54 protein-coding genes and 1 tRNA gene (1 of these 55 only partly in view) are annotated in these 56,334 nt (G+C 63.8%); 26 read left to right on the plus strand and 29 right to left on the minus strand.

The features are described 5' to 3' along the window. Nucleotides 1-787 precede the first annotated feature (787 nt). The 3 genes from ABXS05_RS26150 (at nt 788) to ABXS05_RS26160 (ending at nt 4,659) form a co-directional block, all read left to right on the plus strand. Nucleotides 788-2,728, plus strand: coding sequence for a peptidoglycan DD-metalloendopeptidase family protein (locus ABXS05_RS26150; protein ID WP_367625886.1), 1,941 nt, complete (start codon nt 788-790; stop codon nt 2,726-2,728). A gap of 112 nt (nt 2,729-2,840) precedes the next feature. Then, nucleotides 2,841-4,136: an ATP-binding protein gene (locus tag ABXS05_RS26155; protein ID WP_367625887.1), complete on the plus strand. Its 1,296-nt coding sequence runs from the start codon at nt 2,841-2,843 to the stop codon at nt 4,134-4,136. Further along, complete coding sequence (locus tag ABXS05_RS26160) at nt 4,117-4,659, plus strand: response regulator transcription factor (protein ID WP_311934306.1); 543 nt, start codon at nt 4,117-4,119, stop codon at nt 4,657-4,659. Before ABXS05_RS26155 ends, ABXS05_RS26160 begins: the two co-directional genes overlap by 20 nt. 4 nt (nt 4,660-4,663) lie before the next feature. On the opposite strand, the gene ABXS05_RS26165 is transcribed toward ABXS05_RS26160, so the two are convergent. Genes ABXS05_RS26165 through cyoA form a run of 5 tightly spaced genes read right to left on the minus strand, consistent with a single transcriptional unit; the run spans nt 4,664 to nt 9,660 of the window. Then, nucleotides 4,664-5,395 carry an SURF1 family protein gene (locus tag ABXS05_RS26165; protein ID WP_311934307.1) on the minus strand — a complete coding sequence of 244 codons (732 nt, stop codon included), beginning with the start codon at nt 5,393-5,395 and terminating at the stop codon, nt 4,664-4,666. Between the two features lie 10 nt (nt 5,396-5,405). Then, complete coding sequence (gene cyoD, locus ABXS05_RS26170; RefSeq protein ID WP_367625888.1) at nt 5,406-5,795, minus strand: cytochrome o ubiquinol oxidase subunit IV; 390 nt, start codon at nt 5,793-5,795, stop codon at nt 5,406-5,408. After that, nucleotides 5,792-6,418, minus strand: a complete 627-nt coding sequence (gene cyoC / locus ABXS05_RS26175; RefSeq protein WP_437178700.1) for a cytochrome o ubiquinol oxidase subunit III — start codon at nt 6,416-6,418, stop codon at nt 5,792-5,794. Before cyoC ends, cyoD begins: the two co-directional genes overlap by 4 nt. A 17-nt stretch (nt 6,419-6,435) precedes the next feature. Continuing rightward, entirely contained in the window at nt 6,436-8,445 is a 2,010-nt protein-coding gene (gene cyoB / locus ABXS05_RS26180) for a cytochrome o ubiquinol oxidase subunit I (RefSeq protein ID WP_367625890.1), read from the minus strand. Nucleotides 8,446-8,475: 30 nt separating this feature from the next. Then, nucleotides 8,476-9,660, minus strand: a complete 1,185-nt coding sequence (gene cyoA / locus ABXS05_RS26185; protein ID WP_376717635.1) for a ubiquinol oxidase subunit II — start codon at nt 9,658-9,660, stop codon at nt 8,476-8,478. Nucleotides 9,661-9,831: 171 nt separating this feature from the next. Between cyoA and ABXS05_RS26190 the strand changes: the two genes are divergently transcribed. After that, nucleotides 9,832-11,166, plus strand: coding sequence for an MFS transporter (locus ABXS05_RS26190; RefSeq protein ID WP_367625891.1), 1,335 nt, complete (start codon nt 9,832-9,834; stop codon nt 11,164-11,166). A gap of 24 nt (nt 11,167-11,190) precedes the next feature. Here the strand turns inward: ABXS05_RS26190 and ABXS05_RS26195 are convergent, their stop codons facing one another. Next, nucleotides 11,191-12,483, minus strand: a complete 1,293-nt coding sequence (locus ABXS05_RS26195; RefSeq protein WP_367625892.1) for an NAD(P)/FAD-dependent oxidoreductase — start codon at nt 12,481-12,483, stop codon at nt 11,191-11,193. Nucleotides 12,484-12,536: 53 nt separating this feature from the next. Continuing rightward, on the minus strand, nt 12,537-13,376 hold the full coding sequence (locus tag ABXS05_RS26200) for an IclR family transcriptional regulator (RefSeq protein WP_311934313.1): 840 nt from the start codon (nt 13,374-13,376) through the stop codon (nt 12,537-12,539). Nucleotides 13,377-13,560: 184 nt separating this feature from the next. Between ABXS05_RS26200 and ABXS05_RS26205 the strand changes: the two genes are divergently transcribed. The 4 genes from ABXS05_RS26205 (at nt 13,561) to ABXS05_RS26220 (ending at nt 17,426) form a co-directional block, all read left to right on the plus strand. Beyond that, nucleotides 13,561-14,628 carry an ABC transporter ATP-binding protein gene (locus tag ABXS05_RS26205; protein ID WP_367625893.1) on the plus strand — a complete coding sequence of 356 codons (1,068 nt, stop codon included), beginning with the start codon at nt 13,561-13,563 and terminating at the stop codon, nt 14,626-14,628. Continuing rightward, nucleotides 14,625-15,479, plus strand: coding sequence for an ABC transporter permease (locus ABXS05_RS26210; RefSeq protein WP_311934315.1), 855 nt, complete (start codon nt 14,625-14,627; stop codon nt 15,477-15,479). The genes ABXS05_RS26205 and ABXS05_RS26210 overlap by 4 nt, the downstream gene beginning before the upstream one ends. Before the next feature lie 4 nt (nt 15,480-15,483). After that, on the plus strand, nt 15,484-16,278 hold the full coding sequence (locus ABXS05_RS26215; protein WP_367625894.1) for an ABC transporter permease: 795 nt from the start codon (nt 15,484-15,486) through the stop codon (nt 16,276-16,278). A 95-nt stretch (nt 16,279-16,373) separates the two neighbouring features. Continuing rightward, nucleotides 16,374-17,426 carry an ABC transporter substrate-binding protein gene (locus ABXS05_RS26220; RefSeq protein ID WP_311934317.1) on the plus strand — a complete coding sequence of 351 codons (1,053 nt, stop codon included), beginning with the start codon at nt 16,374-16,376 and terminating at the stop codon, nt 17,424-17,426. A 76-nt stretch (nt 17,427-17,502) separates the two neighbouring features. On the opposite strand, the gene ABXS05_RS26225 is transcribed toward ABXS05_RS26220, so the two are convergent. From ABXS05_RS26225 to ABXS05_RS26240, 4 genes are all read right to left on the minus strand, one after another. Beyond that, entirely contained in the window at nt 17,503-18,210 is a 708-nt protein-coding gene (locus ABXS05_RS26225; RefSeq protein ID WP_367625895.1) for a DUF899 family protein, read from the minus strand. Nucleotides 18,211-18,505: 295 nt separating this feature from the next. Continuing rightward, a complete protein-coding gene (clpB, locus tag ABXS05_RS26230) occupies nt 18,506-21,106 on the minus strand; it encodes an ATP-dependent chaperone ClpB (RefSeq protein WP_311934319.1) in 2,601 nt (866 codons plus the stop codon). 184 nt (nt 21,107-21,290) lie between these two features. Continuing rightward, entirely contained in the window at nt 21,291-21,836 is a 546-nt protein-coding gene (locus ABXS05_RS26235) for a cytochrome b (RefSeq protein ID WP_367625896.1), read from the minus strand. A 136-nt stretch (nt 21,837-21,972) separates the two neighbouring features. Next, nucleotides 21,973-22,098, minus strand: a complete 126-nt coding sequence (locus tag ABXS05_RS26240) for a hypothetical protein (protein ID WP_311934366.1) — start codon at nt 22,096-22,098, stop codon at nt 21,973-21,975. Between ABXS05_RS26240 and zwf the strand changes: the two genes are divergently transcribed. Together zwf and ABXS05_RS26250 are read left to right on the plus strand one after the other, a co-directional pair. After that, nucleotides 22,076-23,551 (plus strand): glucose-6-phosphate dehydrogenase, encoded by a 1,476-nt coding sequence (gene zwf, locus ABXS05_RS26245; RefSeq protein WP_311934355.1) that lies wholly within the window; start codon nt 22,076-22,078, stop codon nt 23,549-23,551. The two genes, ABXS05_RS26240 and zwf, sit on opposite strands and share 23 nt — an antisense overlap. A 185-nt stretch (nt 23,552-23,736) precedes the next feature. After that, nucleotides 23,737-24,507 (plus strand): transporter substrate-binding domain-containing protein, encoded by a 771-nt coding sequence (locus tag ABXS05_RS26250; protein ID WP_311934321.1) that lies wholly within the window; start codon nt 23,737-23,739, stop codon nt 24,505-24,507. 210 nt (nt 24,508-24,717) lie between these two features. Here the strand turns inward: ABXS05_RS26250 and ABXS05_RS26255 are convergent, their stop codons facing one another. The 4 genes from ABXS05_RS26255 to ABXS05_RS26270 form a co-directional block, all read right to left on the minus strand. Beyond that, nucleotides 24,718-26,190 (minus strand): N-acyl-D-amino-acid deacylase family protein, encoded by a 1,473-nt coding sequence (locus ABXS05_RS26255; RefSeq protein ID WP_367625897.1) that lies wholly within the window; start codon nt 26,188-26,190, stop codon nt 24,718-24,720. Between the two features lie 61 nt (nt 26,191-26,251). Then, the gene (locus ABXS05_RS26260) at nt 26,252-26,905 is read right to left on the minus strand and encodes a DUF6963 family protein (RefSeq protein ID WP_367625898.1); all 654 of its coding nucleotides are present in this window, start codon (nt 26,903-26,905) and stop codon (nt 26,252-26,254) included. 209 nt (nt 26,906-27,114) lie between these two features. Further along, on the minus strand, nt 27,115-28,011 hold the full coding sequence (locus ABXS05_RS26265; protein ID WP_311934324.1) for a fructose bisphosphate aldolase: 897 nt from the start codon (nt 28,009-28,011) through the stop codon (nt 27,115-27,117). 347 nt (nt 28,012-28,358) lie between these two features. Continuing rightward, complete coding sequence (locus ABXS05_RS26270; protein WP_311934325.1) at nt 28,359-28,553, minus strand: DUF2735 domain-containing protein; 195 nt, start codon at nt 28,551-28,553, stop codon at nt 28,359-28,361. 375 nt (nt 28,554-28,928) lie between these two features. On the opposite strand from ABXS05_RS26270, the gene ABXS05_RS26275 reads away from it, so the two are divergent. The 4 genes from ABXS05_RS26275 (at nt 28,929) to ABXS05_RS26290 (ending at nt 32,780) form a co-directional block, all read left to right on the plus strand. After that, entirely contained in the window at nt 28,929-29,963 is a 1,035-nt protein-coding gene (locus ABXS05_RS26275; RefSeq protein ID WP_367625899.1) for a glutamine synthetase beta-grasp domain-containing protein, read from the plus strand. Nucleotides 29,964-30,122: 159 nt separating this feature from the next. Next, nucleotides 30,123-31,394, plus strand: a complete 1,272-nt coding sequence (gene rlmN, locus ABXS05_RS26280; protein WP_311934327.1) for a dual-specificity RNA methyltransferase RlmN — start codon at nt 30,123-30,125, stop codon at nt 31,392-31,394. 125 nt (nt 31,395-31,519) lie between these two features. Continuing rightward, a complete protein-coding gene (locus ABXS05_RS26285) occupies nt 31,520-32,017 on the plus strand; it encodes a hypothetical protein (protein WP_367625900.1) in 498 nt (165 codons plus the stop codon). A gap of 199 nt (nt 32,018-32,216) precedes the next feature. After that, nucleotides 32,217-32,780, plus strand: a complete 564-nt coding sequence (locus tag ABXS05_RS26290) for an invasion associated locus B family protein (protein ID WP_311934329.1) — start codon at nt 32,217-32,219, stop codon at nt 32,778-32,780. Between the two features lie 131 nt (nt 32,781-32,911). On the opposite strand, the gene ABXS05_RS26295 is transcribed toward ABXS05_RS26290, so the two are convergent. Beyond that, on the minus strand, nt 32,912-33,472 hold the full coding sequence (locus ABXS05_RS26295; protein WP_367625901.1) for a queuosine precursor transporter: 561 nt from the start codon (nt 33,470-33,472) through the stop codon (nt 32,912-32,914). Between the two features lie 102 nt (nt 33,473-33,574). Here ABXS05_RS26295 and ABXS05_RS26300 point away from each other — a divergent pair, with 102 nt between their 5' ends. Continuing rightward, entirely contained in the window at nt 33,575-33,736 is a 162-nt protein-coding gene (locus ABXS05_RS26300) for a hypothetical protein (protein WP_367625902.1), read from the plus strand. Nucleotides 33,737-33,985: 249 nt separating this feature from the next. On the opposite strand, the gene ABXS05_RS26305 is transcribed toward ABXS05_RS26300, so the two are convergent. Both ABXS05_RS26305 and ABXS05_RS26310 read right to left on the minus strand, forming a co-directional pair. Beyond that, a complete protein-coding gene (locus ABXS05_RS26305; RefSeq protein WP_367625903.1) occupies nt 33,986-34,609 on the minus strand; it encodes a DUF1638 domain-containing protein in 624 nt (207 codons plus the stop codon). Between the two features lie 76 nt (nt 34,610-34,685). Continuing rightward, nucleotides 34,686-35,378 carry a corrinoid protein gene (locus tag ABXS05_RS26310; protein ID WP_311934332.1) on the minus strand — a complete coding sequence of 231 codons (693 nt, stop codon included), beginning with the start codon at nt 35,376-35,378 and terminating at the stop codon, nt 34,686-34,688. A gap of 476 nt (nt 35,379-35,854) precedes the next feature. Here ABXS05_RS26310 and ABXS05_RS26315 point away from each other — a divergent pair, with 476 nt between their 5' ends. Further along, complete coding sequence (locus tag ABXS05_RS26315) at nt 35,855-36,535, plus strand: L,D-transpeptidase (protein WP_311934333.1); 681 nt, start codon at nt 35,855-35,857, stop codon at nt 36,533-36,535. Between the two features lie 97 nt (nt 36,536-36,632). Here ABXS05_RS26315 and ABXS05_RS26320 read toward each other — a convergent pair whose 3' ends face one another. Together ABXS05_RS26320 and ABXS05_RS26325 are read right to left on the minus strand one after the other, a co-directional pair. After that, on the minus strand, nt 36,633-37,985 hold the full coding sequence (locus ABXS05_RS26320) for an MFS transporter (protein ID WP_367625904.1): 1,353 nt from the start codon (nt 37,983-37,985) through the stop codon (nt 36,633-36,635). A gap of 218 nt (nt 37,986-38,203) precedes the next feature. Then, complete coding sequence (locus ABXS05_RS26325) at nt 38,204-38,845, minus strand: PadR family transcriptional regulator (RefSeq protein ID WP_311934335.1); 642 nt, start codon at nt 38,843-38,845, stop codon at nt 38,204-38,206. Between the two features lie 281 nt (nt 38,846-39,126). Here ABXS05_RS26325 and ABXS05_RS26330 point away from each other — a divergent pair, with 281 nt between their 5' ends. After that, nucleotides 39,127-39,774: a VOC family protein gene (locus tag ABXS05_RS26330; protein ID WP_367625905.1), complete on the plus strand. Its 648-nt coding sequence runs from the start codon at nt 39,127-39,129 to the stop codon at nt 39,772-39,774. Between the two features lie 52 nt (nt 39,775-39,826). On the opposite strand, the gene ABXS05_RS26335 is transcribed toward ABXS05_RS26330, so the two are convergent. Beyond that, nucleotides 39,827-40,519: a DUF1194 domain-containing protein gene (locus ABXS05_RS26335; protein WP_367625906.1), complete on the minus strand. Its 693-nt coding sequence runs from the start codon at nt 40,517-40,519 to the stop codon at nt 39,827-39,829. A 296-nt stretch (nt 40,520-40,815) separates the two neighbouring features. After that, on the minus strand, nt 40,816-41,508 hold the full coding sequence (locus tag ABXS05_RS26340) for a DJ-1/PfpI family protein (protein ID WP_367625907.1): 693 nt from the start codon (nt 41,506-41,508) through the stop codon (nt 40,816-40,818). Between the two features lie 65 nt (nt 41,509-41,573). Here ABXS05_RS26340 and ABXS05_RS26345 point away from each other — a divergent pair, with 65 nt between their 5' ends. The 5 genes from ABXS05_RS26345 to ABXS05_RS26365 all read left to right on the plus strand — a co-directional run bounded on the left by ABXS05_RS26345 (nt 41,574) and on the right by ABXS05_RS26365 (nt 47,509). Next, a complete protein-coding gene (locus ABXS05_RS26345) occupies nt 41,574-42,596 on the plus strand; it encodes a GlxA family transcriptional regulator (protein ID WP_367625908.1) in 1,023 nt (340 codons plus the stop codon). Nucleotides 42,597-42,794: 198 nt separating this feature from the next. Beyond that, the gene (locus ABXS05_RS26350) at nt 42,795-44,315 is read left to right on the plus strand and encodes a sugar ABC transporter ATP-binding protein (RefSeq protein ID WP_367625986.1); all 1,521 of its coding nucleotides are present in this window, start codon (nt 42,795-42,797) and stop codon (nt 44,313-44,315) included. Next, complete coding sequence (locus ABXS05_RS26355) at nt 44,312-45,313, plus strand: ABC transporter permease (protein ID WP_311934339.1); 1,002 nt, start codon at nt 44,312-44,314, stop codon at nt 45,311-45,313. The genes ABXS05_RS26350 and ABXS05_RS26355 overlap by 4 nt, the downstream gene beginning before the upstream one ends. Before the next feature lie 71 nt (nt 45,314-45,384). Next, nucleotides 45,385-46,329 (plus strand): ABC transporter substrate-binding protein, encoded by a 945-nt coding sequence (locus tag ABXS05_RS26360; RefSeq protein WP_311934340.1) that lies wholly within the window; start codon nt 45,385-45,387, stop codon nt 46,327-46,329. Between the two features lie 523 nt (nt 46,330-46,852). Beyond that, nucleotides 46,853-47,509 (plus strand): hypothetical protein, encoded by a 657-nt coding sequence (locus ABXS05_RS26365; protein ID WP_311934342.1) that lies wholly within the window; start codon nt 46,853-46,855, stop codon nt 47,507-47,509. A gap of 140 nt (nt 47,510-47,649) precedes the next feature. Here the strand turns inward: ABXS05_RS26365 and ABXS05_RS26370 are convergent, their stop codons facing one another. After that, complete coding sequence (locus tag ABXS05_RS26370; protein ID WP_367625909.1) at nt 47,650-48,426, minus strand: SDR family oxidoreductase; 777 nt, start codon at nt 48,424-48,426, stop codon at nt 47,650-47,652. A 182-nt stretch (nt 48,427-48,608) separates the two neighbouring features. Here ABXS05_RS26370 and ABXS05_RS26375 point away from each other — a divergent pair, with 182 nt between their 5' ends. After that, complete coding sequence (locus ABXS05_RS26375) at nt 48,609-49,067, plus strand: NUDIX hydrolase (RefSeq protein ID WP_311934343.1); 459 nt, start codon at nt 48,609-48,611, stop codon at nt 49,065-49,067. Between the two features lie 269 nt (nt 49,068-49,336). Next, nucleotides 49,337-50,242, plus strand: coding sequence for a ketopantoate reductase family protein (locus ABXS05_RS26380; RefSeq protein ID WP_367625910.1), 906 nt, complete (start codon nt 49,337-49,339; stop codon nt 50,240-50,242). A 10-nt stretch (nt 50,243-50,252) separates the two neighbouring features. Here ABXS05_RS26380 and ABXS05_RS26385 read toward each other — a convergent pair whose 3' ends face one another. From ABXS05_RS26385 to cpdR, 6 genes are all read right to left on the minus strand, one after another. Further along, a complete protein-coding gene (locus ABXS05_RS26385) occupies nt 50,253-51,272 on the minus strand; it encodes an amino acid ABC transporter substrate-binding protein (RefSeq protein ID WP_367625911.1) in 1,020 nt (339 codons plus the stop codon). Nucleotides 51,273-51,349: 77 nt separating this feature from the next. Beyond that, complete coding sequence (locus ABXS05_RS26390) at nt 51,350-51,973, minus strand: L,D-transpeptidase (RefSeq protein WP_376717638.1); 624 nt, start codon at nt 51,971-51,973, stop codon at nt 51,350-51,352. A 14-nt stretch (nt 51,974-51,987) separates the two neighbouring features. Then, nucleotides 51,988-52,437, minus strand: coding sequence for a hypothetical protein (locus ABXS05_RS26395; RefSeq protein ID WP_311934347.1), 450 nt, complete (start codon nt 52,435-52,437; stop codon nt 51,988-51,990). Between the two features lie 455 nt (nt 52,438-52,892). Beyond that, nucleotides 52,893-53,639, minus strand: coding sequence for an outer membrane protein (locus ABXS05_RS26400; protein WP_367625912.1), 747 nt, complete (start codon nt 53,637-53,639; stop codon nt 52,893-52,895). Between the two features lie 467 nt (nt 53,640-54,106). After that, nucleotides 54,107-54,181, minus strand: a tRNA-Val gene (locus tag ABXS05_RS26405). Between the two features lie 77 nt (nt 54,182-54,258). Next, nucleotides 54,259-54,624, minus strand: coding sequence for a cell cycle two-component system response regulator CpdR (gene cpdR, locus ABXS05_RS26410; protein WP_105864233.1), 366 nt, complete (start codon nt 54,622-54,624; stop codon nt 54,259-54,261). Between the two features lie 358 nt (nt 54,625-54,982). Here cpdR and ABXS05_RS26415 point away from each other — a divergent pair, with 358 nt between their 5' ends. Together ABXS05_RS26415 and ABXS05_RS26420 are read left to right on the plus strand one after the other, a co-directional pair. Next, a complete protein-coding gene (locus ABXS05_RS26415; protein ID WP_311934349.1) occupies nt 54,983-55,861 on the plus strand; it encodes an N-formylglutamate amidohydrolase in 879 nt (292 codons plus the stop codon). Between the two features lie 11 nt (nt 55,862-55,872). After that, a protein-coding gene (locus tag ABXS05_RS26420) for a gamma-glutamylcyclotransferase (RefSeq protein WP_311934362.1) crosses the window boundary here: on the plus strand, nt 55,873-56,334 show its 5' portion. It continues 66 nt past the right edge of the window; only the first 462 of its 528 coding nucleotides appear in the window; the start codon lies at nt 55,873-55,875; its stop codon lies beyond the right edge, outside the window.

Here is a 56,334-nt window from a genome sequence, read left to right on the forward strand (position 1 = left end):
TGCCAATCTCTCAATCAGCATCCGCAAGGACATCGTCGCCTACGCTTCTCTTTCTTCCGATGCAATTGTCAAATAGCTGGAACGAGCCGAACCCGTTCAATCTTCCAGACGCCTCTTCGACCCAGCTCTCACCAGGTTCAGAACCTTGCGATCTTAAGCAGAAGAGGCAACAAATCAGCCCCGCCGCTCATTCGCGGCAGCGCCGTCCGTCGATGGGTGCTGTATAGAGGGGCTCTTTCCGCCCGTCAACAGTCGATTTCATTTTTTTGACGGTTGCATGACGCTTTTTTTGGAGGGCCTGTGGAAAGCTACCCGGCGTCCCCCGCTAACCGCTTGTCACTACATGGATATTCGACACAGGTATTTCAAGCCCTGGACGCCGTCTCCCTGTTCGGGACCTCGACACGCAACCGTCCCGGCCCTCCTTTCAAAGCACGGCCCTCGCCCTCGCGCGCGCGCAGCGCGCGCGGGTTTCATAAGCTAGCCCCTCGGATCCTATCCCCGCTCCATATGGGCAGCCGCCCGATCATCAATTCCACCCCGAATTTCATGGAATCGTCATGCATCGCCCCAAATCGGCCCAATTGATCAGGGGTTAAGATGGATCTGGAATTGACCGGCGCGCCCAGCTAGGGCACGGTCCGCCCCCAAGAAAAGGGCAACTTCCTACCAACCATGCGCCCGCCTCACGCCTCGGCGTTTTGGGTTCAGCGTATTTCTGGCGGAACGATCGAATTTGTCACCACGGACGACCTATAGAGACAGGCGGCAGGATCGGTACGGGATCGTGGATCCCGGAACGCAGGCGCCGCTTTCGGCAGATGGCGGGCGAGCGCCCGATCGGCGCAAGGTCTCGATCCGCTGGCTGACGGGAACGGTCCTCACGGGCCTGTGCGGTGCCGGCCTCATGGGCGGAGCCGTCTATGCCGCTCTGGACGGCGAATACAGCGTGGGCCATGCACCGCAGATCGCCCCCACCGTCGTGCGCGAGAGCGAGGCCCAGACTTCTACCCAGAAGACCGATCGTATCCTGATCCAGACCGATACGATGGAAGCGCATCAGGTCATTCGCGTCTCCACCACCACCAAGGTGGGCGACAAGGACGTCATCAAGGTCAAGCCCTTCGCGCGCGTGCTCGCCAGCCTGCAGATTGCTTCCGGCCCCCTCGCCTCCCAGGTGCCTCCCTATAATCCCCAGGCTCTTTCCGCCGATCCGGACGCGGCCCTGGCGCCCGCCACCGCCCATGTCGAGCAGGCGCCCGACGACGGCGAGGTCACCGTGGCCAACCGCGACCTCGTCGGTGTGAACTTCCAGCCGACCTCCGGCCCCCTGCTGCCCGACGAGCAGGTGCTCGCGCTGGTGCGGGCACAGACCCAAGGTAACGATCCCTCCGCCGCGATCATCCCACCGCAATTCGTGGCGCTCGCCGCCGACGACGATCGCGCCGAGAGCGCCGATTTGACGGCCCTGCGCGAGACCGACGTGCAGACCGACCCCGACTCGGCGCTCAAGATCACCATCGTGCCCGAGAACTTCACCAACATCGCCAAGACGGCGCCCGAAGTCTCCTCCCGCGAGCAGACCATCACGGTGGAGGACAAGGACACGCTCGCCGGCATTCTGGGGCGCCTCGGCGCAACACCGCAGGAAGTCCAGGAGATCGCCAAGGCGCTCGGCGATGCCGGCAAGCTGCATGGCGGGCTCCGCCTACGAGTTCTGGTCGCTCCGGGCGAGGAGGACGACCCCCATTCCAGGCCCGTACGCCTGTCGGTCTACAATGCCGACAAGCATCTGGGCACCGTGGTGCTTGCCGATACCGGCGGCTATGTTTCCGTACAGGATCCGAGCTCGACCGACATCGCCGCCAACGCCCAGGACAATCAGGGCGGCGACGACGAGGATGAAGGCGACAGCGGCACCGGTATCCGCCTCTATTATTCCATCTACGAGACGGCCCTGAAGCAGCAGGTGCCCAAGGAAATGATCGAGCGCCTGCTGCGCGTCTATGCCTATGACGTCGACCTCACCCGCCACACCCGGCCGGGCGACAATTTCGAGCTGTTCTACGAGCAGGACGACGCCGGCAACCCGGTCGGCGACATTCTCTATACGGCGCTGACCGTCAATGGCGAGTTGAAGCGCTACTATCATTTCGCCAGTCCCGATGACGGCCAGGTCGACTATTACGACGAGGACGGCAAATCGGCGCGCAAATTCCTGACCCGCAAGCCGATCAATGGCGGCGAGATGCGCTCCACCTTCGGCATGCGGCGCCATCCGATCCTCGGCTATTACAAGATGCATACCGGTGTCGACTGGGCCGACCGGGTCGGCACGCCGATCCTGGCCACCGGCAACGGCACCATCGTCAAATCCGGCTGGACCAACGGCTATGGCCGCCACATCGAGATCCAGCACGCCAACGGCTATCTCTCGACCTATTCGCATATGAACAGCTTCGCCTCGGGCACAGGCGTCGGCGCCAAGGTCAAGATGGGTCAGGTCATCGGCTATCTCGGCCAGTCGGGCCTGGCGACGGGCCCGCATATCCATTACGAAGTGAAGATCAACGGCAGTTTCGTCGATCCGATGCGCATCAAGCTGCCGCAGGGCCGCGAGCTCAATGGCGAGCTGCTCGCCTCCTTCAAGGCCGAGCGCGACCGCATCAACGCTTTGATGAGCAAAGCCCCCGTCGCCGAGATTACGACCGGCACCAACAAGAGCTGAGGAGCTGAGGCCGGGTAACCGCCGGCAATGGCTCGACGACGGCCCGCCCCCGCGGCATTTTCGCCAACCGTTCTGCTATCAACTTTTCTGGAAAACGCTCTAGTAAGTTGTCATGACCACCATTCGTGACACCACCGACCAGAAAAACCTTGCCCTGCTGATCCAGCTGCGCTGGCTCGCCGTGATCGGGCAGGTGATCACCATCCTGTTCGTTGACCTCGTGCTCGGCATTCCCCTGCCGCTGTTCGAGATGGCCGTGGTGATCGGCTTCCTGGTCGCGCTCAACGTCGTCGGCCTGGTCCGGCTGCGCAGCCAGGGTCTGGTGGGTAACACCGAGCTCTTCCTCGAGCTCATGCTCGATGTCGCCGCCCTCACCGTACAGCTCTATCTGAGCGGCGGCGCTTCCAATCCCTTCATCTATCTCTACCTCCTGCAGGTCATCATCGGCGGCGTCCTGCTGGAAGCATGGTCGACCTGGACGCTGCTGGCGGCCACCAGCGCCTGCTTCGTCGGCCTGGCGACCTTCAACCGCCCCTTGCCGATCCCGGTGCAGAGCGGCACGGACCTGGCCGACCTGCATGTCCAGGGCACCTTCATCTGCTTCGTGCTGGCAGCGATCCTGCTGGTGTTCTTCGTCACCCGCATCAACCGCAACCTGCGCGCCCGCGATGCCCATCTGGCAAGCCTGCGCCAGCAATCGGCCGAAGAGGACCATATCGTCCGCATGGGCCTGCTCGCCTCCGGCGCTGCCCATGAGCTCGGCACGCCGCTGGCGACGCTCTCGGTGATCCTGAGCGACTGGCAGCGCATGGCGATGTTCCGGGAAGACGAGGAGATCGCCGCCGAACTCACCGAAATGCGCGGCCAGCTCGACCGCTGCAAGACGATCGTCACCGGCATCCTGATGTCATCGGGCGAGGTGCGTGGCGAAGGCACCCGGCGCACCAGCGTGATCAGCTTCTTCAACGAGCTCGTGGAGGAATGGCGCGCCAGCCGTTCCCCCGCCCGCCTCGACTACAACAACACCTTCGGCACGGATGTCTCCATCGTCTCGGACAACGCCCTCAAGCAGGTGGTGTTCAACATCTTCGACAATGCGCTCGAAGCCTCGCCCAATTGGGTGGGCATCGCCCTGGAGCGGCGCGGCGACCGCCTCACGCTCTCTGTCACCGACGCAGGGCCGGGTTTCGGCAAGGACATACTGGATCAGCTCGGCAAACCCTATAATTCCAGCAAGAATCGGCCGGGCGGCGGGCTCGGCCTGTTCCTGGTCGTCAATGTCGCCCGCAAGCTCGGCGGCACCGTCACGGCCAAGAACCTCTTGAATGGCGGCGCCCTGGTCGAACTGACCCTGCCGATGGCGACGCTGTCGCCCGAAGGAGTAACCGATGCCCCCCTCCCCGGCTGAACGCCGCCTCATCATCGTCGAGGACGATGCGACCTTCGCCCGAACCCTGCGCAAATCCTTCGAGCGCCGCGGCTATGCCGTGGAGGTCGCGGCCGGCCTCGAACCGATGCAGGCTTTGCTCGCAAGCCATGCACCGGGCTTTGCCGTGGTCGACCTCAAGCTTGCCGGCGGCTCGGGGCTGGAATGCGTGAAGGCCCTGCATGGCCATGACCCCGTCATGAAGATCGTGGTGCTGACGGGCTTTGCCTCGATCGCCACCGCCGTCGAGGCGATCAAGCTGGGAGCCTGCCATTACCTGGCCAAGCCTTCCAATACCGACGATATCGAGGCGGCCTTCCAGCGCAGCGACGGCGACACCAGCGTGCCGACCACGCAGACCCCGACCTCGATCAAGAATCTCGAATGGGAACGCATCCACGAGACGCTGGTGGAGACGGAATTCAATATTTCCGAAACCGCACGCCGTCTCGGCATGCACCGGCGCACCCTGGCGCGCAAGCTGGAGAAGCGGCGGCTGAAATGAGGGATTAACCCGCTCTTCGCTCGCGCACGGTATAGACCAGCCCGCCAAGCGTCATCAGGGCGAGGGCAAACCAGGTCAGTGCGTAGACCAGATGGTTGTTGGGCAGATCGACCACCGTCATGCCGCCGGCTGGAATTTCGCCGGCCTGCCGCCGCTCGGCATCGATGAAATAGGGAGCGACGGCACCGAGGCCGCGGGCGGCGGCGATTTCAGCCACGTCGCGCGAATACCAGCGATCGGCCCCGGGATCGTTGCTGCGCAGGAAAGCGCCCTTGGGCTCGCTGAGCCGCAGCAGCCCAATCACTTCGGCCGGCCCGGCAGCATTGCCCGCCTTGGCACGCTCTTCCGGCAGCACGAAGCCGCGATTGACCAGCACCACGAAGCCCTGCTCCGTCTTCAGCGGCGACAGCGTCCAGAAGCCGCCTCCCCGCGCCGTGGTCGCCTGCACGAAGGCGGGCGGGCGATCGAGGAATTCACCCGCCAGGCGGATGCGGCGGTAAGCGTCCTTGTCCGCAGCGATTGCGGGCCATGCTGCCGGGCCCGGCGGCGGCGTTGGCTCGGCATGGATACGGGCATCGATGCGGGCGATCAGGTCGAGTTTCCAGCCCAGGCGCTGGACCTGCCACACGCCCAGGGCACAAAAGCCGGCAAAGGCGACGACGAGAGCCGCCACCAAGACGGTGAAACCACGTCGAGAACGTGGTGGCCGGTCCGGCCGGCCACCCGGCGTCGTCATCGCATCAGGCTCACGGCATGTTGCGCATGTCATGCGCCGAGATCGGCATCATGTTGTTGACGAGGTGGTACATCACCCACAGCGAGCCCGTCAGCGTGATCACCACCAGCACGATGGTGAAGATCAGGGCCATCAGGTTCCAGCCGCCTTCGGACTTGGCGTCCATATGCAGGAAATAGATCATGTGCACGATGATCTGGATCACGGCCAGCGAGATCACGATCAATGAGGTCGCGACCTTGGACTCAAGCGCGCCCGTCATCACCAGCCAGAACGGGATGAAGGTCAGCACCACCGAAAGGCCGAAGCCGATCAGGTAGCTCTTGCGCGAACCATGCGAAGAGCCATGCTCGTCGTGATGGGCGCCGTGGTGGGAGTCTTGGTGGGTGTGGGCGCTCATCGCAGCATCCCCATCAGATAGACATAGGTGAAGACGCCGATCCAGATGACGTCAAGGAAGTGCCAGAACAGGCTCAGGCACATGAGGCGCCGGCGGTTCGCCGAGGTCAGGCCGTAGCGGGCGACCTGCACCATCAAGGTGAACAGCCAGAGGATGCCGGTGGAAACGTGCAGGCCGTGGGTGGAGACCAGCGTGTAGAAGGCGGAGAGGAAGCCGCTGCGCTGCGGCGTCGCGCCCTCATGGATCATGTGCGAGAACTCGTAGAGTTCGATGCCGACGAAGGCCATGCCGAACAAAGCGGTGACGAGGAGCCAGGCCTGGGTCGAGCCGACCTTGCTTTCCTGCATCGAGATCATGGCAAAGCCATAGGTGATGGAGGAGAGCAGCAGCATGGTGGTGTTCAAGGCCACCAGTTTCAGGTCGAACAGATCCTTGGGCGAGGGACCGGCAGCGTAATTGCCGCCGAGCACACCATAGGTGGCGAACAAGATCGCAAAGATGAGGCAGTCGCTCATCAGATAGATCCAGAAGCCGAGCATGGTGCTCGACCCTTCCGGATGATGCGGTTCTTCCGGCAGGTGGAAGACCGGCGCCCGGCTGTCTGCGGCCTCGGTCTGCGGCATCAGGATGGTCTGCGACATCAGCGTTCTCCTGCCGCCGCCAGCAGGCGCGTGCGGGCATTCTCGGCGGTAGCCACCTCCTCGGCAGGGATGTGGAAGTCGCGGTTATAATTGAAGGTATGGATGATGATCGCAGCCAGCAGGGTGACGAAGCTGGCGATTGCGAGCCACCAGACATACCAGATCAGCGCGACCGCGCAGACCGCGCTCAAGCCGGCCAGGATGATGCCGGCCCCGGTGTTCTTGGGCATGTGGATGGGCTTGTAGCCCTCCAGCGGGCGCTTGTAGCCGCGACGCTTCATGTCCGCCCAGGCATCGAGATCATGCACCACCGGCGTGAAGGCGAAGTTGTAGGCCGGCGGCGGCGAGGAGGTCGACCATTCCAGCGTACGGGCATCCCAGGGATCGCCCGTGACGTCCTTGAGCTCTTCGCGCTTGCGGAAGCTCACGAAGAACTGCATCAGCATCGCGGCGATGCCGACGGCGATGATCGCGGCGCCGCAGGCGGCGATCACGAACCAGATCTGCAGGGACGGATCCTCGAAATGGCTGACGCGCCGGGTCACGCCCATCAGGCCGAGGATGTAGAGCGGCATGAAGGCGACCCAGAAGCCGACGACCCAGCACCAGAACGAGATCTTGCCCCAGAACGGATCGAGCCGGAAGCCGAAGACCTTGGGGAACCAGTAGTTGACGCCGGCGAACATGCCGAACAGCACGCCGCCGATGATCACATTGTGGAAATGGGCGATCAGGAACAGCGAATTGTGCAGCACGAAGTCGGCCGGCGGCACGGCCAGCAGCACGCCCGTCATGCCGCCGATCACGAAGGTGAGCATGAAGGCGAGCGTCCACATCATCGGCAGCTCGAAGCGGATGCGGCCGCGATACATGGTGAACAGCCAGTTGAAGATCTTCGCGCCGGTCGGGATCGAGATCACCATGGTGGTGATGCCGAAGAAGGAGTTGACGCTGGCGCCCGAGCCCATGGTGAAGAAGTGATGCAGCCAGACCAGATAGGACAGGATGGTGATCACCACCGTGGCGTAGACCATCGAGGTATAGCCAAACAGGCGCTTGCCGCAGAAGGCGGCCGTCACTTCCGAGAAGATGCCGAAGGCCGGCAGGATGAGGATGTAGACCTCCGGATGGCCCCAGATCCAGATGAGGTTGACATACATCATCGGATTGCCGCCAAGGTCGTTGGTGAAGAAGTTGGTGCCGACATAGCGGTCGAGCGACAGCAAGGCGAGCACCGCCGTCAGCACCGGGAAGGCGGCGACGATGAGCACGTTGGTGCACAGCGCCGTCCAGGTGAAGACGGGCATGCGCATCATCGTCATGCCGGGCGCGCGCAGCTTGACGATGGTCGCGATCAGGTTGACGCCCGATAACAGCGTGCCCACGCCGGCGACCTGCAGGCCCCATATGTAATAGTCGACCCCGACATCCGGACTGTAGGCGATACCCGAGAGCGGCGGATAAGCGAGCCAGCCCGTCTTGGCGAATTCGCCGACGAAGAGCGACATCATCACGATGGCCGCGCCGGCCGCCGTCATCCAGAACGAGAAGTTGTTGAGGAAGGGGAAGGAAACGTCGCGCGCACCGATCTGCAGCGGCACCACGAAGTTCATGAAGCCGGTGACGAAGGGCATCGCCACGAAGAAGATCATGATGACGCCATGCGCCGTGAAGATCTGGTCGTAGTGATGGGGCGGCAGGTAGCCCTCGGACCCGCCGAAGGCGATCGCCTGCTGCAGGCGCATCATGATGGCATCGGCAAAGCCTCGCAGCAGCATGACCAGCGCCAGCACGATATACATCACGCCGATGCGCTTGTGGTCGACGCTGGTGAACCATTCGCGCCACAGATAGCCCCAGACGCGGAAATAGGTCAGCACACCGAGGAGGCCGATGCCGCCGATGGCCACCGCCGCGAAGGTCGCGACCAGGATCGGCTCGTGATAGGGGATGGCTTCAAGCGTAAACCGACCGAAGATCGGGCTCACCGCAACCGTTTCAGAAGACATGGCAAAAACCGCTCGTGAATGAGGTTGCACTTAGCCGGGCTGCGCAGCGGAGAGCTGCGGCAACTGGCGGGAGGCGGGCGGGATCGACAGGCTGGCCCCGGTGAGGCCGGCGGGCTTGGGGCTCAGCGCCGGAACGCTGCGCTTCCAGGTATCGAGCGCGCCGGACCGCGGCACCTCGCAAAATGAGGAGACGAAATAGGGCTCAGGGCCGAACACCGCACCACGACGGGCATATTTGTCGTAGAGCAGCGGCCGGACATTGTTGATGCCCTCCTTGCCGAGCCCGCCCTTTGCATCCACCGCCATCATCTTGTCCATGCACATCTTGTTGGCGTCGACGCACATGTTCAGGATGGCGTGATAGAGATCATCGGCAACCGCATTGTAATAGCGTACGGGCACGTTCTGGCTCGGCTTCTCCAGTGCGAGATAGGCCGGGCGGTCGAGCGTTCCGGCATCGCCGGCACGGACCTTGGCGACCCACTGGTCGAAGCCGGCCTGGTCGAGCCCGTGGAAGCGGAAGCGCATGCCCGAGAAGCCGGCGCCGCTGTAATTGGACGAAATGCCTTCATACTCGCCCGGCGCGTTGATCACCGCATGCAGCTTGGTCTCCATGCCCGGCATGGCATAGATCATGCCCGCCAGTGCCGGCACATAGAAGGAATTCATTACGGCCGAGGCGGTGATCTTGAAATTGATCGGCCGGTCGACGGGAGCCGCCATCTCGTTGACGCTGGCCACGCCATATTCGGGATAGATGAACAGCCATTTCCAGTCGAGCGCCACGACCTGGACCTCGAGCGGCTTGACCTCCTTGGTCACCGGCCTGCCCGCGGCCACGCGTTCGAGCGGCCGGTAGGGATCGAGCAGGTGGGTTCCCGTCCAGGTGATCGCGCCGAGGATGATGATGATCAAGAGCGGGGCCGCCCAGATCACGAGTTCGAGCTGGGTCGAATGGTCCCAATCCGGCTCGTAGCGCGCCGCCTTGTTGGACTGGCGATAACGCCAGGCGAACAGCACCGTCAGCGCCATCACCGGGATGATGATCACCAGCATCAGCACGGTGGAGAACACCAGGAGGTCGCGCTGCTGGGCGGCGATGTCGCCGGAGGGACTGAGCACCACGGCATTGCAGCCCGCCAGCAGGCCCGCCAGGGGCAGTGCCATGGCCAGGCGGGCAAGCTTGCGCAAGCGGACGGAGCTAAGGGACGGCATTCGGGATAGCATTCGCATGTCGTGCCGATACGCCTCCGGTTTCAGGCTGCCCATTGGACATTTTGTCCAATGACAATATCATCATGAAGACGGCAATAGGTACGCAAGGGACCCCCATACTGCACGGCTTCCGTCGAGCGGGCTAGGGGCTTTGGAGAAAGCCGAGGGACGATGAGCACCACGACTTCCATGCATCCGGCCGGGGCCGCGGGCCAGCACGGCGCCAAGCGCCACACCATCACGCCCAGCGAGATCGCCATCGGCGTGATCATCGGCCGGACGTCGGAATATTTCGACTTCTTCGTCTATGCCATCGCTTCCGTGCTGGTGTTCCCCAAGCTTGCCTTCCCGCATCTCGATGCGCTGACGGGCATGCTCTATTCCTTCGCGATCTTCGCCCTCGCCTTCCTCGCACGTCCCTTCGGCTCGGCGCTGTTCACCTTGTTCGACCGGCATTATGGCCGCGAGGTCAAGCTGACCATCGCGCTCTTCCTGCTCGGCGGCTCCACCGCCGCGATCGCCTTCCTGCCCAATCACGGCACCATCGGCGCCTGGGCCGGCGTCCTGCTGGCGCTGCTGCGCATCGGCCAGGGCATCGCGCTCGGCGGCAGCTGGGACGGCCTGCCGGCCCTGCTCAGCCTGAACGCCCCGGAAGGCCAGCGCGGCTGGTGGGCAATGATCCCGCAGCTCGGCGCCCCGCTCGGCCTGATCGTCTCCAGCGGCCTGTTCGCCTTCTTCTACACCGAACTCAGCCCGGGCGACTTCCTCGACTGGGGCTGGCGCTATCCCTTCTTCGTGGCCTTCGCCATCAATGTGGTGGCGCTGTTCTCGCGCCTGCGCATCATCGCCACGCCCGAATATGCCGAGATGTTTCAGAGCCAGGAACTGCAGCCCAAGCCGATCGCGGAGACGGTGGCTGCCCAGGGCCGCACCATCATCATCGGCTCCTTCGCGCCGCTGGCGAGCTTCGCCCTCTTCCACATGGTCACGGTGTTCCCGCTTGCCTGGGTGGTGCTGGAGACCAATGAGAGCGTGGTGCAGTTCCTGATCATCGAGATCTTCAGCGCCCTGTTCGGGCTCGCCGCCATCGTCGCCTCCGGCCCGATCGCCGACCGCTTCGGCCGACGCAACCTGATCGCGGTCTGTGCCATGGCGATCGCCATCTATTCAGGCTATGCGCCGCAATTGCTGAATGGCGGCCAGACGGGCGAGCTCATCTACATGATCGGCGGCTTCATCCTGCTCGGCCTGACCTTCGGCCAGGCTTCGGGTGCGGTGAACATGAATTTCCCGATCCACTACCGCTATACCGGCGCGGCCCTGACTTCGGACCTCGCCTGGCTGTTCGGCGCGGGCTTTGCCCCCTTCGTCGCCCTGGCGCTGGCCTCCTGGTTCGGCCTCGCCTCCTCCGGCGTCTACTTGCTCTCGGGCGCGGTCTGCACGCTGATTGCACTGTGGATCAACCTCGAAGGCATCCGCAAGGGCACCAGCGATTCAAAGGACTGATCGGTATTGCGGCTTTGCCGGCCTCTACATTTCGAGGCCGGCGCGGTGCCGTTCATAGGCTGAAATCACCCGGAATCCCATCGCGCGGAACGGTTCGGGTGCGATCCAGTTGGCCAGTCCCAGCGAGGCGAACAATTCGCTCTGGTCGCCGTGCCCCGTCATCATTTCCGCCATATGCTTGCCGAGCAGCGTTCCCTTGACGATGCCGCCGCCATTGCATCCTCCGGAGGCATAGAGGTCTTCATCCACCCTGCCCCACCAGGGCGAGCCGTTCATGGTCAAGGCCGTCGTCCCGCCCCAGACATATTCGAACGGCACATGGCGCAGCGCCGGCCAACGCCGCTCGAAACGTGTCCTCAAGGCACGGATGACGCGTGGCTCGTCCAGTTCATCTTCATAGGAATAGAGGCTGCGAACCATCAGCCGGTTGTCGCCGATGCGGCGCAGCGTCGTGCCCAAGCGATGCGAGGGCAGGACGCCCCAATCGGCATCGGCGCCGGCCCAGCGACTGTCGGCATCCGGCATCGCCGCGGTGACCGCTGCATAGGTGTAGATCGTCACCAGGCGCGATTTCAGATAGCCGAATTTGGTAATGAAGCCATTGGTGGCGAGCACGACCTTATCGGCGGTAACCACACCATTCGGTGTTTCCAGACGCCATTTGTCGTCATGGCGCATGGCGAGCACGGGCGTGTTCTCGTGCAGCGTCACCTGGGATGGCAGCGCATCGGCGAGGCCACGGATCAATGCGGCGGGCTGCAGCAGGTAGTTGTCCTCCAGATGAAGGCCGATGGTGTAATAGGCCGTGCCAATCCGCCGCTCCAGATCGAGCCGTGACAGGACCTCATGGGGGATGGCGTTCTTGCGGGCAATGTCGCGGGCAGCCTCCACGACCGCCCTGCCGCGTTCGGTGGCGGCCGTCCGGATATAGCCGGTGCGCTTGAGTTGGCAATCGATGCCGTGGGCGTCGATCCGATCCTTGAGCCAGTCGAACCCTTCCGCCTGATAGCGCGACAGGATTTGCGCCTTCGCCGCCATGTCGTCGGAAGCGTCCTTTGGCATCACCCTTCGGCCGAGGAAACCGGAGTTGCGGGCCGAGGAGCCCTCACCCACACTGCCGGATTCGAGCAGCACGATCTCGGCGGTGGGGTCGAGCTCGGCGAGGCGCCACGCCGCCGCCACGCCGGTATATCCGGCGCCGATGACGGCATAGCGAACCCGGATGTCGCCCTCCAGCGCGGCACGGGCCTCCCGCGCCGGCAGCATCGCATTCCATCCGCAATGGCTGGAATAGTTCGGATAAGTCAGACGCGCCATCAGGCACTCCCGCAAGTGTTCATCGGCACGCTATCCATGGCCCATGGCAGCCTCTAGCTCCGCCCGGAGGAGACGGGCTTGGCGAATGCCAGGCTGCGCATGGGGTGACGCAGCGTCATGTCAAAGGGATTGAGGCGCTGGCTGAGTTCCTCGGCCTCGGCTTTCATCACCTTGACGACGCCGGCGAGCCGGCTCTCCGTCAGCCGTTCGGCAAGCGTGCCCACGCTGAGCGAGGCGACCGCCAGGCCATGCGCGTCAAAGACGGGAACACCGACGCCCGCCATGCCGGGAATCAAGCCCGAGTTGAGATCGGCCCAGCCCTGTTCGCGGGCCTTGGCGATCGCCACCCTCAAGGTGGCCTCATCCAGGAAGCCCTTGTCGATCAGCCGGGGCATGTTGAAGCGGATCACGGCTTCCTGCTCCGCCTCGGGAAGGTGAGAGAGAATGGCCAGGCTCCCTTGTCCCAGGCCGAGCGGCACCTTGCCGCCAATATCACCGGTGAACGAGCGGATGGGATAGGGCCCCTCGACAAGGTCGAGGCAGACGGCGTCAAAGCCGGTACGCACCAGCAGAAAAATGGACTCGCTCAGCGTCGCCGAGAGCCGCAGCAAGGTCGGCCCGGCCAATCTGCGCAGCCCGCTCGATTCCCCGATCCGCGCCGCCAGGACGAAAAATTCCAGGGCCGGCCGGTAACGCTTGCTCCCGGATACCTGTTCGACGACGCCTTCCAGGATCAGATCCTGCAAGAGCCGGTGGACCATCGACTGCCCATAGCCCACCACCTCGCCAATATCCTTCAGGCGCATTCCTTCCGGCGGACCGCCAGCCAGGATGCGCAAGAGCTCCAGAGCCCGCCTTACGGTGGAAATCGCCATGTCATCGGAAGCGACCATCTCAATGGCATTCCTTACTTCAGAAAATTTTAGTCATTATATGTATAATTTTTCTATATATCAGAATTAAATCACTCAGAATTCTATTCTACGGAATTTAATGTTGACTGCCTAGTCCCCAATGCGTTTCCATCGCCTCGCTTCCGCCAAGGCTGAAGGCCCCAAACGTTCTCTGTGAGGTGAGATGAGTTTCCTGGCCTTGGAATCGCTGTCGAAGCGATACGGCGCCCTGACTGTGGTGAGCGACGTCGACCTCGCGATTCACAAGGGCGAGTTCATCTCGCTGCTCGGTCCCTCGGGCTGCGGGAAGACCACCACGCTGCAAATGATCGCGGGGCTGGTGGAACCCACCAACGGGCGCATCGTGCTGGATGGCCAGGACATTACGGGCCTTGCGCCCGAGAAACGCGGTCTTGGCATCGTATTCCAGAACTACGCCCTCTTCCCGCACATGACGGCCGCCCAGAACGTAGCATTCGGGCTGGAGATGCGGGGCGTATCGCGACCGGAGCGCGACAAGCGCGTCGCCGAAGCCCTCGATCTCGTCCAACTCGGTGGATTTGCGGACCGCTATCCGCGCCAGATGTCCGGTGGACAACGCCAACGCGTCGCCATCGCGCGTGCCCTGGTCATCCGCCCTCCAGTGCTGCTGCTGGACGAACCTCTGTCCAATCTCGACGCCAAGCTGCGCGAGGAGATGCAGTTCGAGTTGCGGCGCATCCAGCAAAGCGTGGGAACCACGACCATCATGGTGACTCACGACCAGGCCGAGGCCCTGTCGATCAGCGATCGCGTGGTCGTGATGGAAGCCGGCCGGATGACGCAGGTCGACCCGCCCTATCGCCTCTATGAGCGTCCGGCCACGCCATTCATTTCAGGCTTCGTGGGCAAGATGAACCGGCTCGAGGCGATCTGGCATACCGACGGCGCTCTCGGCGTCGCGCTGGCAGGCGGAAGCCAATTGCCGGCACAGGCCGACCATGCCGAGAACGGGGCGGCCATCACCCTGACAATTCGTCCGGAACGCATCCTGCTGGGCAGGCCGGGAGAGGGCGTGGTCGACGGGCGCATCGCCTCGCGCTTCTTCCTCGGCAGCTACTGGCTCTTCAACGTCGACACACCAGCCGGGCCCCTGACCGTTTCCGCTCCCAACGACGGACAGGAGCCGGCTGGCCCTCATGACGCGGTGTCCCTGCGCTGGGATGCCGCCAGCGCCCGCCTGGAATTACCCCTGCCGGGTGCCGCGTCATGACCGGCCGCAAGGGAGCCATCCCCTGGTTGCTGGCGGGCCCGAACCTCTTGCTGTTCACCGTGATGGTGATCGTCCCGTTGATCCTTACGGTCACGCTTTCCTTCCGCGTCTACGACTATTCGACCGGCATTGGTGATGCCGTCACCCTCGACAACTACGTCAAGGTGATCACCGACCCCTATTATCTCGGGATCTTCTGGCGAACGCTGAAGATAGCCGCGATCACGACGGCAATCTGCGCGCTGATCGGCATGCCGGAGGCTTACATCCTCTCGCGCATGCGCGAACCCTGGCGCTCCGTCTTCCTCCTCGTCATCATCGGGCCGTTGCTGGTATCGGTGGTGGTGCGTGCCTTTGGCTGGAGCATGCTGCTCGGCCCGACCGGCCTAGTGAACGCCGCCCTGCAACTGATGGGGCTCGGGCCGGTACGGCTGCTCTACACGGAAACGGCGATCGTCATCGCGCTGGTCCATGTGATGCTGCCCTTCATGGTGATCCCGGTCTGGACCGCACTGCAGAAACTCGATCCCATGGTCGAGGCGGCTGCCCGTACCCTCGGCGCCTCGCGCTTCACCAGCTTCCGCCGCATCGTCATGCCGCAGGCGACGATCGGCATTCTCTCGGGCAGCCTGATCGTCTTCGGCCTGTCGGCCAGCGCCTTCGCCATCCCCGGCCTGCTCGGCGGGCGCCGCCTCAAGATGGCGGCGACACTGGTCTATGACGAATATCTCCAGGAGCTGAACTGGCCGCTGGGAGCCACCATCGCCATCGTCGTGCTGGTCGCCAATCTCGCGATCATGGTGACCTACAACCGCATCGTCGAGTCGCGGGCGAGAAAGGCTTTGGGGTAGATCGATGCAGAAGAATGGCCCCCTCGCCCTCATCTTCCACACGCTCGTGGTGGCTTTCGTTCTCGCGCCGCTGGTGGTCATCTGCATCGTCGCCTTCACCCCCGAAAACACCCTGACCCTGCCGGCCACCAGCCTATCCCTGCGCTGGTTCAAGGCGGTGTTCGCCCATCCCGACTTCGTCGCCTCGTTCTGGAACAGCATCTGGGTCGCGACACTCTCGGCCTCGATCGCCGTGGTATTCTCGGTACCGGCGGGCCTGGCCATCGACCGCTTCGAGTTCCCCGGGCGCGACGCCCTCAATGCGCTGTTCCTCTCGCCGCTGATCATTCCCAGCCTGGTGCTCGGCGTCGCCCTGCTGCGCCTGTTCGCCCTCATCGGCGTGCAGGGCAGCTTCGCCTGGCTGGTGCTGAGCCATGCCGTCATCATCACGCCCTATGTCTTGCGGCTGGTGCTGTCGGCGCTCACCGGCTTCGATCGCAGTGCCGAGCATGCGGCAAGAACGCTCGGAGCCTCGCAGTGGACGGTCTTCCGCCGTATCACCGCCCCACTGATCCTGCCGGGCATCACCGGCGGCTGGCTGCTCGCCTTCATCAACAGCTTCGACGAACTGACGATGTCGATCTTCGTCACTGCTCCATCGACCGTCACGCTGCCGGTGCGCATGTACATGTACGCGACGGAGTCGATCGATCCGATGATGGCGGCGGTCTCGGCCTTGATGATCGCCCTGACGGCCTGCGCCATGCTGATCCTCGACCGTGCCTTCGGGCTCGACAGGGTGCTGATCGGCAAAGGGTAAGAACCTTCCGGAAAATGGCCCACGCGGGGTGCAGGTCCGCGCCAGGCCGACAACCGAAAACCGACATGGGCCTGCACATCACGAGAGGGATTGGAATGAACCTGAAATTTCTGGCAGGAGCCGCCGCATCGTTCGCCGTGGCCATCAGCGCATCATCTGCGGCACTGGCCCAAGACAAGACGCTCTATGTCGGCATGAATGGCGGTCCCTACGAAAAGACCTTCACCGAAGCCGTCTTCCCGGATTTCGAGAAAGCCAATGGGGTGAAGATCGTCGTCGTGCCCGGCACCTCGACCGACATCCTCGCCAAGGCGACGGCGTCCAAGGACAACCCGCAAATGCATCTCATCTTCCTCGATGACGGTGTGATGATGCGTGCGATCTCCTCGGGCCTGTGCGAAAAGCTGCAGCCCTCGCCCGAACTGAACGAAATCGCGGCCAGCGCCCGCATCAAGGGCGACATGGCAGCCGGGATCGACATGGGCATGACCGGCATCGGCTACAACAAGAAGATCTTCGACGAGAATGGCTGGCCGGCGCCGACCTCCTGGCTCGACCTGGCCGACCCGAAATTCAAGGACAAGCTCGTCTTCCAATCCGCCGCCACCTCGACCTATGGCCTGCATGCCTTGCTGATGGTCAACCGCATCGAAGGAGGCAGCGAGGGCAATGTCGAGCCGGGCTTTACCAAGATCAAGCAGGACATTGCCCCCAACGTATTGGAGTTCATTCCAAGCTCGGCCAAATTGTCGGAAATGGTGCAGACGGGCGAAGCCGCGATCTTCCCGCTGACGCCGACGGCGATCGGCAATCTGAAGGACAAGGGCCTGCCGGTCGAATATGTCCAGCCCAAGGAAGGCTCGGTGCTGCTGATGATCGCCCAGTGCGTCACCGCCAAGAATTCGGAGCCGGAGCTGTCGCAGAAGCTGGCCGCCTATCTGATGTCGGCGGCAGCGCAGGCAAAGGCCCTGAATGCCGGCAACATCATTCCCTCCAATCCCAGCACCAAGGCCTCCAATCCCGTCGCCCAATCCAAGCTCGATGCCTTCAACGGCTATATGAAGACCGTCATCACGCTCGATTGGGACGCCATCAACGCCAAGCGCCCCGAATGGAACAATCGCTGGAACAAGACCATCGAGCGCTGACATCACCTGCGCCGGACCGGCCCGGCCATGCCGGCCCCGGCGCAGCCGTGCTGCCTCGCAGCACTGTCGCTATCGGTCAATCATAGTCCACCTTCGGATACCAATGCGGATTGCGCCCCTCCGGCGTGGTGTCGAGCACGTTCCAGAGCGGCGTGAAGTCGGGTGCGCCGCGCGGGTCCTGCCCGGGATCGGCGGTCATGCCGCCCATCTCGCCGCCCCAGAAATGACGGATGGAGCCGTCGCGCCGGGTAAAGACATTGTAGCCCGGATAATCCCCGTCCGGGCGCCAGGTCCCGAAATCACGGCCGAATTCGGCGCTGGTGTCGCTGTAGAGCGGCAAATGCCGCCAGCCCCGCTCCTGCTTGAAATCGGTGAGCCGCCCGATCGGCGCGCGCGCGACGACGGCAAGCGCCGCGCGCTGCTGGATATCCTGCGCGTTACCCGCCAGCGCGCCGAGGAGCGCGGTGCACATCGGACACGGGCGTTTGCGCTCGGGACCAAACATGTAGTTGTAGACGATCAAGCTCTCATGCCTGCCGAACAAGTCTGCGAAACGAACAGGCCCGTTCTCCCCCTCGAAGACATAATCCTTTGTCACGGGTGCTCCCGGCGGCAGCGCGCGGCGCATTTCTGCCACGCGTTCGATATGGCGGCGAAGTTCGATTTCCTCCGCAAGCAGCGCGGTTCGGGCGCGGCGATACTCCTCGTTCTCATTCGGGATCCGGGCCTCGTTCAAGGCTGCCAGTTCGGTGGCGGGTTTCAGCCCGCTCATGGTCGCGGTCATGCGTTTCTCCTCGATTGTCGTCGATGGCGCTACGCTCCAAGGACGTTTCTCAACGCACGGACCCGACAATCGGGTTCCATTTTTGAGCCTATAGCGTTTTGCGATTTGACCGAGTCGCCAAGAATCGCAAAGACGCGTCGGGACAAAAAGTTTGAGAAAATAAGCGTTCACACTTGAACGCGTTTTGCTCTAGCGCATAGTTGCCGCGATTCATGTGGTGGCTGTTTCAGCTTCAGCTGCCATAAAAAAAAGCGGGCCCGAAGGCCCGCTTTCTCGTTTTTCGGCTGATATTTCCTTACGCCGCCCTGGCATTCACTGCCTGGCCGCCGATGACCAGGCCCGAACCGGTCGCTCCGATCTCGATGGTCGAGCCGTCCTTCACCTTGCCGGAGAGGATCATCTCGGCCAGCGGATCCTGGACCAGGCGCTGGATGGTGCGCTTGAGCGGACGTGCGCCATAGGCCGGGTCGTAGCCCTTGTCGGCAAGGTAGGTTCTCGCGGCATCGTCGAGATGCAGCGTGATCTTGCGCTCGTCGAGCAGCTTCTGCAGCCGGGTCATCTGGATATCGACGATCGCGCCCATCTGCGCCTTCTTCAGGCGGTGGAACAGGATGATCTCGTCGACCCGGTTGAGGAACTCCGGCCGGAAGTGGCTGCGCACCACCGCCATCACCTCTTCGCGCACCTTGTCCGAATCCTCGCCTTCCTTCTGGTTGACCAGATATTCGGCCCCCAGATTGGAGGTCATGATGATCAGGGTGTTGCGGAAGTCGACGGTGCGGCCCTGCCCGTCCGTCAGGCGGCCGTCGTCCAGCACCTGCAGGAGGACGTTGAAGACGTCGGGATGGGCCTTCTCGATCTCGTCGAACAGCACGACCTGGTAGGGCCGGCGCCGCACGGCTTCGGTCAGCGCACCGCCTTCGTCATAGCCGACATAGCCCGGAGGCGCGCCGATGAGCCTGCTCACCGAATGCTTCTCCATATATTCGGACATGTCGATGCGGGTCATCGCCGTGTCGTCGTCGAACATGAAGGCGGCAAGCGCCTTCACCAGCTCCGTCTTGCCTACGCCCGTGGGGCCCAGGAAGATGAAGGAACCGATCGGCCGGTTGGGATCCTGCAGGCCGGCGCGGGCGCGCCGAACCGCGGTCGAAACCGCCTGCACGGCCTCGCCCTGACCGACCACGCGGGTCGCCAGCACGTCCTCCATGCGCAGGAGCTTGTCCTTCTCGCCTTCCAGCATCTTGTCGACGGGCACGCCCGTCCAGCGCGAGACCACCTGCGCGACATGATCCGCCGTCACGGCCTCTTCCACCATGCCGACCTTGCCTTCGGACGCCTCGACCTCCGCCAGCTCCTTTTCGAGCTTGGGAATGATGCCATAGGTCAATTCGCCCGCGCGCTGGTACTCGCCGCGGCGCTGGGCCTCGGCCAGTTCGTTCTTGGCCTTGTCGAGCTGGCCCTTGAGATCGGCGGCGCGGCCGAGCTTATCCTTCTCCGACTTCCAGCGCTGGGTGAGTTCGGACGAACGCTCCTCCAGATCGGCCAGCTCCTTTTCGAGCTTGGCGAGGCGATCCTTGGAGGCGTCGTCGTTCTCGCGCTTGAGGGCTTCCTGCTCGATCTTGAGCTGGACGATGCGCCGGTCGAGCTCGTCGAGCTCCTCGGGCTTGGAATCCACCTGCATGCGCAGCCGCGAGCCGGCCTCGTCGACGAGGTCGATCGCCTTGTCCGGCAGGAAGCGGTCGGTGATGTAGCGGTTCGACAAGGTCGCCGCCGCCACGATCGCGCTGTCGGTGATGCGCACCTTGTGGTGCTGCTCATACTTCTCCTTCAGGCCGCGCAGGATGGAGATGGTGTCCTCCACCGTGGGTTCCTCGACGAAGACGGGCTGGAAGCGCCGCGCCAGGGCCGGATCCTTCTCGACATGCTTGCGATATTCGTCGAGCGTGGTGGCACCGACGCAATGCAGCTCACCGCGTGCCAAAGCAGGCTTCAAGAGGTTGGACGCGTCCATCGCCCCCTCGCCTTTGCCTGCGCCGACCAGCGTGTGCATCTCGTCGATGAACAGGATGATCTCGCCGTCGGCGGATGTCACCTCGTTCAGGACGGCCTTCAGGCGCTCCTCGAACTCGCCGCGATATTTGGCGCCGGCGATCAGCGCGCCCATATCGAGCGCCAGCAAAGCCTTGTCCTTGAGGCTCTCGGGCACGTCGCCATTGACGATGCGCAGCGCCAGGCCCTCGACGATCGCCGTCTTGCCGACGCCGGGCTCGCCGATCAGCACGGGGTTGTTCTTGGTGCGCCGCGACAGCACCTGGATGGTGCGGCGGATCTCCTCGTCGCGGCCGATCACCGGGTCGAGCTTGCCCTCGCGGGCATCGGCGGTGAGGTCGCGGGCATATTTCTTCAGGGCGTCATAGGCGTTCTCCGCCGTGGCGCTATCGGCGGTGCGGCCCTTGCGCAGGGCCTCGATCGCCTTGTTGAGGTTCTGGGGCGTCACGCCGGCAGCCGCCAGCGCCTTGCCGGCCTCGGTATCCTTCTCGACGGCGAGCGCCAGCAACAGCCGCTCGACCGTGACGAAACTGTCGGAAGCCTTGTCGGCCGCCTTCTCGGCCGCCTCGAACACACGTGCGAGTCCCGGCGTCAGATAGACCTGGCCGGCACCCGTGCCCTGCACCTTGGGCAGCTTCTTGATCGCGGCCTCGACGGCATTCAGCGCCTGGCGCGAATTGCCACCGGAACGATCGATGAGGCCTGCCGCCAATCCCTCGGGATCGTCGAGCAGGACTTTCAGGAGATGCTCGGGAGCGAACTGCTGATGCCCCTCGCGCAAAGCGAGCGACTGCGCCGACTGCACGAAGCCTCTGGCCCGTTCGGTATAGCGTTCAAAATTCATTCTATGTCCCTTCCAGCACGCCCGGGGACCCGTAGCATCGTCCAGGCGCCATACAGATTTGCGAACCCCGCAGGCATTCGCTGAGAATGATGTGGGGTGCCGGAACGAAGCTACAAGGGGTATCGAAACAAGAGTCTGAGCCAGATCAAACAAGAAGCCAAATGGTGTCTATCGCCTGCCCGCACTACCGCGCCGAACGGCGGGGAAGCATGCGTGTCAGCACATCGTCGCCCCGGACATAATGGTGCCAGAGCGCTGCAACGGCATGGAGGCCGGCCACGACCAGAATCCCATCCGCGCACAACTCATGTAGTTCCTTGACTTGATGCGCCAAATCGCGGTCGGGAGCCACGGGGGCGGGTATGGTGAACAGGCCAAAGAAGGTCAGGGCATCTCCACGCAGCCAGGTGAGAGTGATGCCGAGGCCGACGATCCCGATCATCAGGGCATAGAGGAGGAAATGGGCTCCCTTCGCCGCCGCGACCTCCATGCCCGACATGGTCGAGGGCAAGGGCGGGGTGCCGAGCGCCAGGCGGGCGAGGAGACGGGCGGCGATCAAGGCCGTAAGCAGGAGGCCCAGCGAGATATGGCTCCACCAGGACAGGTCCCGGATCGGGTCCCCCTTGGCGAAGAACACTTCATTATAGGTGAGGCCATAACAGGCCAGCACCAGCAGGAAGATCGCCCAGTGCAGGGCTTTTTGAACGGGGCGGTAGGACGCGGAGGGCATGTTCGAACTCCAGATTGGATTAATTCTAATCTGCGCAAGACTGCGGCGACGATATGACATCGACCGCGCCAGGCCAATTAATTCTGCGCCGCCCATTTTTTCTTGCCGCCCTTGATCATCCCTCCCGTCTATGCCCCTATTCCTGCCTCGAACCGGTATGGGGCTCGGCGATGGCGGCTTCAGGCAAGGACGGGCCTGGATCGGCCCGCGGCGTGGCGCGCCGGCGCAGTGCAAAACCAATGGGAACGAGAGCCTTGATCAAGAATTCCTCGCGCGTCGGCCCGGGCAAGCCGCAGGTCGTGGTGCTGGTGGGCGCCACGGGCGACCTCTCCCGCCGCAAGCTGATCCCCGGCCTCTTCCACCTGGCCAGTGCCGGCTTCATCCCAGGCTGCCGCATCATCGGCGTCTCGCTCGATGACATCGATGCCGACGGCTTCCGCGCCATCGCACGCGACGCGCTCGACAAATTCTCCACCCGCAAGGTCTCCCAGGCCGATTGGGAAGCCTTTGCCGCCAGCCTCGACTATGTGCCGATCTCGGCCGGTGCCGGCCCGGTCAAGGAAGCTGTGGCGCGGGCCGAAGCCGAACTCGGCCCCGAAGCCCGCCGCGTGCATTATCTGTCCGTGCCACCCAACGCCGCACTCTCGGCCGTGCAGATGCTGTCGGAGGCGGGCCTCGTCGACCGCTGCCGCATCATCATGGAAAAGCCCTTCGGCACGGATCTGGCCAGTGCCGTCGCCCTTAACGCCCGCCTGCACGAGGTCTTCCACGAGAGCCAGATCTTCCGCATCGACCACTTCCTCGGCAAGGAGCCGGCCCAGAACATCCTGGCCTTCCGCTTCGCCAATGGCCTGTTCGAGCCGATCTGGAATCGCAATTTCATCGACCACGTCCAGATCGACGTGCCGGAAACGCTGGGCCTGGGCACCCGCGCCGCCTTCTACGAATCCACCGGCGCCTATCGCGACATGGTGGTGACGCACCTGTTCCAGATCCTCGCCTTCATGGCGATGGAGCCGCCGACCGCGCTGGAGCCCCAGCCGATCTCGGAGGAGAAGAACAAGGTGTTCCGCTCCATGGTGCCGCTCGATCCGCGCGAGGTGGTGCGCGGACAGTATATCGGCTATCGCGAGGAGCCGGGCGTCGACCCTGAAAGCGACACCGAGACCTTCATCGCCCTCAAATGCGCCATCGACAATTGGCGCTGGGCCGGCGTGCCCTTCTACCTGCGCACTGGCAAGCGCCTCGCCGAAGGCCAGCGCATCATCTCGATCGCCTTCCGCGAGCCGCCCAAGAGCATGTTCCCGGCGGGCTCCGGCGTGGGTGCGCAGGGTCCCGACCACCTCACCTTCGACCTCGCCGACGCCTCCAAGGTCTCGCTCTCCTTCTACGGCAAGCGCCCCGGCCCGGGCTTCCGGCTCGATAAGCTCTCGCTGCAGTTCGCCCTCAGCGAAACCGGCCTGATCGGCGACGTGCTGGAGGCCTATGAGCGCCTGATCCTCGACGCCATGCGCGGCGACCACACTTTGTTCACCACGGCCGAGGGCATCGAGCGGCTCTGGGAAGTCTCCCAGCCTTTGCTCGAGAATCCGCCGCCCGTGCGCCTCTACGACCAGGGCAGCTGGGGCCCGAAGTCGATCCACCAGCTCATCGCCCCCAACGCCTGGCGCCTGCCCTTCGAGCGAGTGTGGCGTAAACCGGCCGGGAAGGAATAGGCATCGGCCCTCCACCGGCATCGTCGCGAACCGCTCCGCCACCGGCAAACTGCCGGCTTTGGCCGTCATCGGGCCGATTGACCTTGTCTGACGAATACGTTCTGCTGCCACGCGCCGGAGGCTTTTTCCTCTCGGCCCAATCAAAAACGCCGACAGAGCGGGAGCAAAGGGAGGACATTGGGTTCATGAAGAGTTTCAAGACGAGTTTGCTGGCGGGCGCGGCCCTTCTGATGGGAATAGCCGTGGCGCACGCCGATCCCGTCAAGATCAGCGTCTCGGCCGAGCCGATCCCGCCCTTCTTCTCGCTGGACGGCCAGGGCAATTGGCAGGGCTTCCTGCCCGACTATGCCAAGGCGGTGTGCAAGGAGGCCAAGCTCGATTGCGTGGTGGTGGCCACCGCCTGGGACGGCATCATGCCGGCCCTCCTCGCCAAGAAGATCGACGTGATCTGGGCGGGCATGTCGATCACGCCGGAGCGGCAGAAGCAGATCGCCTTCACCATCCCGATCTACAATACGCCGGTTGAGTTCATCGGCAACAAGGACGACAAGTTCGAATTCGTGCCAGGCGGCCTCAAGGGCAAGGCGGTCGGCGTGCAGACCAGCACCATCCACGCCCAATATGTGCAGAAGGCCTATCCGGAGGCCGAGATCCGCAACTATGCCACGCTCGATGCCGCCATGGCTGACCTGGCCGCCGGGCGCATCGAACTGGTGCTGGGCGACGCCGATTCCGTCGGGCCGTTCCTGGAAGGCAAGGACGGCGCCTGCTGCGATTCCAAGGGCTTCCCCAAGGATCCCTTGTTCGAGGGTGGCATCGGCGGCGGCCTGCGCAAGGAGGACACCGAGCTGAAAGCCAAGCTCGATGCCGGCATTAAGGCCGTCTATGCCAGCGGCGAATTCAAGCAGATCGCCGGGAAATACTTCAAATACGATATCGGCATGCCGCCCAAGTGAGGTGAGATAGCCTTCTCCCCTTACGGGACCGGGCACTTCTTTTGGAAGTGCCTTGGGTCCCGGCAGGGGGATGAGGGGTGTCGGCGCATGCCTGGAATGGTTGCGTATCTCCCCTCATCCGCCCCCACGTTCTTTACTTGAACGCGTGGTCCTTAAGGGACCACGCTACGGCACCTTCTCCCGCAAGGGGAGAAGGCAACTGCGTCTGCCTCACGCAAATGCGGCGGTGAAATTCTTCGCCACCAGATCGCGGTTGCGCAGCACCTTGCCGGCGCGGGGGCCGGCCGCCTTGCCCTCGCTCCAGGCCAGGCTCCCATTGACATAGACCGAACGAATGCCGGCCGAGAGCTGGGTGGGATCGTCGAAGGTCGCCTTGTCCTGGATGGTCTCGGGATCGAACAGCACGAGGTCGGCATAGGCGCCCTGCCTGATCACGCCGCGCTGGGCGAGGCCGAAGCGGGCGGCGGGCAATGCCGTCATGCGGCGAACCGCCTCCTCCATGCCGAACAGGCCGATATCACGGGCATAATGACCGAGCACGCGGGGAAAGGTGCCCCAGAGCCGAGGATGCGGGCGCACGTCGTGCGGCAACCCGTCCGAGCCCACCATGGTCAGCGGGAACTGCAGCACGCGCCGCACGTCTTCCTCATCCATGGTGAAATAGACGGCGCCGGCCGGCTGCAGCTTCGCCACCGCCTCCTCCCGGGAGACACCGAGCTCGCGGGCGATGACGTCGAGCGTCTTGCCGGCGAGATCGGGCCGCGCCTTCGACCAGGTGATCAGGATGCGCTCGACCTGGCCGGCACGCTTGGCCTCCAGCACGGTGGAGGACGCCGCATAGGGATAGACGTCGAGCGTGACGGGCTGCTCGCGCGCCCGCTTCTCGATGATCGGCAGGGACACGCGGGTGCGGCCATGGTTCTGCGGGTCGGTCGCCTTGTGATGCGACAGCACCACCGGCGCATCGGCCTCGCGCCCGATGGCGAAGGCCTCTTCCATCGCTTCCAGCAGGTGATCGGCCTCGTCGCGCAGATGGGTGGTGTAGATGGCCGAATATTTCGCCAGCGGCTCGGCGACGGCGATCACCTCCGCCGTCGAGGCGGCATTGGCCGGCTGGTAATAGAGCCCGGTCGAAAGGCCGATGGCCCCATCCGCCAGCGCCTGGTCGAGCAAATCGCGCATGCGGGCGCATTCGGCCCTGGTGGCCGGACGGTCGAGCCGGTCCATGGTGGCGAGCCGGAGCGTGGTGTGGCCGACCAGGCAGGTGACGTTCACCGTGGTTCCCGCCGCTTCCACCGCCTCGAAATAATCGGCGAAACGCTCGAACAATTCATGCTCGCCTTTGGCGATCAGGTCGAGCGGTGGCACGACCTCGCCCTTCGCCCGCAGCGGAGCGAGGCTGATGCCGCAATTGCCGACCACCACCGTGGTCACGCCCTGGCTGAGCTTGGCCGCCATGTCGGTGGCGATCACCGCGCGGTCGTCATGGGTGTGCACGTCGATGAAGCCGGGCGCGAGGGCAAGCCCGGCGGCGTCGATCTCGGTCCTGGCCTGGTGTGGCAGCTTCTCGCCGAGGGCGACGACGCGCTCGCCGGTGACGGCGACATCGGCGAGATGCGGCGTGGCGCCCGTGCCGTCGAAGATCTTCGCCTGCCGGAAGATCAGGTCGCAGGTGGCAGTCATGATGAGGTCCCTGGGTCGTTCCGGACCGGTATGCCGGCCTCTACTTCGCTATAGCCCGGCCTTATGATTCGTGCCCGGCCAGCACTGCGGCGCCCCGTCGCGCGGCGCTGTCGGCGAGGCCCGCTGCCGGCTCGATGGAGTTGTGCAAGAGGGCCAGGCCGTAACGCCCATCGGTGGCAAGAACATGGGCCTGGCCGCGATCGGCGCGCTCGCGCACCAACTCGCTGTCCTCCACGCCGATGGCATGGGGCGTCACGGCGATCAGGCCAGCATCGACGCGCGGATTGGCTTGGAGCACCATACGCACGGCTTCATCGGGACGGACGCCCCTTTCGATCAGCGACAGCGCCTCCCTGTTCACAGGAAAGCCGGAAGCGCCTACCCTGTTCGGCAACCGGTGGCCGGTGACGAAGCCCCTGCGGCTTGCGGCGAGAAACTGGGCAAGCGGCTCGGGGCGATCAGGTCCGCTGGTGATCACCGCCGCCAGCGGCGAGGCCATCATCCAGGCAAGATCAGGTCGGGTGGACCATTGGGCGCGAATGGTCTCGAGCCCGCCGCGCTGGCACTCCAGGCTGACCGGCTCACCATCCGGCGCCAGGGCGTAGAACACCGCAAAGCCATGCAGGTCGCCCTTGCCCAGCCTCTCAGCCTCGGCCCAGGCGGCCCAGACCGCCCGGCCCGCTTCGGCCCCGAAGGCAGCAATGCCGATCGTCACGCCCCGAACTCCCCGATTGCCATCAAGATTGCGTTCCCCAAACGAATCCGGCCGCGAGCCGGGCACCCTGCCCCGCTCGCGGCCAGTGATCTCGAACGGCCCTGGAGCAAAGCGCGATCAGACGGAAACGCTGTTTTGCTCCAGCTCTTCGGTTCGACGCGTCCTTGCGATTCCTGGCGATGCCACCAAATCGCAAAACGCTCTCGCGATCAGACCTTGACGACGCTCGCCTTGTAGATCTGATCGATTGCCTTGCCCAGCGTATCGTTGAATTCGGCATCGCTCATCGAGACGCGCAGGTCTTCGGCGAGAGCGCGCGAGAAGGAAGCAATCATGCCATGATTGTGGCTGAGCTTCTCGCAGGCATCCGGACAGGTGTAGCCACCCGAGAGGGCCACCAGACGAGCCACGGCTTTGTGGTCGACCAACGGCTTGTAGAAATCGGCGACGGTCGGGATGGTGAGCTTGAGCATCACCTGCTCGCCCGCCGGCAGCGCGTCGAGTTCCCGGGCGATCTCATCGCGCAGGATGGCCTCGGCTTCCTGCTTGGTCGGGCTCTTGATCGAGACTTCCGGCTCGATGATCGGCACGAGGCCATGGCCGAGGATCTGCTTGCCGACTTCGAACTGCTGCTTGACGACGGCGGCAATGCCGGTCTTGTCGGCATTGGCGATCACCGAGCGCATCTTGGTGCCGAAGATACCCTTCTTCGCCGCGCGCGCGAGCAGGGCATCGAGTTCGGGCATCGGCTTCATCACCTGGGCGCCGTTCTCTTCTGCCGCCAGGCCCTTGTCGACCTTGAGGAAAGGCACCACGCCGCGATCTTCCCACAGATAGGTCGGCACCGGCTTGCCCTTGGCATCGCCGTCCATGGTCTTCTCGAACAGGATGGCGCCGATCACCTTGTCGCCGGAGAAAGCGGGCGACGTCATGATGCGCACGCGCATTTCATGCACCAGGCGATACATCTCTTCGTCGCCACTATAGCTGGATTCGGCGATGCCATAGAGACGCAGGGCGCCGGGGGTGGAACCACCGCTCTGATCGAGGGCGGCGATGAAGCCATCCTTGCCGGTTATCTGTGACATCATCTTGGCGTCTGCCATGCTGGTCTCCCTGTTGCGGGCCGGTGCGCGGCGCGCCCAGCCTCCGCGGTTGCCTAGAACACAGCGCGTTTAGACGAAAACGCTCCTTCGCTCTAGCTCATTGTTTCCAAGCCAATCCGACGGATTGGCGAGAGCGTCTCTGCGATTCACGGCGATCGCGCCAAATCACGAAATGCTCGTGTTTCGAGTCGGCGCGAGTATCGGCATGGAAGGAAGGTGAAGCAAGGGGCTGCGCGGTGAAAAGCTTTCGCGCGGAAGCGAGAAATCGGCGCCGGACGCCTTCCGCCCCTGATACAGCCAACGGATATGGCGGGGGTGGATCGGACCTGTCCTGTCTGCCCGTATCGTCAGCGCTTGCGCGGATCGGCCGCATCGCGAATGGCGGCCTGGTGATACCAGGCGCCGTCGACGTCGACGGGCGGCAAGGGCTGGGTCTCGCGCGAGGAAAGCCGGGTCTCGTCACGCCCGAGGCTGGACCCCATACGCGGCCGCGCAGGGAAGAGGTAGATCTTGGCGGTCTCTTGCCGGGTACTCGCAGTCATGCTCGTCTCCCTTGCCTGGCGCGCCCTGGGGCGCAACCAAACCAGGATCGAGTCTTAGCACAGCGATCCTCCCCTTCCTATCATTTGCCTGCTTTGCAGGCAGTGTTTGCCTAAACTATGTGCATTCTGGGCTATATCGGGACACTGCGCATGAAGGCAGCACTCCCGGCAATGACAGCTCGTGCCTCTTTCTTCCGTCGATGGCGCGGAAAGACGCGGATTTCGCCGCGTCTGCGCCGACGGGAGGGCCATCATCTGCGACAAAAGCGCCGCACCATGCGCTCTGGCACGCTTCCTGCTTATTGCACTGCAACCGGCGGCAGTCCGGCGAACCGGCTGCCGTCCATCCCATTCACACCAGCGAGTATCCTAAGAATGACGAAGTACAAGCTCGAGTATGTCTGGCTCGACGGTTACCGGCCGACCGCCAACCTGCGCGGCAAGACCATGGTCCGCGAATTTGACGCCTTCCCCACGCTCGAGCAACTGCCTCTCTGGGGTTTCGACGGCTCCTCGACCAAGCAGGCCGAGGGATCGAGCTCGGATTGCGTACTCAAGCCGATCCGTGTCGTCCCCGATCCGGAGCGCCTGAACGGCGCCGTGGTGCTGTGCGAAGTGATGATGCCCGACGGCGTCACCCCGCACGCCTCCAACACCCGCGCCACCATCCTCGACGATGACGGCGCCTGGTTCGGCTTCGAGCAGGAATATTTCTTCTACAAGGATGGCCGCCCGCTCGGCTTCCCCGAACATGGCTTCCCCGCCCCGCAGGGTCCCTACTACACCGGCGTCGGCTACAAGAATGTCGGCAACATCGCCCGTGAGATCGTCGAAAAGCATCTCGACATCTGCCTGGCCGCCGGCCTCAACCATGAAGGCATCAATGCCGAGGTCGCCAAGGGCCAGTGGGAATTCCAGATCTTCGGCAAGGGCTCTCGCGCCGCTGCCGACGAGATGTGGCTCGCCCGCTACTTCCTGCTCCGCCTGACCGAGCAATACTCGATCGACATCGAATGGCACTGCAAGCCGCTCGGCGACACCGACTGGAACGGCTCGGGCATGCATTGCAACTTCTCGACCACCCATCTGCGCGAAGTCGGCGGCAAGGCCTATTTCGAGGCCCTGATGGCAGCGTTCGCCGCCAACAAGGAAGCCCATATCGCCGTCTACGGCCCGGACAACCATCTGCGTCTCACCGGCAAGCATGAGACCGCCTCGATCGACACCTTCTCCTGGGGTGTGGCCGACCGTGGCGCCTCGATCCGCGTGCCGCACTCCTTCGTGCGCAACGACTACAAGGGCTACCTGGAAGACCGCCGTCCCAACTCCCAGGCCGATCCCTACGAGATCGCCTCCCAGGTGCTCAAGACCATCGCTTCCGTCTCGACCGCGGTGAAGGCCGCGGCCTGAGCCCGAACGGTTTCCGACGAAACGGCGCGGATCTTGCGATCCGCGCCGTTTCGCATGCTGCGTCCGGGGATCGCGGGAGCGCGCGCCCACCATGCATCTTTGCCGGTCGCCCTTTTGGGCTGGCTGTGCTATAGCGCCGGCCAACATCAGGAATTTTGCATGTCGGCCCTCCCGCTCGAACAGGCAGCGAGCACTGCGCCCGTTGCCGCTGCTGAAACCACTATTCCCGCCGCCAAGCCCTCCCTCGCCGGGATGGATCGCGCGGCGCTGACCGAAGCTCTCACTGCCGTGGGCGTACCCGCCGGCGAGGTGAAGATGCGCGTCAACCAGCTTTCGCACTGGCTCTATGTTCGCGGCGCCAGCCGTTTCGATGCCATGACCAACGTGTCCAAGCATCTGCGGGCCCTCTTGGAGCAGTCCTACACGCTCGACCGCCCGGAGATCATCGCCGAGCAGATCTCGGCCGACGGTACGCGCAAATGGCTGATGCGCATGCCCTCCACCGGCCCCGCCGACAAGGGCGCCGAGATCGAGACCGTCTACATCCCCGACGAGAGCCGCGGCACGCTGTGCGTCTCCTCCCAGGTCGGCTGCACGCTCAACTGCTCCTTCTGCCATACCGGCACGCAGAAGCTGGTGCGTAACCTCACCGCCGCCGAGATCGTGGCCCAGCTCCTAGTGGCGCGCGACCGTCTCGGCGACTGGCCGGGCCAGGAAGCGCCGGAAGGGGCGATCGTGCCGCGTGACGGCGGGCGCTACGTCTCCAATGTCGTGATGATGGGCATGGGCGAACCGCTCTACAACTACGACAACGTCACGACCGCCCTGAAAGTGATGTCCGACCAGGACGGCCTGTGCCTGTCGCGCCGGCGCATCACCCTGTCGACCTCGGGCGTGGTGCCGATGCTCGGCCCGCTGGGCGACGACGTCAATCCGGCACTCGCCATCTCGCTGCATGCCACCAACGACAATCTGCGCAACGAGCTGGTACCGCTGAACAAGAAATATCCGATCGCCGAGCTCCTGGATGCCTGCCGCAACTATGCGGGCCTGTCCAATGCCCGCCGCATCACCTTCGAATATGTCATGCTCAAGGGCGTGAATGACAGCCCGGCCGAGGCGCGCGCTTTGGTCAAGCTGCTTAGGGGCATCCCGGCCAAGATCAATTTGATTCCCTTCAACCCCTGGCCCGGCACCTTCTACGAATGCTCGGACTGGGAGACGATCGAGGCCTTCTCCGACATCGTCTTCAATGCCGGCTACGCCTCGCCCATCCGCACGCCGCGCGGGCGCGACATCCTCGCCGCCTGCGGCCAGCTCAAGAGTGAAAGCCAGAAGATGCGGGCCCGCGAGCGCCTCGCCATCGAGGCCGACGCCATGAAGAAGCTGGCGGTTGAGGCTTTCTACGCCCACGGGGCGGACGGGGAATAGTACCCGCCGGGACCGCAGGCTTCCAGCCTGCATCTCTTCTCCCCCTATGGGCATTGCCACGAGCAGGTGTCGCAACAATCTTCGCTGATGGTTGTTGCCGAGAAGCCTGCGGTCCCAGGAGTTCGATGTCCTCTCCTCCCTCCCCCAATAGCCCGCGTGGCGTCATCGGCTTCGTCGATCGTCTGGTGCTGGTGGCCTTCGCCGCCGTCCTTGCCGCGATCGCCGCGCTTGTGGTCGGCGTGATGGGCCTGGCCAATCACGATTTCGGGCAAGAGCTCACCGGCACCGCCGAATTATTGGGCTTCAAGACCCTGGCGACGCTGATCGACGGAACCCCCGTGGAAGACATCGGTGCGATGATCCGGCAAGCCGCAACCGCTGCCTTGGCGATCTGGCTCGCCCCGATCGCCCTGGTGGCTGTGATCGGCGAAACCATGGGCAAGGCAAGCTGGATGTTCTATGCCGTCGGGATGGCGCTCGCCTTTGCGGTGGCGCCGATGGTGATGAGCCTGAACATACTCGCCATCGTGCTGCTCTACCGTGCCTTGCTCGGTCTCACCGCCATCGGCATCGTCGCCGGCACGGTCTATTGGCTGGTGGCCGGCCGCAACGCGGCGGGTTGAGCGGAGCCGGAATTGCACGCCATGGTTCTTTTGGCCCGATTTAACCATTTGCTCATCGCGTCCGCGTAGGCTGCGAGCCGTTCCGGTCGAACTTTCGCCGGAATCCCTGTCTTTCGTCGCAGTTGCGCGAGGCGCTCCGATTCACGATGATCGGCGCCACCGCTTTCTGCCCTCTTACTTCGGGATCGATCGAGCCAGCATGATGTCCTCAACCCTTCGCATCGCGCTCATCGCCACCGCCGTCGTCGCATTCACCGGTTCGGCTCTGGCAGCACCTCGCAAACCCAAGGCCGAAGCGCCGGCGCCGGCCGCCGCAGCCGGCGCCCAGCCGACGCCGCTCGGCCAGTTCGGCGATTGGCAGGCCTTCCAGAACGGCACGGCCAAGGGCAAGTCCTGCTTTGCCATCACCAGCCCGAAGGACCGCAAGCCTGCGCGGCTGAAACGCGATCCGGCCACGCTCTTCATCACCCGCCGCCCTGGCGAAGGTGTGAAGAACGAGCTGAGCATGATCACCGGCTTCGGCATGAAGGATGGCGGCGACGCCACGCTGAAGATCGGCCGCTCCTCCTATACGCTCTACACCAAGGGCAGCAATGCCTGGGTGAAGAACGCCGCCGAGGAAGGCACCGTGGTCAATACCATGCGCAAGAGCCGCGAGGCGGTCTTCACCGGCGCTTCCAAGCGCGGCAACAAGACCACCGACCGCTATTCGCTCGACGGCCTGCCGCAGGCCCTCGACGCCATCACCAAGGGCTGCCCGTAAGATTTGGAGCGCGGACATCCTGTCCGCTCTTGAAGCATAGCACTCGCAAAAAGGGCGCAGCCAGATCAAGCCGCGCCCATTTCTTGTAGGTCTCTATTTCCAAGAGCGGACAGGATGTCCGCGCTCCAAAACTACACCGTCTTGGCAGCGAGCCTGTCGCGGAAGACGAGATAGCCGTAAACCGGCATCACCACGAAAACCATGGCGATCTTGATGGCATAGTCGGCAAAGCCGAGGCTGACCCAGGGCACGTCCGTCCCGACAAAGGCGATCACCCAGAACAGCACGCTGTCGACCGTCGAGGCCAGGATGTTGGAGATGGAGGGCGGCACCCACCAGGCATGCTGGCGGAAGCGGTTGAAGACCTGCGCATCCACCATCTGGCCGGAAATGAAGGCGACACCGCTGGCGATGGCGATGCGCGGGTCCGCCGCCACGAAGGAGACGATCACCGCGATCACGAAGGAGGCCATCACCACCTTGCGCGTCATTTCCACGCCATGACGCCGATTGCACAGATCCGTGATGAAGAAGGCGACCGGGAAGATGAAGGCGCCCCAGGTCAGGAAATCGGAAGTGCCCGGCACGACATACTGCACGCCCCAGTTGGCGGCTGCCACGATCACGGCGTGGGCGAGCACGTAGCGCCAGCGCAAGCCGGCGAAAGAGTTGAACAGGGGATTGGCGGTCACGGCATACCTACGCGAAGGAGGAGATTTTCTGGGGCGCTGCCATACAGCAAAAACAGCTTCCCGTGTAGCCTCTCCATCGCAATTGTGCTTCCCAGGGCCGGCATGACCGCTTTTTTGCGTTTACGCGGCAGCCTTTCCGCAGGCGGTGCAGAATTTCGCCCTGGGCAGCACCCGGCCACCGCACTGGGCACAAAAGTGCGCATCGGCCGGATTGTCGCCACCGCATTTGCCGCACGCCATGACGCGTTGCGCAACATTCGGTGAAAGTCCATCCTGGGCAGGAGACCGGCCCCATCCGCCCTGATGGCGATCCTGAGATCCGTGGCCACCGTGATGGCCGCCGGCGCCATGCCTGCCACCCGACAACAATCGATCGAAAAAGTGCCCCATCGTCCTGCTCTCCTCTTCAGGGATGAGAAGAAAGCCTAGCTTCTACAGTCGCTAGAGGAGCAAATGACATATCGGTAAGGTACAGCCGGACCGGTCCGCGAGCCGTCTTGGCCGCGACGCGCCCTATGTCCGGGCCTGGCCCGTTTCCAGGAAGCGCTCCACCCCGGTCAGTCCGGTGTAATGCACCTCGAGGGGCAGCCCCAGCCGCTCGGCGGCGGCCTTCGCCTTGCTCTCGAGCACCGGGTCGGGGAATTGCACCAGGAACATCACCCGCTTGTAATGGCCGAAATACATCGGCAGCAATTGCGGATGGACATCGAGCTTCAGGCCCTTGATCACGAAGCGGTCGAAATGCCGGACCAGGAAGTCGGTGAGGTAGAAGGTGCCGATCTCCTCCTCCTGCATGCGATCGAAAACGTCCGCGCCGGCGAAGAAGGAATAGCAATGCGGTCCGTCGATGCGCTCGACGCCCTCCTCGGCGAGGACTGCGTCGAGCAGGCCGCCGGTGCCGCAATCGCCGTAGAGCACCAGGATCTCGTCATATTTGGCGCGATTGGCGCGGATCTTGCGCCTGATGCCGTCCGGAATCTTCTGGGGGTAGTTGTGCCAGATCGCCGGCAGGCAGGTGACCTCCATATGGTCCCAGCCATTGGCCGTCTTCACCGCCAGAAATTCACGCGCCAGCGCCCCGCAGGCGATCACCAGCGTCGAGCGGGGCCCATCTGTTTGTTTCGAAGGACTGGTCATCGCCCACTCCCCGAGATCGGCCGCCGCTCCAAGGGCGGAACGGCATCGACCGCTCCGCACAGGTCTGCGACCGAGCTTAGCCCGCCATGCCCTGGCGCTTGCCGATCAGCGACTTGGCCATCTCCACCGCAATGGCGGCATCGCGGCAATAGGCATCGGCGCCCACGGCTTCCGAGAAGGCTTCGTTCAGCGGCGCGCCGCCGACCAGCACGATATAGTCGGAGCGGATGCCCTTCTCCTTCATCGTGTCGATCACAACCTTCATATAGGGCATGGTGGTGGTGAGCAAAGCCGACATGCCGAGAATCTCGGGCTGGTGCTTCTCCAGCGCCTCGAGATAGTTCTCGACCGGGTTGTTGATGCCGAGGTCGATCACCTCGAAGCCGGCGCCTTCCATCATCATGGTGACGAGGTTCTTGCCGATGTCGTGAATGTCGCCCTTGACGGTGCCGATCACCATCTTGCCGACCTTGGGGGCACCGGTCTCAGCCAACAACGGGCGCAGCACGTTCATGCCGGCCTTCATCGAATTGGCGGACATCAGCACTTCCGGCACGAACAGAATACCGTCGCGGAAGTCGACGCCGACGATGCGCATGCCCTCGACCAGCGCCTTGGTCAGCACGTCATAGGGCGTCCAGCCGCGCTTGAGCAGGATATTGACGCCCTCGACGATCTCGTCGGCCAGGCCGTCATAGAGGTCGTCGTGCATCTGCTCGACGAGCTCGTCATCGGGGAGTGAGTTGAGATCGAGATCGCCGTCGGACATGACTTGCTGTTCCTGCACTGGGTGAAGCACGGATTACTATAGAACGCTTCTTAATGCGAGGTAGCCTGACAGGGGCGCCTTGCGCTGTCGCACCGGGGACATCGTATATTCAATCTGCGACAACGGCTCAAAAGAGCGATGGCTGCCAGGCAGCTGAAACCCGATTGGGTGGCCGATCTTATCCGCAATCGGGTTCCCGCAGATCGAGCCCGCTATTGGCCCGGCCCGCTCGTCCGAGCTTGTGGTCCGGCACCTTTCGCAAGGGCGCTCATTTGCCCCACAGCCTGCCGCTCCCGAGCCTTTGCGATTCCCGCCGAGTCCGGCTATTCGCAGATCGCTTCGGCAAAACGTTGGCGCCTGACGTCGGTATTGGCTTGCGTGAACGTTGCATGAAATAGTAGGCCTACCTAACGGAATGTCGTGGCGCCGGCCTTTGGCGTGACTTCGATACTGATGGCTGTTCGGAAAAGGTTGTGATGCCCGGTTTATCTCGTCGTGTCTTTGTTCTCGGTGCTCCGTTGCTGCTCGCCGGCTGCGCCTCCTCGCGTGCCACCATCGGCTCCCTGTTCGATAGATCGAGCGACAGCGGCTTCAACTATCGCGAGATCTATGCCGGCGGCACGGAGAACGGCCATGACTATCCGCCCATCAATCTGAAGGCGATCGATCCCAAATATTTGCGGCGCGTCGTGGTCGCCCCCGCCGGTGAGGCGCCCGGCAGCATCATCGTCGATCCCGACAATCGTTTTCTCTACCATGTCCATGACGACGGCACCGCCACGCGCTATGGCGTCGGTGTCGGCCGCGAAGGTTTTGGCTGGAGCGGCAAGGCCACCATTCGGCGCAAGGCGGAATGGCCGCGCTGGACGCCGCCGCCGAAGATGGTCAAGCGCGACCCGCTGGCCGCCAAATTTGCAGGCGGCATGGAGGGCGGTGTCGAAAACCCGCTCGGTGCCCGCGCCATGTATCTCTATCAGGGCGACCGCGACACCCTCTATCGCCTGCATGGCACCAACGATCCGACCTCGATCGGCAAGTCGATGTCGTCGGGCTGCATCCGCCTGCTCAACCAGGACATCATGGCCCTCTATCACAACACCCCGGTGGGCGTGCGGGTGGTGGTGCGGCCTTCCCACGGCGGTACCGAGGCGAGCTGACAGGGGCCGCTGCTGCCATCGTCCTCAGGGCAAAGTGCGATTGCCTCGAACCGCACTTTGCTGATCGAACAGTCGATTGCCTTTTCCGGAGCGCGCTTTAGCCCGGCTTGCGCAGTCCGCTCGACACCGCCCCGATCAGCGCAAGGCCTGCGCCGATCCAGGCGATCATTTCCGTCTGTCCCTGCGCAACCAGGCTGAAGATGACGGCCGCGACGGCGGCGCCCATCGACTGGCCGAGCAGCCGGCCGGTCGATTGCAGACCGCTCGCCCCGCCGCTGCGCTCGCGCGGCGCGCTGGTGATGATGATGCGGTTGTTGGGCGACTGGAACAGGCCGAAGCCGAAGCCGCACAGGGCAAGCCGCCAGGCGATGTCGAAGCTGTCGGGCCGCTCGCCCATGCTGGCGACCGCCGCCAGCCCCGCGGCCAGCAGGCAGAGCCCGGCAATGCCGAGTTTCTCGGGCGAGATCCGATCGGACAGCCGGCCCGAGATGGGCGCTATCAGCGCGGTCATCAGCGGCCAAGGCGTCATCAGGAATCCCGTCGCCGCCTCGGAATGGCCGAGCGTGCGCTGCAGGAAAAAAGGCAGCGCCACATAGGCCATGCTCTGCGACGCGAAGGAGCAGATCGAGGTCGCCATCGACAGCGAGAAGACCGGCCGCCGCAGGAGGTCGACCGGCAGCATGGGCACCGGCAGTTTCACCGAGCGCCGCACCAAGACGAGGGCCGCCACCGCGGCCCCGCCGATCATGGCAAGGGCCACAGGCATGGTTGCGGTATCGCCGAGGCCATCGAGGCCGGCGATCAGCAGGCCGAAGGCAAAAGCATTGAGGACGGCACTGACCCAGTCGAAGCGATGGCCGGATGCCGGCGTTTGCGGCAAGGCCCGGGCTGCGACGAAGAGGGCGATGAGGCCGATGGGGACATTGACCAGGAACAGCCATTGCCAGTTCGCCACGGTCAGGATGGCCGAGGCCACGCTGGGCCCGGCCGCCGAGGACACCGCCACCACCAGCGCCGTGTAGCCGACGCCCGAACCCAGGGAGGCCTTGGGAAAGATATAGCGCACCAGGGCCATGTTGACGCTCATAATGCCGGCCCCACCAAGCCCCTGCACCGCCCGCGCCAGCGCCAGCACCGGCAGGGACGAGGCCTGGGCACAGGCAAAGGAGGCCGCGGTGAACACGGCCAACCCCGCCCAGTAGACGCGCTTGTAGCCGATGATGTCGCCGAGCGAGGACAGAGGCAGCAGCGAGATGGTGACCGCGAGCTGATAGGCGGTAACCACCCAGATCGATTCCGCGGGGGAGACCGCGAGTTCGCCCGCAATCGAAGGCAAGGCGACATTGACGATGGCACTGTCGAGCACTGCCATGGTCAGCGCCATGGCGATGGTCAGGAAGGCCAGGAAGCGTTGGGGAATGGGCAAGCCATCCATGGCGGCGGCGTTCATCAAATACTCACAACCGACAAGGGCCGACGGTAGCAGCCTCTAAAGACAATGAATTGAAAAAATTACCTGAAACGACAAACAGGGCGCCGCAACGGCACCCTGCTTCTACGCTTCGTGGATCGCCGGGGAAGTGCCAGCTTTATCCTAGCATTAAAACCAACAGGATCCGTGATCCTGCAAAGTTTCCTGGATAAGGGTGGCCTTCACCCGGCTGACCGTCAGCCCTGTCCGCCGACGATGTCGCGGGCAGCCTTTTCGATGATGGCGCGGACCCGCTCGGCCTCGGCCTGCGTCCAGGGACCGCGATGCATCTGCAGAGCGTGCCGGAACGTGTGCAGGGCCTCGCGCACCATCTCCGGCGTGGAACGGGCGGAGAAGGCGCTGGCAGCAAGATCCATGCGGGCCATGACGCCATCGACCGCGTCGCGGTTCTCGGCAAGGAAGGCCTCGCCTTCGGGGGTAATGGTGTAGAGCTTCTTGGTGCCCTCCGACGCCTCGCTGCGGATATGGTCCTGCTCTTCCAGGAGGGTCAGCGTCGGATAGACCGCGCCGGGGCTCGGCGCATAGGCGCCGCCGAACTTTTCCTCGATGGCACGGATCAGCTCATAGCCATGGCGCGGCTTCTCGGCGATCAGCGCCAGGATGACCAGGCGCAGGTCGCCATGGCCGAAGACGCGGCCACGGCCACCAAAGCCCCTGCCGAAGAAATCGCCCGGACCATCGCCTTCGAAACCGCCGCGCCCCCAGCGCCCGCCGCGACCCGGCGCACATTCCTGCTGCCCCTCGCGGCCCCAGCCACGAAAACCGCCGCGGCCCCAGAACTCGCCGCGTCCGCGGCCCTCATGATGTCGTCCAAACATACGATATACCTTTCGTTCTATCTTTAAGATAGGTCTTAAGATATATCGAAAGATAGATTACGCAAGAGCCTTTCTCAAATTTCTGCTGCCACGGCGGACATGATGGAAGACACAGGTGAGACAAGGGCCATTGTGGCGCATGGGCAGCGTGTTCTGGCTCGCAACGCTGTGACGATTGACAGCGAAGGCCCCCTGCAGCACTCTTTCGGCGCTGCGTAGGGCGCACCGGCGGACCGCCGGAAGGGCAATGCCCGCCTACAATCGAAAACACGATTGCGCCCATGCCGAACCTCGAAAACCTCAGGAAGCAGGCCAAGCAATATCTGCGTTGGCATCGCGAGCACTATCACCCGGTCGCCGCCGAGATCAGGGCTGCCTTGCCGCGGTTCCACGGCCTCGACGATCATCAGATATTGGAGGCGAATTTCCAGCTTGCCGACGCTCTGGAGCTCGTCGCCCGCCAATCAGGCTTCGTGGGATGGGAGGCGCTCAAGACGGGAGCTTCGACCATGACGGATATCTCCGCACCGACCCTGCCGGAACCCTTTTTGAGCTCGGCCGCGGCCCAGCTCTTCGTCACCGACATCAAGACCTCCTGCGACTTCTTCACCACCAGGCTCGGCTTCAGCATCGACTTCGTCTATGGCAATCCGCCCTTCTACGGGCAGGTCAGCCGCGACAGGGCCCTGCTGGCCCTCAGATTGGTGTGCGAGCCGGTCTATGTCGGCGATGTCAGGCAGCGCGAACATCTACTCTCTGCCGCCATCACGGTCGACAGCGCCGCCGAGATCAAGCAGCTTTTCCTGAATTTCCAAGCCACAGACGTGGTCTTCCACCAGCCGCTCAGGAAAGAGCCCTGGGGCGCCAGGACCTTCATCGTCCTGGATCCCGACGGCAACCTGATCCTGTTCGCCGGCCCAGCTGGGTAAAACGCAGCGCTTGGCCGGAACTGCCCGGGGCGGCACGGTCGAGCAAGGACATTCAATTGGCCGCGATCTCGCGCAGCAATTTTGACTTGATCGATCTCAGTACATTGGCCCTGTCGTCCACTTTCAGGAGAAAGGCCCCCGGGCCACCGATGACGTGATCGCGGTAATAGATATCCGCCGGCACCTCGCCGAGCCGGCGGGGGTCGACCCAGGTCGGCATAGGCAGGCCGTTGATGGCAATGCCCCGCAAAATTGCGAGGTCGCGAGCACGGTCAGGCGCTTCGCCCCTGTTGTTCTCGCCATTGCCCGAAATATCGATCACCCGACGCAGGGCAGCGAAATCATTCTCCTCGATCATCCTTGTCCCGAACCGGATCACGCCGGTGATATAGGTGGTGCCAGCCGAGCGTTTCGCCGAGCCGGCCATGATGCGGGATGCAAAGCGCTCGGCATCCACCCTGTTCCGGAGCAAGGTCCATGGCACCACGACGCGCTGCCCGTCCGACCATTCGACATAACTGACTGCAATCTGGCCCAAGGGCCCGGTGGAGAGGGCCGCAACGACCTCGGGATCGCGAAAGGCCTGCGCATAGCCATCGGTCTGAACGGCCAGATTCTCGTCTGACATCGAAAAGGAAATGTCCGCAGCAAGAACCAACTCGAGATCGACGGCGAGTTGCCCCGCAGACGAGGGCGGTGCCCACGGCATCGTCGCCGCGACCAGGAAAAGCAGCAAGTTCCGCATGAGGGCCCCTCTTTGGGGTCAGCCACCACGTGAGACACCGCACTCAAGTCAAAAAGTTCGAGAAAGCGTCCTGACTATGCGTCTCTACCCCTTCGGTCACAAACCTCTTTTTTGGGTGAGGCCCTCGAGCCTTGATTCAGCATGGCCTGCAACACTTCGGCCCCGCCCCCCCCCGAGATAGGGCGAGCAGGCTGCCCGGGTACTGAGGCGCCGTTGAAAAACGACGCTCCGTCGTCCCCGGCAAGGCTGGAGAAGACGGAGCGCTCATTCTCGAACGATCCCCATGGCGTTTTACTTTAGACGGCGGCGATGGCCTTCCTCTCTCGCAGCCTGGCAACGATGCGCTCGCGCTCCTCGACATAGCTCGAGGCGGAAGCCCTCGCCACCTCGATCGCGCCGGCCGGTGCCGTTGCCGGAGACCCGGCATCGAAGGGCGGCGCCGGGGCATATTCGAGCTTGAGTTGCACGGCCTCGGCCTCCTCGCGGCCTCGCAACCGGGCGATGATATCGAGTGCGAAGTCGATACCCGCCGTGACACCACCGCCGCTAACCAGCCGGTCATCAGCGACAATGCGCTCGGCCACCGGCACCGCGCCGAGCGGTTCGAGCAGATGATGCGAGCCCCAATGCGTCGTCGCCCGTTTTCCTTCCAAAAGCCCCGCTGCCCCCAGCACGAGCGAGCCCGTGCAAACGGAGGTGACAAAGCGGGCGCTCCAGGCCTGGCGGCGCAGGAAGTCGAGGACGACCTCGTCCTCCATCAGCGGATTGACGCCAGCCCCGCCCGGCACGCACAGCACATCGAGAACCGGGCAGTCCTGCAGTGTCGTCGTGGGCTGGACAGGCCAGCCCGAGGTCGCCATCACAGGATCGAGATCCTTCCAGATCAGGTGCTGTACGACGCCCGGCATGGCGGCAAAGGCATCGAAAGGCCCGGCCAGGTCGAGCAGTTGCACCTTGGGAAAAACCAGAAAGCCGATCTGCAGGATCATGTGGGTGCTCCGTTCCAAATCTTGAGGTTGACAGGGCCACTCTAGCGCGGCAGCTTCTGGCGCAAATGTCGTTTGACCCACACTTTACGCCAAACCCAATCGACGGGCCGTGGACCGGCAGGCCACCCCGCGCCGTCGACCTGCTGGCTTTCCCGGGCTTTCAACTCCTCGACATCGCCGGCCCCATGCAGGTGTTCGCCTCCGCCAATCGCCTCCTGGAGGATGACGGGCTGCCTCCGGCCTATCGCCTGCGCATCGTCGCCCGGCAGGCCCAGGTCGCGGCTTGGGCCGGACTGACCCTGCAAGCCGAGCCCCTGCCGGATGCGGGCGACACCTGTGATACGCTGGTTATCGCCGGCGGGCGTGCCGTGCATCAGGCCGCCGAGGATGCCGTGCTCGTTGCCTGGGTCGCGGCCAGGGCGACGACCGCGCGAAGGGTTGCGGCGGTCTGCACAGGTGCGTTCCTTGCCGGTGCCGCCGGCCTGCTCGACGGCAGGCGCGCCGTGACCCATTGGGATTCCTGCGCCCTGCTGGCCGAGCGCTTCCCGGCAGCGCAGGTGGAAGCCGATCCGATCTTCATCGAGGACGGCAATCTATGGACCTCGGCCGGCGTGACCGCCGGCATCGACCTCACTCTCGCTTTGGTCGAACACGACCTTGGCCGCGCCATGGCGCTGGCGGTGGCGCGCGAGCTGGTGGTCTTCCTCAAGCGTCCGGGCGGACAGTCGCAATACAGCGCTGCCCTGGCGCTCCAGCATGGCGCCTCCCGCTTCGAAACCCTGCATGGCTGGATGCGGGAAAACCTTGCAGCCGACCTGTCGGTCCCTGCCCTTGCTGCGCGGGCCGGCATGAGCGAACGCAGCTTTCAGCGCCGCTACCGGGAGGCGACCGGCATGCCGCCGGCCCGCGCCGTCGAAAGGCTGCGTGTCGAACAGGCGCGTACGCTGCTCGCCGACACCGTCCAACCCCTCAAGCAGATCGCCGCTCGCTGCGGCTTCGGCTGCGAGGAGACCATGCGGCGTGGCTTCGCCCGGCATCTGGCGACAACTCCGCAATCCTATCGCGAACGATTTTCTGGCAGGCGATGATATTGGCGGAGCGTTTCATGCTGCCCCGATCTGGAAAGCGTGATTGACAGAACCTGCCGTCCCGTTAATCTGACAATTGCGAGGTACGTAACTCATTCGCCCGGGCAGATGGCGAAGAGAACGTTGGCGGGAAACGGAAACCAGGAACCGGATTTGTCCGAAAGGGAAGCGAACGGGGCTGCCGCGCAGAACCAGACCGTGCCGGTGCTGGCCGCCAGTGGCCTGTCCAAGAGCTTCGGCACCATCGAGGTGCTGAGCAACATCGCGCTCGACCTCAAGCCAGGCGAAGTTCACGCCATCATCGGCGAAAACGGCGCCGGCAAGTCCACTTTGATGAAGATCCTGGCCGGCCATCTCCAGCCGAGCAAGGGCAGCCTGGCCATTGACGGCGAGCCGGTGCATTTTACCGGCCCCGTCGACGCCGAGCATCGCGGCATTGTGCTGGTCCATCAGGAGATCCTGCTCGCCCCCCATCTCACCGTGGCACAGAACATCTTCCTCGGCCGCGAAATCCGCCGTGGTCCCATGGTCGACGACCGGGCCATGAACCGGGAGGCCGCTCGGGCAGTCCGCGAACTCGGGGCAGAGATTGCGCCGACCCGGGTGGTCGAGCGCCTCTCCATCGCCCAGCGCCAATTGGTCCAGATCGCACGCGCCCTGGCAGTGCCGCACCGCGTGGTGATCTTCGACGAACCCACGGCCTCCCTCACCCCGGTGGAGACGGACGCGCTCCTCAAGGTGATCGGCGCCATCCGCGCCAAGGGCACGGCGGTGCTCTACATCTCGCATCGCCTCAACGAGGTGAAGGCCATCGCCGACCGCGTCACCGTGCTGCGCGACGGCAAATGGATCGCCACCAGGCCCGCCGCCGAACTCCAGCCCATCGACATGGCGCAGCTGATGGTGGGGCGCGACATGGCCAATCTCTACCCGGCCAAGGCTTCGGCGGAGGCGAACGCAGCAGCAGCCGAAGAGCCGCTGCTCGCCGTCGAGCATTTCAACGTGCCCGGCTTTGCCACCGATGTCAGTTTCGGCCTCGAGGCCGGCGAGATCCTCGGCTTTGCCGGCCTGGTCGGGGCAGGACGAACCGAATTGTTCGAGGGCCTGCTGGGCCTGCGCTCCGGCAGCGGCAGCCTCAGGCTCGACGGCCGGCCGGTGCATTTTCGCGAACCCCGCCAGGCCATGGAAGCCGGCATCGTCTATCTTTCGGAGGATCGCAAGGGCAAGGGCTTGTTGCTGGCGCAGGATCTGCGCACCAATCTCACCTTGGCCGCGCTGGATCACTTCACCTCGGGGCCCTTCATCGACAAGGCGCGCGAATGGAGCGCCCTCAACCAGGCCTTCCAGGATTTCGACATCAGGGCCCGTTCCAAGACCCTGCTCGCCGGCCAGCTTTCCGGCGGCAACCAGCAGAAATTGCTGCTCGCCAAGATGATGCTGCTGGAGCCGAGGATCGTCATCATCGACGAACCCACCCGCGGCATCGACATCGGCACCAAGGAGCAGATCTACCGTTTCATTGCGGCGCTGGCCGCCCGGGGAAAAGGCGTGATCGTGATCTCCTCTGAAATGCAGGAGCTGATCGGCGTATGCCATCGCATCCTGGTGATGCGGGGTGGGCAGATCGCCGGAGAAGTCAGCGGCGAGGCGATGACGGAGGCCGAAATCGTGGTGCACGCCACCGGCGTTTCCAGGCAAGAAGCGAGAGCACAGGTATGAGCGAGCAACTCGCCCCGACCAAGACCACAAGCCGGTTCCAGGATTTCGACCTGCGCGCTGTCGCGCCCTTCGCGGCGCTCGCCGTGCTGATGGTCCTGGGCTACTTCGTCAACGCCCGCTTCATCGACCTCGACAATATCACCAACGTCCTGGCCCGCAGCGCCTTCATCGCCACCATCGCCGTCGGTGCCACTTTCGTGATCACCGCCGGCGGCCTCGACCTCTCGGTCGGCTCGATGGCGGCGCTGGTTTCGGGCGTGATGATCCTCTTCCTCAACAAGGCCATGATCGGCGATGGCTATATGCTGCTCGCCATTGGCATGGTCCTGGCCCTGCTGCTCGGCGCCCTGTGCGGCGCCGCCAACGGCCTGGGCGTCACCGCGGGGCGGCTCGAACCCTTCATCGTCACACTCGGCACCATGGCGATCTTCCGCTCGCTCCTGATCTGGCTGGCCGATGGCGGCTCGATCGCCATGAAGTCGATGGAGCTCAGGGCCGACTATCGCCCGGTCTATTTCGGCACCATTCTCGGCCTGCCCTTCCCGGTGTGGGTGATCATCGCGGTGGCCGTCATCGGTGCCTTCCTGCTCTACCGCACCACGTTCGGACGGCATGTCATGGCCGTCGGTTCCAACGAGGATGTCGCGCGCTATTCCGGCATCTCGGTCGGGCGCGTGCGCATGCTCACCTACATCATCCAGGGCCTGTGCGTCGCCATCGCCGTGCTGGTCTATGTGCCCAGGCTCGGCTCCACCACCTCCACCACCGGCCTTGGCTGGGAATTGCAGGCGATCACCGCGGTGGTGGTCGGCGGCACGGCACTGCGCGGCGGCGTCGGGCGCATCTGGGGCACCATCTGCGGCGCGCTGATCCTGGAGGTGATCTCCAACATCATGGTGCTGTCGAACTTCGTCTCCGAATATCTGGTCGGTGCCGTGCAGGGCGCCATCATCATCATCGCCATGCTGGTGCAGCGCTCGCTCGCCCGGAGGAGCTGAGCCCGCCGGTCCATATGCAGCGGGCGGGATGAACCCGCCCCGACAGAATGAAAAGCGCTAGGGAGGATATCATGCGCAAAATGCTGACCGGCCTGATGGCGGCCGGTCTCTTCGCACTCGCCGGGGCAGCGGCACACGCTGCCGACAGCAAGACCATCGCCGTCTCGATCCCGGCCGCCGACCATGGCTGGACGGGCGGCGTGGTCTATCACGCCCAGCAGGAGGCCAAGGCGCTCGAAGCGCGCTATCCCGGCCTCAAGGTCATCGTGAAGACCTCGCCGGATGGCGCCGCGCAGGCCAACGCCCTGGAGGACCTGACCACGCAGGGCATCAACGCCCTCGTGGTGCTGCCGCATAATTCCGACGAGCTGACCGACCCGATCCGCCAGGTCAAAGGGAAGAACGTCTTCATCACCGTGGTCGACCGCGCTTTGCGCGATCCGATCCAGGATCTCTACGTCGCCGGCAACAATCCGGGTCTGGGCACCGTCTCGGCCGCCTATGTCAAGGAAAAGCTCGGCGGCAAGGGCGACGTCGTGGTGATCCGCGGCCTGCCCATCGTCATCGACGAGCAGCGCGTCAATGCCTTCAACGAGGGCCTCAAGGGCTCCGAGGTCAAGGTGATCGACAGCCAGTTCGGCAATTGGAGCCGCGACGACGCCTTCAAGGTGATGCAGGACTTCCTGACCAAGCACCCCAAGATCGACGCGGTCTGGTGCCAGGATGACGACATGGCAGTGGGCGTGCTGGAGGCGATCAAGCAGGCAGGCCGCAGCGACATCAAATTCGTGCTCGGCGGCGCCGGCATGAAGGACATGGTCAAGAAGGTCATGGACGGCGACGCCACCATTCCGGCCGACGTGCTCTATCCGCCGGCCATGGTGGCCGTGGCGATGGATCTCACCGCCGCCGGCCTCTACGACAAGCTGCCCGTGCGCGGTTCCTATATTCTCGATGCCACGTTGGTGACCAAGGACAACGCCAAGGATTTCTATTACCCCGACTCGCCATTCTGAGCGGAAGCGACGAGGCGAAAGCCGCCCTTCACGATGAAGGGCGGCTTTTTTACATCGGATATTAGGTATTATAATACCAAATAAAGCAATACCTATTTGGGGCTACAGTCATACCTCTCCGACACGATCTAATACTTCAGTATCATAGTGGCGACAGCAGCCTGCTACCCAATTTCGCCCCACAAGCGTCACATTCCAGACGCAATTCATCTATGACGAAATCCACCTGCACCCCACAGGAACAGCAGAAAAACGAAAGCATAAATGGGCCTAAGCTGCTTTGAATGAGCCCGCAATGCACCGGATTATGTAAGTATATTTTAAGATACTAATTGTACAAAATATAGTACAACTCAAGTAGTTGGAATAAATCGATTTATTTTTAATAATTCAACATTGCGATTTACTGTAATTTGGCATATTTTTCTATCGACATTCAGCTTCCGGTCGATCGAGAAAGCACCCAAGGCTCCCTTCCCCGGAGTTCCGGCCGAATGTTCGAGTTTTCCAGGTGGAGGTCGACATGTCTGAGCACTATCGGAAGGACTGGCGCAAGGTTGCAATGTTCGCTGGACTGGCGACTACTTTGCTTCTTGTCGCCCCGCAGGCCGCTCTGAGCGGCAGCGTCGGCAATGCTGTTGGTGGCGTCGGCAACGCCGTAGGCGGTGCCGTGGGCGCGGTCGGTGGTGCCGTTGGCGGTGCGAATGTCGGCGTCAGCGCCAAAGTGGGCCCGGTCAGCGCCAACAGCAACACCAGCCTCAACAGCGGCGGATTGAACTCCAATACGACGGCCTCGGTCGGCAACGCCGCCACGGCCAATGTCAGTGCATCGGCGACACCCAGCACCGGCGTCAAGGCCAATGTCGGCGTCAATTCCTCGCTCGCCGATGCGGATGTGAGCGCCTCGCTCAACAACAACACAGGCGTGAACGTCGGCGTGGGCGTCAATGTCCCCGGTTCCGACACCGGAACGCCCGGCACACCCGGCAGTCCAGGAACTCCTGGTACCCCGGGCGTTCCCGGCACGGGCGTGAATATAGGCAATGTCTCCAGCCAGCTCGCTTCGATGAGCAGCGCCCAGCGCATCGCCCTCAAGAAACGCTGCAAGTTGATCCTCGGGGCCAGCGACGACTATGACGCGCAGCTCATCAAGCTGTGCCAGATCCTGGCCAAGCTCTGAATCCGTTCCACGAAGGGAACCGGACTGCGCAGAACGACAAGGGGCTGGCCTTCAAGGCCAGCCCTTTTCCTTGGAGGAGGCGGGGAGCACCGGAGAAGCCGGCGTTTCAGTCCGATCGCCCCGCAATTGCAACAAGCCCCTCAGAACGATCCGGCAAAGTTGCCGCCATCCATCAGGATGTTCTGGCGGGTGATGTAGCCGGCCTGCGCACCGGCGAGAAAGGCACAGACCGAACCGAGTTCGTCCGGATCGCCGAAACGTCCGGAAGCCTCGCCGTCCTGCCATTCCGCCAGGACGGCTTCGGGCGATTGCCCCGGCTTGGCCGAGGCAGCCGCATTGTCCCGCAGCCTATCGGTGCCGAAGGAACCCGGCAGGATATTGTTGATCGTCACATTATGGCGGGCAATGTCGCGGGCGAGGCCGGCGACGAAGCCGGTCAAGCCGGTACGGGCACCATTCGACAGGCCGAGATAGGAGATCGGCGCCTTCACCGTCACGGAGGTGATGTTGATGATGCGCCCGAAGCGGCGAGCGATCATGCCGTCGAGCGTCGCCTTGATCAGTTCGATCGGCGCCAGCATGTTGGCATCGAGCGCGGCCAGCCATTGCTCGCGGCCGAACTGGCGGAAATCCCCGGGTGGCGGGCCGCCGGCATTGTTGACCAGGATGTCGGGCTGCGGGCAGGCTTCCAGCAGCTTGCGCCGTCCCTCCTCGCTGGCAACGTCCGCTACCACCGGCGTGACCGTTGCCCTCGTCGTGGCGCGGATCTCGGCCGCAGTGCGTTCCAGCGTGGCGGGCGTGACACCGTTGATCACCACATTCACGCCCTCACGCGCCAGAGCCAGCGCGCAAGCCCTGCCGAGCCCTCGGCTGGAGGCACAGACGATGGCGGATTTTCCTTCGATACCGAGCTTCATGGTCCTGGGCCTCTTCATGCGGGTTGAGAGCAGGCTTTTCGCAGGGCTGCCGACCGCCGGCAAGCCCGTGTGATGCGGCAGACGAGCGAGGTCGCAATTACCGCCCCGCGGGATTGGCATGGCACCGTGGCAGCGCCTATAGCTGAGCCTTCAACCCGCAGGCAGTTCCGGAGAAACAGACAATGGCCTCGGATCCGGCCGAAAGTGACAATCTGCCCCGTCCGGTCGCCGCCGTGCTCGCCGTGGTGCTGCGCGGCGAGGAATTCCTGCTGGTTCGCCGAGCCAATCCGCCCGACCAGGGCCTGTGGGGCTTTCCGGGCGGCAAGATCGAGCCCGGCGAAGGCGTTCTGCAGGCGGCCCTGCGCGAGCTCCAGGAGGAAACCGGCGTCACGGCCCACGCCGTGAAGGCCTTCGCGGCCCTCGATTCCATCGATGCCCGTCCAATCGATGAAGGCGGTCACCATTATGTGCTGGTCGGCGTGCTCTGCCGCTGGCAATCCGGCGAGGCCGTCGCCGCCGACGATGCCCTGGAAGCAGCCTGGTTCGATCTGCCCACCCTTCTGGTGAATCGGGCCCGTGCCAGTATCGACGTCGATACGCTCGCCCGGGAGGCCCTGGCCTTGGCGCGCACCTTGCCATGACAGCCTCCAGGCGCGGGCGTCGCGATCGCATCCTGGCCCGCCTATCGCCGGCCTTGCCGATCGGGAGAACCCGTCTATCCTTGGCGGCGGTCCGACCGCCGGCCATGATCGGCATGGATAGAGGCCTCGCCTATCGGTAAGATCATGAGCATGCCGCTCCTCTCTCTCAGGTCCCAAGCCGATTCGAAGCGGCCGTCACGAGCTTTGCGCGATAAGCCGGGACCGTGGGTTGCGGCGGCCCGGTCCATATTTGCCGAGGAAACATCATCATGAAGATTGCGGTGATGGGTGCCGGCGCTGTCGGCTGCTTCTTCGGCGCCCTGCTCGCCCAGGCCGGCCATGACGTCACCCTGATCGGGCGCCCGGCCTTGGTCGAGGCCGTCAGGGATGGAGGATTGCTGCTCGAGCACAATGGCGAACGCTGGCACGTCGCCGTTTTCGCCGATACCAGACCAGAGGCCGTCGCCGGGGCCGAACTGGTGCTGTTCTGCGTGAAATCCTTCGACACCGAGGCGGCAGCCGCCGCCATCGCTCCCCATATTGGCGCCGATTGCTCGGTCTGGAGCCTGCAGAACGGCATCGACAATGCCGACAGGCTCGCCCATATCCTCGACAGGCCGGCCGTACCCGTCGCCGTCTATGCCGCGCTCGAAGCGCCCGCCGCCGGCTATGTCCGCCACAAGGGCGGTGGCAAGATGGTAATCGGCCCCTCGCCCCGAAGCGAGGAATTCGCGGGCCTGTTCGCGGCCGCCGGCATTGCGGCTCGTGTCACGCCGGATGTCGTCGGCACGCTGTGGACCAAGCTGGCGGTCAATTGCGCGCTCAATGCCCTCTCGGCGCTCGCCGCCCTGCCCTATGGCCGGCTGGTCGGCCGCGAGGGCGTGGATGTGCTGTTGAAGGGGATCCTGGCCGAGTGCCGTGTCGTAGCCGAGGCCTACGGCGTCACCTTGCCTCCGACGCTGGAGGACACCGTGTTTGGGCTCGGCACCAGCATGGCGGAGCAATATTCCTCCACCGCCCAGGACCTCGCCAGGGGCCGGCGCACGGAAATCGACGATCTGAACGGCGCCATCCTGCGCCGGGCCACCGCACGTGGCCTCGAGGCGCCGCTGAACCAGGCGCTGTGGACACTGGTCAAGCTGCGCGAAGCCGGTCCGCCGTCATCCTCGACCTGAGTGCCCGGCCCTATTCGACCGGCGGCGCATATTGGACGCCGCCCAGGCTCCACAGCTGGTTGAGGCCACGCGGTATGCCGAGCTTGGTGGCGTCACCGAGATTGCGTTCGAACACCTCGCCGTAATTGCCGACCTGTCCTACCACCTTGGCCGCCCAATCATTGGCCAGCCCGAGCCCGGAGCCCAGCTTGCCCTCCGTGCCGAGCAGGCGCCTGATCGCCGGCCGCGTCGAGTCCTTGGCCTGATCGAGCGTCGCCTTGGAGACACCCAGCTCCTCGGCGTCGACCATGGCGAAATGCACCCATTGCACCAGATTGCGCCATTTCGGATCGTCCAGGCGCACGGCCGGGCCGAGCGGCTCCTTGGAGATGACATCGGGCAGGATCAGGTGCTCGCCGGCATCGGCGAGGTCCAGGCGTTGGGCATAGAGCTGGGAGACGTCGGAGGTGAGAACCAGGCAATCCTTTTTCTTGTAGCGCTCCAGCGCCTCGGCCGCCGATCCGACCAGCACCGCTTCGAACTTCATGGAATTGGCCTCGAAATAATCGGCCAAATTGTGCTGGGTGGTGGTGTCCTTGAGCACGCAGACCTTGCTGCCGCCAAGTTCCAGGGCCGAATTCACCTTGGCGCTGCGCGGCACCATGAAACCCTGGCCATCGAAATAGGTGATGGCGGCAAAGCTCAGCCCATAGTCGAGCTCGCGCGACAAGGTCCAGGTCGAGTTGCGCGAGAGGATGTCGATCTTGCCCGAGCGCAGGGCTTCGAAACGGTCGCTCGCCGACAGCGGCACGAACGCCACCTTGGCGGCATCCCCGAGGACGGCGGCCGAGACGGCGCGGCAGAAATCGACGTCGAAGCCCGACCATTCGCCGGAGGCCGATCTGCTGGCAAAGCCCACCAGCCACTCATTGACCCCGCACAGGAGCTGGCCGCGCGCCTTGACAGCCTCCAGGGTCTGCGCCTGCGGGCCGCTCGCCAACCCGAGTTGCAGCGCCAGGACCGCCACGATCCCCACAATGATCCGATGCATGGCTATCCCCCCGTGCCTTGCTCGATGATGGACAAACGAAAGCGCCTCGCCGAAAGGGCGAGGCGGGCTGATCTCGACTAGAGCTTGGGTGCCTGGCGCACCACCACGCGGGTGCCGACGGGAACGCGGTCATAGAGATTGATCACGTCCGGATTGACCAGGCGGATACAGCCCGAGGACACGGCATAGCCGATGGTCTCGGGCTGGTTGGTGCCGTGGATGCGGTAGCTGGTGCTGCCGAGATAGAGGGCGCGGGCCCCCATCGGATTGCCGGGGCCGCCCGCCATGAAGCGTGGCAGATAGGGCTGGCGCTTGATCATCTCCGGCGGCGGCCGCCAATCGGGCCATTCCTGCTTGCGCGAGATCTTCAACAGGCCAGACCATTGGAAACCCTCGCGCCCGACACCGATGCCGTAGCGCATGGCGGTCTTGTTGTCCTGGATGAGATAGAGGAAGCGTTCCTCGGTCTGGATCACGATGGTGCCGGGCGGCTCGTTGGAGCGATAATAGACCGGCTGCGGCCGGTATTCGGGCAGGAGCTGCTCCTCGGCGGCATCCGGCACGAAGCCGGGCTTTTCCAGATCCTTGCTGGGATCGAGAGGGCGCGGCTGGGCCAAAGCCTGCGGCATCGAGCCGGCCAGTCCCAGGGCAAGTGCGATGCAGCCGACACCGAGCCGGGTGATCCAGGAGCGCCTCGTCATGGCAAGCTCTCCTCTCATGCCGTGGCGCAGCGCACGAACATCATCGTGCCGTAGCGCTTGGCAACGCCGGGATCCACCCAACGCGTCACCAGCACACCCTTGTCATAGGACAGGATCTGGCGGTCCGCCCGCTCCCCGGGCTTGCCCTGCGGCCCGATATAGACCCCGCCATCGGAGGCGGTCTTGAGATAGACTTCCTGCGGCGTCGCCTGGTCGGCCAGATGCATGGTCACCCCGCCCTGGGCACCCTTGCCGATCACATAGGGATTGGAGCAGGCTGCCTTGGCGGCGACCTCGGTACGAACCTTGTCGGTTTCTTCGCGATAGGAGGCCAGGCCCCATTTGCCGACGAGTTCTTCGGAGGTCACCGCAACCGTCGGTGTCGCCACCACCGGCGTCGGTGCCGAGGAGGCGCCGCAGCCAGCCAGCAAGGCGGCGCAGCCGAGGAGAATGCTCGCCTGCACGAACCGTCCTTGTCGCGGCATCCCCGCGAGAGTCTTCCCAAACAGATCCGCGCCCATGTATCCCTCCCCATCGGAACACAAAACGACCCACCCCGGGACAGCGGCCAAGCAATAATGGACGCCACATCAGTAGGTGGTTCGGTTAAATCAGGGACAGCACCCGTCTTTGCCGGCTATGAACAGTCAGCTTACCAAAGACCGGGCATGAATGATCACGAGTGCCAAGCTGCAACATTGGCAATGGCAGGCGCAAGTGTTTTCTGGCCATAACCTGCACTCTGACCGCAAGGAAAACCCCGCCTCGTCGGCGGGGTTAGGTCGCTCGGGGATCTCTGGCGGCCGGTCTCTTCCGGAGTCGTGATCAGCCGCGGATGTAGAATTGGACACCTGGTGTGAATTCGCCGTGACGCGCTGCCCGACCTTTGCCAAGCCCTGCGCCTGCCGCGATCGAATGATCAGAACTTGTAGTTCGCGCCCAGACGAACGGTATGGAAATCCGTGCGCAGCCTGGTGTGGATGGAGTAATCCGTCGGCTCGCCACCATTGATTTCGGTCGCGCTGATTTTCGACCGGCCAAGATCGATATATTGATATTCGAGCTTGGCGGTCCAATGCTCGTTGAAAGCGTATTCCGCGCCGCCGCCAACCGCGAAACCGACTCTGGTCTTGCTGGTACGAGGGTGAGCGAGGAAATCGCCATTGGCATAGTTCTGGGTGTATTTGACCCCGCCGACAGCCAGACCGCCGGTCGCATAAATCAGGATGTTGTCAAAGGCATAGCCGATTCGCGGACGAACCGTGCCGAACCAGTTGACCTGGCTCTTCGTGCTCAGGAAGTAACCCGTGGCGGTGCCGATGCGTCCGGCCTTGTCGCTGATGCCGCCGCCCTGGATATCGCCTTCCAGGCCGAGAACAAAATTGCCCGCCTGCCGATTATAGCCAGCCTGCACGCCGCCGAAGCCCCCCTTGGGTGAAAGGCTGCCATACCCGTCCACGAGGGGGCCAGTGGCCGGAAACAGCTCCGACATCGTTACGTCGTGGCTGGATCCGAAGGCATAGCCACCATTGATACCGGCGTAGAAGCCCGTCCAGTCATAGGCAGTTGCGGGAATGACAGGCTCGACTGCGGCAGGCGCCAGATCGGCAGCCGAAGCACCGGCCGTGGCAAGCAAGAAGGCGGCTATCGAAATCCGTAACTTCATGTCCGCAAACCCAGATCTTGCCGAGTGACGAACTTTTCTACCACGCCATCCCTCACGAGTATGTGCTTTTACAGCAACAGTTTTTACATATTAACTCGACTAAACGCACGATTTTTACCGTGCTAAATTTGCAACACAATTCGATTTATTCAAATATGATTTGAAGCAAATCTTCCAATCTCTTCAGTCGCGCGCGCCAGACCGCTCAAATCACCATGTTTCCGTCGCTGGCGAGCATCGGATCCTTGACCTTGTGCGAGCCCCGCCTTTGGAAACCTCAAGCCGCCCAAATGCCCGTCCGAGAGCACCGCATATGCTCGGGGCTTGAAGGGCGTTTCGTCAATGTGGCCGGCAGATCCTGTGTGATGCGCCAGAAGCGGCAGAACACCAAGCCAGCGAGGGCTGCGAAAACGCAAAAGGCACCGCGCTTGCGATGCCCTGGGTCTTTTCGTCGTTCGAAGAAGCGATGGTGGGCGCGACAGGGATTGAACCTGTGACCCCTACGATGTCAACGTAGTGCTCTCCCGCTGAGCTACGCGCCCATCGCTTGCGGAGGCCGGCCTGATAGCAGGTTGAATCAGGCCATGCAAGCCATTCTCCCGCTATTTTTGAGGAAAGTTCAGGCGGCCTTCAAAAGCTTGTCGACTTCGTTGACCAGATCCTTGAGATGGAAGGGCTTGGACAGCACCTTGGCGTCGCGCGGCGCCTGCGAATCCGGATTGAGCGCCACGGCCGCAAAACCGGTGATGAACATCACCTTGATGTCGGGATCGAGCTCGGTGGCCCGGCGGGCCAGCTCGATGCCGTCCATTTCCGGCATGACGATATCGGTGAGCAGCAATTCGAACGGCTCTTCCCGCAGCCGGTGATAGGCCGACAGGCCGTTGTCATAGGACATCACCTCATGTCCGGCATTCTGCAGGGCGCGCACCAGAAAGCGGCGCATATCATTGTCGTCTTCGGCAAGGAGAATCTTGTTCATGATGGCGTCCCGAATCCCCGGCAGGGCCGGAGCTTGTTCGAACTCTATAAACCGTCGTCAGGGTAAACGCCCCGTTTACATCGCAATAGAGTTAATCCCGAATTCGTGATGCTGCTAGAGCCTGTCATCAGGTATGGTTCGACTTCACCGCCTCCGGCCGCACCCGTCAAATCGCCTCCCTAACTGATGACAGACCCTGGGGTTGCTTCTGTTCGCGATGGAGAAAATCATGCGGTGGGACTTGTGATGCTTGCCTGCGCATGATTTTGTCGAGATATGTCGGTATCGCCTGGCTTGCCCACGTCCCCTCGGGGACGTGTCGCGAAGGTGAAAGCAACCGCCGCTGGAGTCCGTGGACGGCATGGAAATCGAGCTCAGCCCTCCCTTCGACGTGGTCGAGCCGGCTGCCTATTCGGCGCCCCTTCTGTTCAACTCGCCTCATTCCGGCCGGGTCTATCCGCGCTCCTTCCTGGAGGCTTCCCGCCTCGATCCGCTTTCGCTGCGCCGTTCCGAGGATGCCTTCGTCGACCTCCTGCTCGCCGATGTCGCCGCCACCGGCTCGGCGGTGATGAGCGCGCGCTTTCCGCGCGCCTTTCTCGACGTCAACCGCGAGCCCTACGAGCTCGACCCCCGCATGTTCGACGGCCGGCTGCCGAACTATGCCAATACACGCTCCCTGCGGGTGGCCGGCGGCCTGGGCACGCTGGCGCGGGTGGTCAGCGAGAATCAGGAAATCTATGCCCACCGCCTGCCGGTGGATGAGGCGCTGCGCCGAATCGAGGAGCTCTACAAGCCCTATCATCGCACGCTGCGCCGTCTCCTCGGCCAGATCCACCGCGAATTCGGCGTGGCCCTGCTGGTCGACTGCCATTCCATGCCGTCCTGCGGCCTGGCACGCGAGGACAGGCCTCGGGCCGACATCGTGCTGGGCGACCGCTACGGCACCAGCTGCTCGCATCTGATCATGGATTGCGCCGATGAGGCGCTGCGCAATCTCGGCTATTCGGTCGCACGCAACAAACCCTATGCTGGCGGCTACATCACCGAGCACTATGGCAATCCCGGCGCTGGCTTCCATGTCATCCAGATCGAGATCAATCGCTCGATCTATATGAACGAGCAGACCTTCTCCCTGCTGCCGGCCTTCGATCGCCTGAAGCAGGACCTCACCGTGCTGCGCGACACGCTCGCTGGCCTGCCCTTCCACTATCTCGATGCATTCCATCTGGCCGCCGAGTGAACCAGCCCGTTCTGCCCGCCCCTGAAGCCAATTGGGTTTTCGGTTACGGATCCCTGATGTGGAATCCCGGTTTTGCCTATGAGGAACGGCAGAACGCGTTGATTCGCGGCCTGCACCGGGCCTTGTGCATCTGGTCGCATGTTCATCGCGGCACGCCCGAAAAGCCCGGCCTGGTGCTCGGCCTCGACCGGGGCGGTTCCTGCCGGGGCGTTGCCTTCCGCGTTGCCTCCGAAAATTGGGATACGACGGTGGATTATCTGCGTCGTCGCGAGCAGGCCACCAGCGTCTATATCGAGATTTTGCACGAGGCCCGGCTCGAGGACGGGCGCCATGTCCGGGCACTGGCCTACCGGGCCGACCGGGCACATCATCAATATTGCGGCAAGCTGCCGGATCGCCAGCTTCTGGAGGTGGTGCGCGGCGGCGTCGGACTTTCAGGCGCCAATCCCGACTACGTGCTGGCCACCCACGAC

The organism is Labrys neptuniae (assembly GCF_040797145.1).
Taxonomy (GTDB): domain Bacteria; phylum Pseudomonadota; class Alphaproteobacteria; order Rhizobiales; family Labraceae; genus Labrys; species Labrys neptuniae.

Excerpts from the sequence above, each read along its gene's own strand:
- clpB (WP_311934319.1), bottom strand. The coding sequence starts at position 21,106 with ATGAATTTTGAACGCTATACCGAACGGGCCAGAGGCTTCGTGCAGTCG.
- ABXS05_RS26385 (WP_367625911.1), bottom strand. The coding sequence starts at position 51,272 with ATGCATCGGATCATTGTGGGGATCGTGGCGGTCCTGGCGCTGCAACTC.
- rlmN (WP_311934327.1), top strand. The coding sequence starts at position 30,123 with ATGTCGGCCCTCCCGCTCGAACAGGCAGCGAGCACTGCGCCCGTTGCC.
- ABXS05_RS26340 (WP_367625907.1), bottom strand. The coding sequence starts at position 41,508 with ATGATCCTGCAGATCGGCTTTCTGGTTTTTCCCAAGGTGCAACTGCTC.
- ABXS05_RS26380 (WP_367625910.1), top strand. The coding sequence starts at position 49,337 with ATGAAGATTGCGGTGATGGGTGCCGGCGCTGTCGGCTGCTTCTTCGGC.
- cyoB (WP_367625890.1), bottom strand. The coding sequence starts at position 8,445 with ATGTCTTCTGAAACGGTTGCGGTGAGCCCGATCTTCGGTCGGTTTACG.
- ABXS05_RS26330 (WP_367625905.1), top strand. The coding sequence starts at position 39,127 with ATGCCGAACCTCGAAAACCTCAGGAAGCAGGCCAAGCAATATCTGCGT.
- ABXS05_RS26370 (WP_367625909.1), bottom strand. The coding sequence starts at position 48,426 with ATGAAGCTCGGTATCGAAGGAAAATCCGCCATCGTCTGTGCCTCCAGC.
- ABXS05_RS26205 (WP_367625893.1), top strand. The coding sequence starts at position 13,561 with ATGAGTTTCCTGGCCTTGGAATCGCTGTCGAAGCGATACGGCGCCCTG.
- ABXS05_RS26400 (WP_367625912.1), bottom strand. The coding sequence starts at position 53,639 with ATGAAGTTACGGATTTCGATAGCCGCCTTCTTGCTTGCCACGGCCGGT.
- ABXS05_RS26315 (WP_311934333.1), top strand. The coding sequence starts at position 35,855 with ATGCCCGGTTTATCTCGTCGTGTCTTTGTTCTCGGTGCTCCGTTGCTG.
- ABXS05_RS26190 (WP_367625891.1), top strand. The coding sequence starts at position 9,832 with ATGAGCACCACGACTTCCATGCATCCGGCCGGGGCCGCGGGCCAGCAC.
- ABXS05_RS26320 (WP_367625904.1), bottom strand. The coding sequence starts at position 37,985 with ATGAACGCCGCCGCCATGGATGGCTTGCCCATTCCCCAACGCTTCCTG.
- ABXS05_RS26275 (WP_367625899.1), top strand. The coding sequence starts at position 28,929 with ATGACGAAGTACAAGCTCGAGTATGTCTGGCTCGACGGTTACCGGCCG.
- ABXS05_RS26255 (WP_367625897.1), bottom strand. The coding sequence starts at position 26,190 with ATGACTGCCACCTGCGACCTGATCTTCCGGCAGGCGAAGATCTTCGAC.
- ABXS05_RS26415 (WP_311934349.1), top strand. The coding sequence starts at position 54,983 with ATGGAAATCGAGCTCAGCCCTCCCTTCGACGTGGTCGAGCCGGCTGCC.
- ABXS05_RS26270 (WP_311934325.1), bottom strand. The coding sequence starts at position 28,553 with ATGACTGCGAGTACCCGGCAAGAGACCGCCAAGATCTACCTCTTCCCT.
- ABXS05_RS26235 (WP_367625896.1), bottom strand. The coding sequence starts at position 21,836 with ATGCCCTCCGCGTCCTACCGCCCCGTTCAAAAAGCCCTGCACTGGGCG.
- ABXS05_RS26250 (WP_311934321.1), top strand. The coding sequence starts at position 23,737 with ATGAAGAGTTTCAAGACGAGTTTGCTGGCGGGCGCGGCCCTTCTGATG.
- ABXS05_RS26355 (WP_311934339.1), top strand. The coding sequence starts at position 44,312 with ATGAGCGAGCAACTCGCCCCGACCAAGACCACAAGCCGGTTCCAGGAT.
- ABXS05_RS26325 (WP_311934335.1), bottom strand. The coding sequence starts at position 38,845 with ATGTTTGGACGACATCATGAGGGCCGCGGACGCGGCGAGTTCTGGGGC.
- ABXS05_RS26215 (WP_367625894.1), top strand. The coding sequence starts at position 15,484 with ATGCAGAAGAATGGCCCCCTCGCCCTCATCTTCCACACGCTCGTGGTG.
- ABXS05_RS26335 (WP_367625906.1), bottom strand. The coding sequence starts at position 40,519 with ATGCGGAACTTGCTGCTTTTCCTGGTCGCGGCGACGATGCCGTGGGCA.
- ABXS05_RS26210 (WP_311934315.1), top strand. The coding sequence starts at position 14,625 with ATGACCGGCCGCAAGGGAGCCATCCCCTGGTTGCTGGCGGGCCCGAAC.
- cyoA (WP_376717635.1), bottom strand. The coding sequence starts at position 9,660 with ATGCCGTCCCTTAGCTCCGTCCGCTTGCGCAAGCTTGCCCGCCTGGCC.
- ABXS05_RS26165 (WP_311934307.1), bottom strand. The coding sequence starts at position 5,395 with ATGACGACGCCGGGTGGCCGGCCGGACCGGCCACCACGTTCTCGACGT.
- ABXS05_RS26225 (WP_367625895.1), bottom strand. The coding sequence starts at position 18,210 with ATGACCGCGACCATGAGCGGGCTGAAACCCGCCACCGAACTGGCAGCC.
- ABXS05_RS26360 (WP_311934340.1), top strand. The coding sequence starts at position 45,385 with ATGCGCAAAATGCTGACCGGCCTGATGGCGGCCGGTCTCTTCGCACTC.
- ABXS05_RS26390 (WP_376717638.1), bottom strand. The coding sequence starts at position 51,973 with ATGACGAGGCGCTCCTGGATCACCCGGCTCGGTGTCGGCTGCATCGCA.
- ABXS05_RS26285 (WP_367625900.1), top strand. The coding sequence starts at position 31,520 with ATGTCCTCTCCTCCCTCCCCCAATAGCCCGCGTGGCGTCATCGGCTTC.
- cyoC (WP_437178700.1), bottom strand. The coding sequence starts at position 6,418 with ATGCCGCAGACCGAGGCCGCAGACAGCCGGGCGCCGGTCTTCCACCTG.
- ABXS05_RS26220 (WP_311934317.1), top strand. The coding sequence starts at position 16,374 with ATGAACCTGAAATTTCTGGCAGGAGCCGCCGCATCGTTCGCCGTGGCC.
- ABXS05_RS26375 (WP_311934343.1), top strand. The coding sequence starts at position 48,609 with ATGGCCTCGGATCCGGCCGAAAGTGACAATCTGCCCCGTCCGGTCGCC.
- ABXS05_RS26310 (WP_311934332.1), bottom strand. The coding sequence starts at position 35,378 with ATGTCCGACGGCGATCTCGATCTCAACTCACTCCCCGATGACGAGCTC.
- ABXS05_RS26305 (WP_367625903.1), bottom strand. The coding sequence starts at position 34,609 with ATGACCAGTCCTTCGAAACAAACAGATGGGCCCCGCTCGACGCTGGTG.
- ABXS05_RS26160 (WP_311934306.1), top strand. The coding sequence starts at position 4,117 with ATGCCCCCCTCCCCGGCTGAACGCCGCCTCATCATCGTCGAGGACGAT.
- ABXS05_RS26300 (WP_367625902.1), top strand. The coding sequence starts at position 33,575 with ATGACCGCTTTTTTGCGTTTACGCGGCAGCCTTTCCGCAGGCGGTGCA.
- ABXS05_RS26155 (WP_367625887.1), top strand. The coding sequence starts at position 2,841 with ATGACCACCATTCGTGACACCACCGACCAGAAAAACCTTGCCCTGCTG.
- ABXS05_RS26290 (WP_311934329.1), top strand. The coding sequence starts at position 32,217 with ATGATGTCCTCAACCCTTCGCATCGCGCTCATCGCCACCGCCGTCGTC.
- ABXS05_RS26265 (WP_311934324.1), bottom strand. The coding sequence starts at position 28,011 with ATGGCAGACGCCAAGATGATGTCACAGATAACCGGCAAGGATGGCTTC.
- cyoD (WP_367625888.1), bottom strand. The coding sequence starts at position 5,795 with ATGAGCGCCCACACCCACCAAGACTCCCACCACGGCGCCCATCACGAC.
- ABXS05_RS26195 (WP_367625892.1), bottom strand. The coding sequence starts at position 12,483 with ATGGCGCGTCTGACTTATCCGAACTATTCCAGCCATTGCGGATGGAAT.
- ABXS05_RS26365 (WP_311934342.1), top strand. The coding sequence starts at position 46,853 with ATGTCTGAGCACTATCGGAAGGACTGGCGCAAGGTTGCAATGTTCGCT.
- zwf (WP_311934355.1), top strand. The coding sequence starts at position 22,076 with ATGGGAACGAGAGCCTTGATCAAGAATTCCTCGCGCGTCGGCCCGGGC.
- ABXS05_RS26200 (WP_311934313.1), bottom strand. The coding sequence starts at position 13,376 with ATGGTCGCTTCCGATGACATGGCGATTTCCACCGTAAGGCGGGCTCTG.
- ABXS05_RS26345 (WP_367625908.1), top strand. The coding sequence starts at position 41,574 with ATGTCGTTTGACCCACACTTTACGCCAAACCCAATCGACGGGCCGTGG.